51 protein-coding genes and 1 pseudogene (1 of these 52 running past the window's edge) are annotated in these 57,671 nt (G+C 68.1%); 35 read left to right on the top strand and 17 right to left on the bottom strand.

The annotated features are described in order from the left end of the window. Both dprA and L2C96_RS15700 read left to right on the top strand, forming a co-directional pair. A protein-coding gene (dprA, locus tag L2C96_RS15705; RefSeq protein ID WP_237336691.1) for a DNA-processing protein DprA crosses the window boundary here: on the top strand, positions 1-332 show its final stretch. 592 nt of this gene lie to the left of the window's left edge; 332 of the gene's 924 nt are visible here — the last part of the coding sequence; its start codon lies off the left edge, out of view; the stop codon is at positions 330-332. Next, a complete protein-coding gene (locus tag L2C96_RS15700; protein WP_237336690.1) occupies positions 329-604 on the top strand; it encodes a hypothetical protein in 276 nt (91 codons plus the stop codon). Before dprA ends, L2C96_RS15700 begins: the two co-directional genes overlap by 4 nt. Before the next feature lies 1 nt (position 605). Here the strand turns inward: L2C96_RS15700 and L2C96_RS15695 are convergent, their stop codons facing one another. Next, entirely contained in the window at positions 606-1,004 is a 399-nt protein-coding gene (locus tag L2C96_RS15695) for a hypothetical protein (protein ID WP_237336689.1), read from the bottom strand. 49 nt (positions 1,005-1,053) lie between these two features. On the opposite strand from L2C96_RS15695, the gene L2C96_RS15690 reads away from it, so the two are divergent. The 9 genes from L2C96_RS15690 (at position 1,054) to L2C96_RS15650 (ending at position 10,510) form a co-directional block, all read left to right on the top strand. Continuing rightward, positions 1,054-1,464 (top strand): hypothetical protein, encoded by a 411-nt coding sequence (locus L2C96_RS15690; RefSeq protein WP_237336688.1) that lies wholly within the window; start codon positions 1,054-1,056, stop codon positions 1,462-1,464. 1 nt (position 1,465) lies between these two features. Continuing rightward, positions 1,466-1,702 carry a hypothetical protein gene (locus L2C96_RS15685; RefSeq protein WP_237336687.1) on the top strand — a complete coding sequence of 79 codons (237 nt, stop codon included), beginning with the start codon at positions 1,466-1,468 and terminating at the stop codon, positions 1,700-1,702. Next, positions 1,699-2,058 carry a hypothetical protein gene (locus L2C96_RS15680; protein WP_237336686.1) on the top strand — a complete coding sequence of 120 codons (360 nt, stop codon included), beginning with the start codon at positions 1,699-1,701 and terminating at the stop codon, positions 2,056-2,058. Before L2C96_RS15685 ends, L2C96_RS15680 begins: the two co-directional genes overlap by 4 nt. An 18-nt stretch (positions 2,059-2,076) precedes the next feature. Further along, positions 2,077-2,448: a hypothetical protein gene (locus L2C96_RS15675; protein WP_237336685.1), complete on the top strand. Its 372-nt coding sequence runs from the start codon at positions 2,077-2,079 to the stop codon at positions 2,446-2,448. A 910-nt stretch (positions 2,449-3,358) separates the two neighbouring features. Beyond that, entirely contained in the window at positions 3,359-4,504 is a 1,146-nt protein-coding gene (locus L2C96_RS15670; protein WP_237336684.1) for a hypothetical protein, read from the top strand. Between the two features lie 225 nt (positions 4,505-4,729). After that, positions 4,730-8,551 (top strand): MobF family relaxase, encoded by a 3,822-nt coding sequence (mobF, locus tag L2C96_RS15665; protein WP_237336683.1) that lies wholly within the window; start codon positions 4,730-4,732, stop codon positions 8,549-8,551. A gap of 124 nt (positions 8,552-8,675) precedes the next feature. Continuing rightward, a complete protein-coding gene (locus tag L2C96_RS15660) occupies positions 8,676-9,176 on the top strand; it encodes a hypothetical protein (RefSeq protein WP_237336682.1) in 501 nt (166 codons plus the stop codon). A gap of 16 nt (positions 9,177-9,192) precedes the next feature. Next, complete coding sequence (locus L2C96_RS15655) at positions 9,193-9,495, top strand: hypothetical protein (RefSeq protein ID WP_237336681.1); 303 nt, start codon at positions 9,193-9,195, stop codon at positions 9,493-9,495. A 1-nt stretch (position 9,496) separates the two neighbouring features. After that, positions 9,497-10,510: a ketoacyl-ACP synthase III family protein gene (locus L2C96_RS15650; RefSeq protein WP_237336680.1), complete on the top strand. Its 1,014-nt coding sequence runs from the start codon at positions 9,497-9,499 to the stop codon at positions 10,508-10,510. 39 nt (positions 10,511-10,549) lie between these two features. Here L2C96_RS15650 and L2C96_RS15645 read toward each other — a convergent pair whose 3' ends face one another. The 5 genes from L2C96_RS15645 to L2C96_RS15625 form a co-directional block, all read right to left on the bottom strand. Then, complete coding sequence (locus tag L2C96_RS15645; protein ID WP_237336679.1) at positions 10,550-11,692, bottom strand: hypothetical protein; 1,143 nt, start codon at positions 11,690-11,692, stop codon at positions 10,550-10,552. A gap of 2 nt (positions 11,693-11,694) precedes the next feature. Beyond that, positions 11,695-12,609: a putative T7SS-secreted protein gene (locus L2C96_RS44480; RefSeq protein ID WP_308191154.1), complete on the bottom strand. Its 915-nt coding sequence runs from the start codon at positions 12,607-12,609 to the stop codon at positions 11,695-11,697. A 3-nt stretch (positions 12,610-12,612) separates the two neighbouring features. Beyond that, the gene (locus L2C96_RS15635; protein WP_237336678.1) at positions 12,613-12,927 is read right to left on the bottom strand and encodes a WXG100 family type VII secretion target; all 315 of its coding nucleotides are present in this window, start codon (positions 12,925-12,927) and stop codon (positions 12,613-12,615) included. Positions 12,928-13,072: 145 nt separating this feature from the next. After that, positions 13,073-14,248 (bottom strand): GGDEF domain-containing protein, encoded by a 1,176-nt coding sequence (locus L2C96_RS45070; RefSeq protein WP_237336677.1) that lies wholly within the window; start codon positions 14,246-14,248, stop codon positions 13,073-13,075. Positions 14,249-14,551: 303 nt separating this feature from the next. Then, positions 14,552-15,994 carry an FAD-binding protein gene (locus tag L2C96_RS15625; protein ID WP_237336676.1) on the bottom strand — a complete coding sequence of 481 codons (1,443 nt, stop codon included), beginning with the start codon at positions 15,992-15,994 and terminating at the stop codon, positions 14,552-14,554. A gap of 215 nt (positions 15,995-16,209) precedes the next feature. Between L2C96_RS15625 and L2C96_RS15620 the strand changes: the two genes are divergently transcribed. The 4 genes from L2C96_RS15620 to L2C96_RS15610 all read left to right on the top strand — a co-directional run bounded on the left by L2C96_RS15620 (position 16,210) and on the right by L2C96_RS15610 (position 18,769). Next, positions 16,210-16,551, top strand: a complete 342-nt coding sequence (locus tag L2C96_RS15620; protein WP_237336675.1) for a hypothetical protein — start codon at positions 16,210-16,212, stop codon at positions 16,549-16,551. After that, positions 16,487-16,660, top strand: coding sequence for a hypothetical protein (locus tag L2C96_RS45320; RefSeq protein ID WP_372491222.1), 174 nt, complete (start codon positions 16,487-16,489; stop codon positions 16,658-16,660). Before L2C96_RS15620 ends, L2C96_RS45320 begins: the two co-directional genes overlap by 65 nt. A 2-nt stretch (positions 16,661-16,662) precedes the next feature. Then, positions 16,663-17,127, top strand: a complete 465-nt coding sequence (locus L2C96_RS15615) for a DUF4304 domain-containing protein (RefSeq protein ID WP_237336674.1) — start codon at positions 16,663-16,665, stop codon at positions 17,125-17,127. 1,363 nt (positions 17,128-18,490) lie between these two features. Further along, positions 18,491-18,769: a hypothetical protein gene (locus L2C96_RS15610; protein ID WP_237336673.1), complete on the top strand. Its 279-nt coding sequence runs from the start codon at positions 18,491-18,493 to the stop codon at positions 18,767-18,769. A gap of 306 nt (positions 18,770-19,075) precedes the next feature. Here L2C96_RS15610 and L2C96_RS15605 read toward each other — a convergent pair whose 3' ends face one another. Then, entirely contained in the window at positions 19,076-19,357 is a 282-nt protein-coding gene (locus L2C96_RS15605; protein ID WP_237336672.1) for a hypothetical protein, read from the bottom strand. A gap of 1,045 nt (positions 19,358-20,402) precedes the next feature. Then, on the bottom strand, positions 20,403-20,855 hold the full coding sequence (locus L2C96_RS15600) for a hypothetical protein (protein ID WP_237336671.1): 453 nt from the start codon (positions 20,853-20,855) through the stop codon (positions 20,403-20,405). Positions 20,856-21,588: 733 nt separating this feature from the next. Between L2C96_RS15600 and L2C96_RS15595 the strand changes: the two genes are divergently transcribed. From L2C96_RS15595 to L2C96_RS15580, 4 genes are all read left to right on the top strand, one after another. After that, complete coding sequence (locus L2C96_RS15595; RefSeq protein WP_237336670.1) at positions 21,589-26,790, top strand: DNRLRE domain-containing protein; 5,202 nt, start codon at positions 21,589-21,591, stop codon at positions 26,788-26,790. Beyond that, complete coding sequence (locus L2C96_RS15590) at positions 26,790-29,501, top strand: golvesin C-terminal-like domain-containing protein (protein ID WP_237336778.1); 2,712 nt, start codon at positions 26,790-26,792, stop codon at positions 29,499-29,501. The genes L2C96_RS15595 and L2C96_RS15590 overlap by 1 nt, the downstream gene beginning before the upstream one ends. Before the next feature lie 5 nt (positions 29,502-29,506). Next, positions 29,507-30,037: a hypothetical protein gene (locus tag L2C96_RS15585; RefSeq protein WP_237336669.1), complete on the top strand. Its 531-nt coding sequence runs from the start codon at positions 29,507-29,509 to the stop codon at positions 30,035-30,037. Between the two features lie 1,150 nt (positions 30,038-31,187). Further along, on the top strand, positions 31,188-33,557 hold the full coding sequence (locus tag L2C96_RS15580) for an ATP-binding protein (RefSeq protein WP_237336668.1): 2,370 nt from the start codon (positions 31,188-31,190) through the stop codon (positions 33,555-33,557). Positions 33,558-33,653: 96 nt separating this feature from the next. Here L2C96_RS15580 and L2C96_RS15575 read toward each other — a convergent pair whose 3' ends face one another. Then, positions 33,654-33,965 (bottom strand): winged helix-turn-helix domain-containing protein, encoded by a 312-nt coding sequence (locus L2C96_RS15575; protein ID WP_237336667.1) that lies wholly within the window; start codon positions 33,963-33,965, stop codon positions 33,654-33,656. An 86-nt stretch (positions 33,966-34,051) separates the two neighbouring features. After that, on the bottom strand, positions 34,052-34,258 hold the full coding sequence (locus L2C96_RS15570) for a hypothetical protein (RefSeq protein ID WP_237336666.1): 207 nt from the start codon (positions 34,256-34,258) through the stop codon (positions 34,052-34,054). A 406-nt stretch (positions 34,259-34,664) separates the two neighbouring features. Between L2C96_RS15570 and L2C96_RS15565 the strand changes: the two genes are divergently transcribed. Further along, positions 34,665-36,056 (top strand): helix-turn-helix domain-containing protein, encoded by a 1,392-nt coding sequence (locus L2C96_RS15565; protein ID WP_237336665.1) that lies wholly within the window; start codon positions 34,665-34,667, stop codon positions 36,054-36,056. Here L2C96_RS15565 and L2C96_RS15560 read toward each other — a convergent pair whose 3' ends face one another. Then, positions 36,057-36,824 carry an alpha/beta hydrolase gene (locus L2C96_RS15560; RefSeq protein ID WP_237336664.1) on the bottom strand — a complete coding sequence of 256 codons (768 nt, stop codon included), beginning with the start codon at positions 36,822-36,824 and terminating at the stop codon, positions 36,057-36,059. 135 nt (positions 36,825-36,959) lie between these two features. Further along, on the bottom strand, positions 36,960-37,820 hold the full coding sequence (locus L2C96_RS15555; RefSeq protein WP_237336663.1) for a DUF6545 domain-containing protein: 861 nt from the start codon (positions 37,818-37,820) through the stop codon (positions 36,960-36,962). A gap of 310 nt (positions 37,821-38,130) precedes the next feature. Between L2C96_RS15555 and L2C96_RS15550 the strand changes: the two genes are divergently transcribed. After that, a complete protein-coding gene (locus L2C96_RS15550) occupies positions 38,131-39,141 on the top strand; it encodes a PAS domain-containing protein (protein ID WP_237336662.1) in 1,011 nt (336 codons plus the stop codon). Positions 39,142-39,143: 2 nt separating this feature from the next. Here the strand turns inward: L2C96_RS15550 and L2C96_RS15545 are convergent, their stop codons facing one another. Together L2C96_RS15545 and L2C96_RS15540 are read right to left on the bottom strand one after the other, a co-directional pair. After that, positions 39,144-39,806 carry a transcriptional regulator gene (locus L2C96_RS15545; protein ID WP_237336661.1) on the bottom strand — a complete coding sequence of 221 codons (663 nt, stop codon included), beginning with the start codon at positions 39,804-39,806 and terminating at the stop codon, positions 39,144-39,146. A 759-nt stretch (positions 39,807-40,565) separates the two neighbouring features. Then, the gene (locus tag L2C96_RS15540) at positions 40,566-41,027 is read right to left on the bottom strand and encodes a hypothetical protein (RefSeq protein WP_237336660.1); all 462 of its coding nucleotides are present in this window, start codon (positions 41,025-41,027) and stop codon (positions 40,566-40,568) included. Here L2C96_RS15540 and L2C96_RS15535 point away from each other — a divergent pair. The 12 genes from L2C96_RS15535 to L2C96_RS15480 all read left to right on the top strand — a co-directional run bounded on the left by L2C96_RS15535 (position 41,020) and on the right by L2C96_RS15480 (position 53,330). After that, positions 41,020-41,355, top strand: a complete 336-nt coding sequence (locus L2C96_RS15535; protein WP_237336659.1) for a hypothetical protein — start codon at positions 41,020-41,022, stop codon at positions 41,353-41,355. The genes L2C96_RS15540 and L2C96_RS15535 overlap by 8 nt on opposite strands. 16 nt (positions 41,356-41,371) lie before the next feature. After that, the gene (locus tag L2C96_RS15530) at positions 41,372-42,058 is read left to right on the top strand and encodes a hypothetical protein (protein WP_237336658.1); all 687 of its coding nucleotides are present in this window, start codon (positions 41,372-41,374) and stop codon (positions 42,056-42,058) included. Next, positions 42,051-43,982 (top strand): hypothetical protein, encoded by a 1,932-nt coding sequence (locus tag L2C96_RS15525; RefSeq protein ID WP_237336657.1) that lies wholly within the window; start codon positions 42,051-42,053, stop codon positions 43,980-43,982. The genes L2C96_RS15530 and L2C96_RS15525 overlap by 8 nt, the downstream gene beginning before the upstream one ends. Before the next feature lie 42 nt (positions 43,983-44,024). Further along, the gene (locus L2C96_RS15520; RefSeq protein ID WP_237336656.1) at positions 44,025-45,512 is read left to right on the top strand and encodes an SCO6880 family protein; all 1,488 of its coding nucleotides are present in this window, start codon (positions 44,025-44,027) and stop codon (positions 45,510-45,512) included. 14 nt (positions 45,513-45,526) lie between these two features. After that, on the top strand, positions 45,527-46,975 hold the full coding sequence (locus L2C96_RS15515) for a putative type IV secretion/conjugal transfer ATPase (RefSeq protein ID WP_237336655.1): 1,449 nt from the start codon (positions 45,527-45,529) through the stop codon (positions 46,973-46,975). 1 nt (position 46,976) lies between these two features. Beyond that, on the top strand, positions 46,977-48,782 hold the full coding sequence (locus L2C96_RS15510) for a type IV secretory system conjugative DNA transfer family protein (protein ID WP_237336654.1): 1,806 nt from the start codon (positions 46,977-46,979) through the stop codon (positions 48,780-48,782). Further along, positions 48,779-49,387, top strand: a complete 609-nt coding sequence (locus tag L2C96_RS15505) for a hypothetical protein (RefSeq protein WP_237336653.1) — start codon at positions 48,779-48,781, stop codon at positions 49,385-49,387. The genes L2C96_RS15510 and L2C96_RS15505 overlap by 4 nt, the downstream gene beginning before the upstream one ends. After that, positions 49,384-49,560 carry a hypothetical protein gene (locus tag L2C96_RS15500; protein WP_237336652.1) on the top strand — a complete coding sequence of 59 codons (177 nt, stop codon included), beginning with the start codon at positions 49,384-49,386 and terminating at the stop codon, positions 49,558-49,560. The genes L2C96_RS15505 and L2C96_RS15500 overlap by 4 nt, the downstream gene beginning before the upstream one ends. A 98-nt stretch (positions 49,561-49,658) precedes the next feature. Further along, complete coding sequence (locus tag L2C96_RS15495; RefSeq protein ID WP_237336651.1) at positions 49,659-50,600, top strand: C40 family peptidase; 942 nt, start codon at positions 49,659-49,661, stop codon at positions 50,598-50,600. Positions 50,601-50,670: 70 nt separating this feature from the next. Continuing rightward, the gene (locus L2C96_RS15490) at positions 50,671-51,504 is read left to right on the top strand and encodes a hypothetical protein (protein ID WP_237336650.1); all 834 of its coding nucleotides are present in this window, start codon (positions 50,671-50,673) and stop codon (positions 51,502-51,504) included. A 307-nt stretch (positions 51,505-51,811) separates the two neighbouring features. Further along, entirely contained in the window at positions 51,812-52,846 is a 1,035-nt protein-coding gene (locus tag L2C96_RS15485; RefSeq protein WP_237336649.1) for an alpha/beta hydrolase, read from the top strand. 136 nt (positions 52,847-52,982) lie between these two features. Then, positions 52,983-53,330 (top strand): SH3 domain-containing protein, encoded by a 348-nt coding sequence (locus L2C96_RS15480; protein ID WP_237336648.1) that lies wholly within the window; start codon positions 52,983-52,985, stop codon positions 53,328-53,330. Positions 53,331-54,332: 1,002 nt separating this feature from the next. Here the strand turns inward: L2C96_RS15480 and L2C96_RS15470 are convergent. Next, positions 54,333-55,520 carry a mycofactocin-coupled SDR family oxidoreductase gene (locus L2C96_RS15470; RefSeq protein WP_308191153.1) on the bottom strand — a complete coding sequence of 396 codons (1,188 nt, stop codon included), beginning with the start codon at positions 55,518-55,520 and terminating at the stop codon, positions 54,333-54,335. Positions 55,521-55,571: 51 nt separating this feature from the next. On the opposite strand from L2C96_RS15470, the gene L2C96_RS15465 reads away from it, so the two are divergent. Then, positions 55,572-56,774 (top strand): PucR family transcriptional regulator, encoded by a 1,203-nt coding sequence (locus L2C96_RS15465; RefSeq protein WP_237336646.1) that lies wholly within the window; start codon positions 55,572-55,574, stop codon positions 56,772-56,774. Here L2C96_RS15465 and L2C96_RS15460 read toward each other — a convergent pair. Beyond that, entirely contained in the window at positions 56,767-57,060 is a 294-nt protein-coding gene (locus L2C96_RS15460; RefSeq protein ID WP_237336645.1) for a hypothetical protein, read from the bottom strand. The two genes, L2C96_RS15465 and L2C96_RS15460, sit on opposite strands and share 8 nt — an antisense overlap. On the opposite strand from L2C96_RS15460, the gene L2C96_RS15455 reads away from it, so the two are divergent. Beyond that, the gene (locus L2C96_RS15455; protein ID WP_237336644.1) at positions 57,026-57,388 is read left to right on the top strand and encodes a hypothetical protein; all 363 of its coding nucleotides are present in this window, start codon (positions 57,026-57,028) and stop codon (positions 57,386-57,388) included. The two genes, L2C96_RS15460 and L2C96_RS15455, sit on opposite strands and share 35 nt — an antisense overlap. Before the next feature lie 65 nt (positions 57,389-57,453). Here the strand turns inward: L2C96_RS15455 and L2C96_RS15450 are convergent. After that, a pseudogene (locus L2C96_RS15450) lies at positions 57,454-57,671 on the bottom strand (cytochrome ubiquinol oxidase subunit I); the annotation flags it as partial.

Raw genomic sequence — 57,671 nt, 5'->3', positions numbered from 1 at the left:
GCGTCGCCCACCGCGGCGGACTCGTGATCAGCGAATACCCGCCGGGCACACCGCCGGCGCGGCACCGCTTCCTGACCCGCAACCGGCTCCTGGCCGCCCTCGCCGCCGCCGTCGTCGTGGTCGAGGCCGGACCCCGCAGCGGCGTCCGCACCACGGCACTGCTCGCCGGGGGACTGGGCAAGGCCGTCATGGCCGTGCCCGGCCCGGTCACCTCGGCGATGTCGACCGTCTGCCACGAACTCATCCGGCACGGCGGCGCCACCCTCGTCACCAGCAGCGGCGAGGTCCTCGACGTGCTGCGGCAGGCCCGGACACGGGAGCACCAACCGTGAAGCGCAAGAAGGCCCACGACACCCCGCACGGGCCGGTCGACCCGGACTACGTCCTGGACCGGTTCCGCTTCCACCTCGGCGTGTACCACCATTCCAGCGCCGACTGCGAGGTCACCGACTGCGACTACTGCACCTGGGACGACCAGCTCTCCTGGTGGCAGCTCGTGTACTTCGGCGGCCTGCTCGACTGGTGGATGACCGCCGGCCGCAAACCGCCGCGGGACTGGCGGCGCCGCCTCCGACGCAGGCGACGGCACGCCACCCGCCCGTAGCTCAGGCGCCCCGGCCCTCACCGGCCGGGGCGCCCTCCACCCTCGGTGAAACCGGGGAAGCAGGCGTCGCGGGCCGCCCGACGACCGGACGAGCCGTCTCCGCGGCCAATTGCCGAAGCCGTTGCAGCTCCTTCACCTCCGCCTGGCACAACTCCGCCACCCGGTCGTAGGACAAGCGAAGCTGCCCGATCAGCCGGTCCACCGCGCCGCCCATCGCGACCTCGGCCGCACGCTCCGCCTCCCGGGCCGCCGCCCGATCCACCAGCGCGACCTGGAAATCGGTCGCGAACTCCACCTCCAGCTCGTCCCTGCGGCGGCGCTCGGCGTCCAGCTCCACCTTCCGCTGCAACGTCTGCCGCCGGATCGCTTCCCGCTTCCGCGGTGATGAACGAGTGCCCATGAGCAGGCACCTCAACAAAGAAACCCCGACCGGGCAAGAAAGGAAACAAATGACCGCACAACCCACCGCCGAGCAGCTGCGCGCCGAACTCGCCCAGCTCCAGCAGGAACACGAGGCCTTCCGGCAGCTCGCCCGCGACCGCGCGATCAAGGGCTTCCACGACGGACAGTGGACCGCCGAAGCGCTCAACGACACCCTCACCGACCTCGGCCTGCAGCCCCACGAACCGCAGCTCGTCTCCCGCTTCGACGTCAACTTCGGGTTCCAAGTCGAAGCCCGCACCGGCGACGAGCACGACGACCACCAGCTCGTCCACCGGCTGCGCGACAAGGACGTGGCCGACGCGATGCGGGCCGCCCTGTCCACGGCGATCGCCGAGCACCTCCCCGGCACCCCGCTCACCGTCACCGAGCAGGAAACCCACCCCTACATCGGCTACGCCACCGTGAGGTGGGTCTGACATGGTGACCACCGCCGAGAGCCTGCGCGCCCGCGCCGCCGACTGCCTCCACCGCGCCCGCACCGCCAACCCTGCACGGGCGGAGCAACTCCGCGCCTGTGCGAGGAACTTCAGCCGCCGGGCTCTGGCCCTGCACCTGTTCGAACACGGCAAGCAGGTCGGCCCCGCCAACGTCACCCAGGCCACCTTCCGCGACTACCTCCGCACCCAGCTCCGGCAGACGAGGAGCCACGCATGAACTCCGAGGGCCCGACCGAGCTCCGCGCGCAGATCGAGGCCCTGCGCCGGGCCCACACGCAGTTTCGGGAGGACGTCCGCAAGGCGGTCATGCGCCAGTACCAGGACGGAGTCTGGTGCCTGCCTGGCAGCCAGGAGGCCCTCCGGGACCTCGGACTGCCGTTGATCGGCATGCGCTATGAGGGCCACGCCACCATCCGCGTGCGCATCGCCGAGGTGCGCGGCGCCGCGGACCGCGCCGAAGCCGTCGACCGGGTGATCGCCGCGCTCCACGCCGCGACGGACGACGACAGCGTCGCCTTCGAGACCGAAAACGTCACGGTCTCACTCGAGACCGACGTCGACACCGAATCCTGACCCCCGGAAGGAAACTTCGTGAACGGACAAGCCCCGGAGCCGATCCCGGTGTGGGTGGTGCCCAACCCGGACCTGCGAGCCGCGCTCCAGGAACTCCTCCACGTCTTCGACCACGACCTACCGGCGTCCCGCATCGCGCCGCAGCTCACGTGCTGGGAGGCGAGCGCGTTCGCCGAGTTGCTGCACACCGCCGGCGCACCCCAGGCCGCCGAGCGGTGGCTGCAGTACCACGCGATGGACGACGCCCCCGGCGATCTCCACTACGACTTCGGCGGCCCGCCGGACAGCCCGCGCAAGGAACCCCGATGGATGGTCGTCGCGCGGTTCCTGCGCGCCCGACGCCGGGCCGTTGAGCGCCACGTCGCACAGACCTTTCGCACTCTGGTCTGAGCGGGGGAGGTGTCCGAGGACCAGCTGGCCGAGCCGAGGCGCGGCGCTACCGAGCGGCGCCGCAGCCCGCTCACCCCTGGCCGGGGTCTCATCCTGACCAGAACCCGGCCAGGGCCCCAGCTCGCGACCCCACTCCACTGCCCGCCGGCGTGACGGCACCCCCTCCGTCACGTACAGCAGCGGACGGGGAAGGGGTCGCGAACCGAGCGGATGCCGGCTCCCGACCGGCCTCCGCTCACGCCTGGCCGGGCGCACCTTCCCCGGCGCCCGGCCAGGTCCCCAACGAAGAATGGGTGCGCCCGGACAAGCCGGACGCACCCACCGCGTGGGCACGGAAGCCCCGAAGGCTTACCCGAAGGCCCGCCAAGACCGCACCCACGCGCGCGCCCACGCCAGGCTCCGCAAGGCCCTGGGCGCCCGAGCAGTCTAGCCCCAAGCATGTCCCGGTTCAGAAGCCGCCAATGCGCGGATTTCGGTGAAGAGACCCTGACCAGTTGGATAGGGGGTCGCAGCCGCGGCTCACCAGACCCCCCTCGCCTTTCAGCGTCTTATGCCGCACAGGCCGCGTCAAGGGCACCCCGGAAACAATTTTTCTCGCAAGCTCCAAAAATTCTTTCCGGGCCTAACCCTTGACCCGACCAGTGCGGCACAAGGATGGGCGGGGACGAGGGTATGGGTGCGGAGCAGGGCCATTAAACCTCTTGATCACGCCTTCTCGCCTTGACCGGGTGCGCGCCTCTGCTTTTCGTTTATGCAGGTAAACCGGCATAAGATGCATGCGAAAATGGGTGAATGCCAGGTGAGAAGTGTGGCAAATTGTGATAAGATGTGAGGTGAAAAGAGAATCCCGAGAACGCCAAGCTCAGGATTCACCGAATCCGCAGAACGGGTGCGCCTAATGTCCGATTTCATGTCCCTGTTGCAGGAACTCGCCAATCTTGTCACGATTGGCACCCCGCGAACCCTCCGCGAGGCCAAGGCCCTCGCCGCAGAGTTGCTCGACACCGCCGAGGTCGCCGACCTTGCCGCGCTGCACGCCTGCACCGAAACCCTTGCCACACACCGCCACGCCGACGCCGTGGCCATGCTGGCCGTCCAGTGGCAGGCCCGCCCCCAGCATCGCGACCTGATCACCTTCTGCGTCGCCGAGTCGGGGGAGGAGCACTACGACCCCGCCCGCCTCCCCGCCCCCACCTACACCGACCGAGTCGAGCACCAGTTCGCGCGCATGGCCGCCCAGCAGGAGCGCGGGCAACTCGCCACCCTCGACAGCTGGCAAGCCGAGATGCGAAAGCTCGACCGCATCCGCCCCGAGATCCCCGAACCGGCCGATGTCCACGGCGACACCGCGCAGACCCGGTACGACTTCGACCACGCGCGCCCCTACCGCGACGACACACCCCGCGACCTCCGCGACGCCCCGACCCGCGACATGCAGCGCGCCACCGCCGCCGTCGCGATCATCACCGCCCCCCACCTCCGCCGCCCGGCCGACCCGCGCCGCGTCGAACCCCGCGTAGTGACCGACTACATCGCCAGCGGACACACGTGGTTCCCCCTCGACGAACGCATTCCCCGTGAACTCGACCAGGCCGACGGCTACACCATCGACTACGAGGCCCACGCCGCACCACCCCTCAACGGCACGCCGTGCGTTGCCTGCCTGCTCGAACGCACCGTGATGGAACTCGACGCCGTCCGCGACCAGCACGACGACGGGTTGTGCACCGAATGCAGAGACGAGGGCCGTCCCGGCATCACACCCTCCGACGTCGCACACGCCCGCAACACCATCCGCCGCCAGATGCCCGCACACGCCAACCGCCGCGCCGCCGACGTGATCGCCCCTTGCGCCGCACTCGCCGGGCGCCAACCCCGGGGAATCGTCGTCATCTGGACCCGCGCCTACTGGCGCGCACACCCCGAGCACCGACCGTTCATCGCCGCATGGGCCGCCGCCCAATTCGGTCCAGCCCGCAGGCCGCAGACACGACAGGCAACCCGCGCGGCATTCACCCGGACCCGCCCGGAGGTCGTCACCGCCGGAGCAGCCTGACACCACCGTCGCGGGTCCCCGAGCCACGGCTCGGGGACCCGCGACCTGCACCGTCCGGGCGTACCCGGGCCCCACCACCACCCTGCAGCAGCGCGTTTCCGCAGCTCGTAGGCACCTTTTGCATGGCAGCGGCAGTCCGAACTGCCGAAATGTCATGCGCGAACGACCCGATTCGTAGCATCGAGGACCTGGGGGGAGGAGGATTCGCGTGGCTTCCTGGTGACGATGACGCCTCGCGTGCTGCACGCAGGAGATGGCTACACGTACCTCACCCGCACCGTCGCAAGCGGCGACGTGCACCGTGAGCGCGGCAGTTCCCTGAGCGACGTCTACGCGGTCACCGGTGACCCTCCCGGCGTGTGGGTCGGCAGTGGCTGTGCCGATCTCGGCATCTCCGGTGAGGTCACCGAGGAGCAGATGCTGGCGTTGTTCGGCGAAGGGCTGCGCCCGGACGCTGACGCGTTCATCGCCGACCGGATCGCCGAAGGCGCGTCGATCGATGGCGCGATCAAGGCAGCACGGTTGGGACGCCGGATGCCGGAGTACAAGAACGACGTCCCGCTGACCGGAGCTCTCCGCGCCGCGGTGGGGAGGTTCACGCAGGAGCATCAGCGGCGTCCGACCTTGGCCGAGCGGCACCGGATCAAGTTCGAGGTCGGCCGGCGACTGCTCGAGGAGAAGCTGGGCCACCCGGTCACCACCGAGCGAAAGATCCGCCAGTTCCTGCAGGACGAGCTGGGCCGGGCGCGGCAACCGGTGTCGGGCTTCGACCTCGTGTTCGCGCCGGTGAAGTCGGTGTCATTGTTGTGGGCGCTGGGTGGGCGGCGGATCCGGGAAGAGGTCGAGCGGGCGCACCGGGACGCGTGGCAGGCGGCGCTGGCCTACGCCGAGCAGGAGGCCGCGTACGCGCGGGTGGGGGCGGGCGGAGCCGCGCAGATCGAGACGTCGGGCTTCGTGGCGACGGCGTTCGACCATCGCGAGTCGCGGGCAGGCGACCCGCACCTGCACACCCACGTGGCGGTCGCGAACCGGGTGCTGGCCGCCGACGGGAAGTGGCGCACGCTCGACGGCCAGCAGTTGTTCAGGGTGGCCGTGTCGGCGTCGGAGATGTACAACGCGACGCTGGAGCAGTTGCTCACCGAACGACTGGGCGTGCAGTGGGCGCCGCGCGCGATGGGGCGGGGCAGGCAGCCTGTGCGGGAGGTCGCCGGCATGCCCCGCGAATGGATCGCCGGCTTCTCCCGGCGCCGCGCGCAGGTGGAGGCGGGCTACGACCGGCTGGTGGCCGAGTACGTCGCCGCGCACGGCCGAACACCGCCGCGGTCGGTGCAGATCCGGCTCGCGCAGCAGGCCCAGCTGGGGAACGACCGACCGGCGAAGGCGAAGCCGGAGCCGCTGGGTGAGGCGGTCACGAGGTGGCGCGTGGCTGCCGAGGAGATGACCCCGCAGCTGTCGGTTGAGGAGCGGGTCAGCGCGTGCGCCCCGGGCCCCGCTGCCGTCCCCCAGGAATCGTTGGTGGACCTCGCCGAGCTGGGTGCGGCCGTGATCGCATCGGTGTCGGACAAGCGCGCGACCTGGACGATCTACCACGTGCGAGCGGAGGCCTTGCGCAAGCTCGCCAAGGTGCCGTTCGAGTCGATGCGGGAGCGGCGCCGCGCCCTCGACACCGTCGTGGGTTATGCGATGCAACGGCATTCGGTGCAGCTGGATCTGTTCCCGCACCTGACCCCGGCGCTGCTGCAGCGAAGCGACGGCGAGCCGGTGTTCCATCGCCGAGGCTCGACCCGCTACACGAGTGAGGAGATCCTCGCGTGCGAGGACCGGCTGCTGGCAGCGGCCGGGATCAGGCGTGGGCCGGTGGTGGGTGACCGAGTCCGGCGCCGGGTGGTGCGCGAGTTCGAACGGTCGCGCAGGATCAGTCTCAATCCCGGGCAGCAGGCGCTGGTGGAGCATTTCGTCTCCAGCGGGACGGCGCTCGCGGTGGGGATCGGGCCGCCCGGTGCGGGCAAGTCCACGGTGATGCGCGTCGTGCGAGCCGCGTGGGAGACCACGGGGGGCCGGGTGATCGGGCTGGCGCCGTCGGCGGCCGCCGCGTCGGTGTTGCATGACGAGCTCAACGCCGGCGATCCGCACATGCCTGGCCGGCGTCCGGCGGCGCGTGCGGACACCCTGCACTTGTTGACGACCCGCTACGCCGAGGGCCTGGACGTCGATGTCCGTCTGGGCGACATGCTGCTCGTGGACGAGGCCGGGATGGCCGGGACGCGCACTCTGGACACGGTCCGCCGGATCGCTGAGGAACGCGGTGCGGTGCTGCGCCTGGTGGGCGATCATCGGCAACTGACCGCGGTGGAAGCTGGTGGCGCGCTGCGGCTGTTGTTCCACGATGCCGGTGGCGTCGAGCTGGACGAGGTGCGGCGGTTCGCCGATCCCGAGGAAGCCCGCGCGGTGCTGCGGTTCCGGGTCGGTGATCCGGCCGCGATCGGGTTCTACGAGACGCACGAGCGTCTGGTCGGCGGTACTCGCGCGGCCGTGCTCGACCAGCTCTACCGCGATTGGCAAGCCGACGTGGCGTCCGGCGCGACGAGCATCATGATGTCGGATTCGAGGGACGTCGCTCGTGAGTTGTCCGCTCGCGCGCAGGCCGACGGGCGGACCCGGGGCGAGGTGGCGGAGACCGGGGTGCGTCTGGTCGACGAGACCGTGGCCGGTGTGGGCGATCGGGTCGTCACCCGCGCGAACCGGCGCCGGTTCACGGTCAGCGGCGGGCGGGACTTCGTCAAGAACGGTGATCTGTGGACCGTGCGTGCCGTGCACGACGACCGCAGTCTGACTGTGCGGCATGTGCGCCACGGGGGCGAGGTCACGCTGCCGGCCGACTACGTCGCCGAGTACGTGGAGCTCGGGTATGCCGCGACGGTGCATCGCTCCCAAGGCCTGACGGTCGACGTCGCCCGCTCGTTCCTGAGCCTGTCGGCGGTGCGGGAGGCCGCGCTGGTCGCGCTGTCACGCGGCATCCACGGCAACTACGCCTACCTCGATGTGGAGGAGATACAGGAGGTCGACGAACCGGAGGTGCTGCCGGGCGAGTTGTTCTACCGGCATCGCGAGACGGAGCTGGCGGCGAAGGGGCTGGCACGCATCCTGCGCCGGGAAGGAGCAGAGCGCGCGGCCACCGAGGAGTTGCGCGACGCGCAGGAGGCCCCGTTCCGGCTCGACAATGCCATTCCGCGGTACGAGCACGCCCTGGTCGTCTGGCGGGGCGAGAACGCGGCCGCGGAAGCCGAAGAGTGGGTACGCGAGGCGATGCCCGACCACGCCGAGGACATCCTCGCGGACGAGGCGTGGCCGGCGCTGCAGAACGTCCTGCATGCGGCGCGCGCTGGCGGTGCTGACCCCACAGCGTTGCTACGGGAGACCGCGGAACAGCGCGAACTGAAGTCGGCCCAGTCGGTGGCGAAGGTGATGCACTACCGCGTCTGCGAGGCCATGCCTCCGGTCGATCTCGGTCCGGATCATCTGCCGCTGCTGCCGGGGTGGGTTCCGGCGCCGCCACCGCTGGACGACCCCCGGCATGACGTGGAACCGGATGCGCTGGAGCTGGCGGAGTGGCTGCACGAGCGCGCCGGCGACATCGCCGACCGGGTGTCCGAGCTCGGCGAGCGCGTCGCCGAGGACCGGCCGCGCTGGGCAGCCCGGTTGGGAGAGCCGCCGGACGATCCGGCGGACCGAGCCACGTGGATCGAGGTGGCCGGCCAGGTGGCCGCGTACCGCGAGCGGTGGGGCTTCGGCGACGAGGTCGACACCTTGGTGCCGCGTGACGACGGCGGGGCCCAGCGGCACGCTCATGAGTGGGTCACGATGTACGTTGACAGCCACGCCGATATTGCGGCGACCCGGATTGAGGACTCCGAGCGGGCTGGACGGGTTCGAGCCAAGCTGGAAGCGCTGACCACTCGTCTCGCGACCATTCGCCGCGGCGCGTCCTCCGTGGAACAAGACTTGGCACCCGAGCGCGACCCGCGAGGCGCCGAACCCGAGCCGTAGCGGTCGTTTCCGGCTGATTTGTCAGCTGGTTTTGCCGGGGCGAGGCTCGTTCCTATGCTCCGTCGCGGGAGGGGAGGATCCCGTGAGGACTACATCCGCTGTGTTCATCTGGCGCGGTGGTGGCGTGATCGCGATGCTGCTGCTCCTCGTTTCGGGCTGTTCGTCGCCCACTGCCCAGCCGGGCGTGAGCGTGACCCCGACTACGGCGTCCAGGGAAGCTGCGGATGTACCGGCAGCATCGCCGGCGGAGGCGGCCCGGCAGTGGATGATCCACTACCGGACCCGTCACTGGCGGGATACATCTGAGACCGAGTGGGTGGACCGCGTGCGTCCGTACGTCACGGACGCTCAGCACGCACGCGACGCTCAGCTGCGCGATGGAGCGACCGGGACGGACTGGTCGGCGTTCGTCGAGGAACGCTGCCACAGCGCGGTCACAGACGTTGCTGCGGTAGTGCCGCCGGAGGCTCCGGGAACGGCCGAAGTTGTCAACGTACTGGTTTCAGCGACTGTCCTAACAGGATGCGCCCGCAGCGGGGGTGCGAGGACCGAGCGCGCGGTCGCGACGCTCGTGGTGATCCACACCCCGGACGGAAGCTTCCGTGTGGACGAGCGGGTGTTCTGACGATGAGGGGGAGAGGATGACGCGAGGTGGTGTCGCACCCACGGCGGAAGTGCGCCAAGTCGACCTGATTCTGGTGTGGGACAGGTGGAGCGGCTGGGCGCACCTCGCGACGCATCAGCGGGGGAGTTCCGACCAACCGCGTTTCGCGGGGATCGTGCACCTGCCCACCGCCGACGCGGCCGCGGTCCGTGTGCGGCTCGCTCGGGCCGGCTTCGAGGTGCACAGCGAGTACAGCGTCGACGACCAGCTGCTCGAATTCCGGCTCGCAACGTCGGCGAGCAGCCCGGCCGCGGTGCCTGCTGCGGGGGCATGGAGCTGACATGCGCTACGACGACATCTACATCAGCGGAATAGGCACTTTCCTCGGTGAGCCGGAGCCGGTGCAGAGCGCGATCGCTCGCGGCGAGTACTCGGCAGCCGAAGCGAAACGATCGCAGCAGCGTGCGGCAGCGGTGGTCGACGAACCACCGGATGCCATGCCGGCCCCCTTCATGGCGGTCCACGCCGGCCGAGAGGCGCTCCGTCACACGGCGATGAGGCCGGACAGCGTCCTCTACGGTCACGTGCACCACCAGGGCTTCGAATTCTGGAACCCAGCCTGTTACCTGCGAGACCAGCTCGGACTCCCAGCCGGTCCCGGCATCGCGCTCACCGTCGGCGCCATGAGCAACAGCGCCGTCGCTGGCCTTGAGCTCGCCGCTGACCGGATCACCTCCGGCAAGGACGAGGCGGTGCTCGTGGCAGCGGCCGACCGCTTCGGCGGTGCACGTTTCCCCCGCTGGTCCGCTGATCGGGGCATCGTCTACGGCGACGGCGCGGCCGCGGTGGTGCTGAGCCGCCGCCCCAGGTTCGCCAAGCTCGAAGCGACGGCCTCCTGGACCGACGCGAGCTTGGAAGGACTGCACCGTGGGCACGAGCCCTTCGCCGCGAACCCAGCGGAACACGTCGATGTCGGGCTGCGCAAGCAGCAGTGGCTGTCCTCGACGTCCAGGTCCGCCGTGCACGCACGTAACTCAGCTGGTGTCAGCGACGTTGTGAAGCGGGCGCTGGCGGACGCGCAGCTCGATCTCGGGGACATCTCGTTCGTCTGCGGACCGCACTACGGCCGTCAACTGGCCCACGCCCAGATCCTGCAGCCGCTGGGCGTCACCGAGGACCGGTCGACCGTGCAACTCGGTCTCGACCTCGGACATCTCGGCGCTGCCGACCAGCTGGTGGCGTTCCACTACCTGACGGTCTCCGGCGCCGTCCTTCCCGGCGACCACGTGCTGCTCCTCGGCGCGGGTGTCGGCATGACCTGGACCGCGGCGATCGTCACCGTGACCCGCTGGTGATCCGCGCCGCCGACCTCGTGGACACTGGGAACGTCGCGCCTACCCTCCTGGCAGCTCACCGTCGAACCGCTTGACCACACGTGCTGCTCGAGGGGCCGCAGGCCACAGCACGACCCTATAGAGGTCGTCACCGTGCAGGCCGTCCGAGGAGATGGTGCGGAAGCCGCGGTAGTAGATCCGGGCGGCGTAGTCCCCGGCCGGCACTGTGGTGCGGGGGAGGTGGTCGCTGTAGTCCATGGAGGATGCAAGCAGCCGTCCGGTCGGCGCGGTCAGTCCGCCTTCGGTGATGTGGTCCCATTCGTCGAGCTCGTCGACGGGCTCATGCGCGAGGACTTCGAGGACGACGGGCACGGTGACCCGGCGTGCGGTGCCTACGCCGAGCACACCGTCCTCTGTGGCCACCAAGTCGTCGATCAGTGCGTCGGTGAATTCGTCGGAGAGGCCGGGCCGCAGGCTGTCGTCTTGAACCAGGAAGTAGTTGTAGTCGGCGAACACGTCGAGTTCGGCGTAGGCGAGGCGGTCGCCGGCCTGCGCGTTCGTGGGTTCGGGCATGAGGGTGATCTGCGCTCCGTCCGGTAGCTCGTGGATCCTGTGGGCGAAGGGGCCGCGGACGCGCATGCATTCGGCGTCCTTCACAGTGACGTTGTCGAAGTCGTAGCTGCCACCGAGGCTGAACAGCTGCCACGGGATGAGCCGCTGGTTGTGCTCCAGGGCGCCGTGCTCGTCCTGCCAGGCTGTCGCATAGCGGTGGGTGCCGTTCACGTCCGGGTCGTGCAGCAGCCAGGCAGCCCACTCATCGAGGGTTGTGCCGATGCTCGTGCGCTCGGCGGTTTCAGCGTCGAACACGACCACGCGCCGCCGGTCCTCGATGGCGAACTGGCGTCCGAAGAGGTCTTGGCCGAAGCAGAACAGGTCATCGGCGAGCCCGGCGTAGGTGTCCTTCCAGGTGTTCGGGGCGTTCCACCTGCCCAGCTCTGGCCCGAGTCCGCGACTTCCCGCGTGGAAGACCTGGACACCGGCGTTGAAGACGGTGAATCCGTTGACCTGCGACAGCAGGTCCGCCAGCTCAGCCAGCGGGCCGGTGCTCCAGCCCAGATCGAGCCGGATGGCGGGACCGAGTGGCGACCGCGCCGTGGCGAGGAGCGTGCTCACCGGCGAGGCGTCGCTGCTGTCGGCGGCCACGATCAGTTCACCACCATGATCACTTCTTCACCGTCGGCGAGGCCGGCGGTCTGCTGCTGAACGGAACGGCCGGCTCGGCGATTGTCGGAGTTGTGCAGGTACTTCACGCTTGATCCCGCTCCACCTTCCTCGAACATGGCCGGCGGGTACTCGTCGCGGTCGAGGCCCTGCTGGGTCTCGGGCACCTGCTTCATGGACTGTGCACGGCGATCGTCAGCCCCGGGACGGTCGATCGTCAACTCGACCGGTTGTGGGTCGCCGCCGACCACCTGATCTCCCCGCCAGGACATGCCGTGTGTGGCCTCGTACACGTGCTGCGCGGTCTCCGGGTTGCGCTTGGAGTCGATGATCACGTAGTTGAAGCCGTCGAACTCCGTGCGGTACTGCTCGGGCACCGTGACCGACATCGGCCCGAACGGCGACTTCTGCGGTGCCAGCGCCTGTGCCCGGTCCAGGATCCCGACAACCCGCCACGCCGTTTCGTCGACGCCCTGCCGGGCCCGGTTGAGCAGATCCTGCGCCTGGCGGCGTAGCGCTTCGCCGGGATCATCGGTGGGCGGGGTCTCCTGCTGCTGCGCGGCTTGGGTTGCCTGCTGCCCCTGGTTCCACAGGTTGATCGCCTCGGCAGCTTGGTCCTGCGCCCGGCTCAATTGCTGGCAGTACGCTTGGATGGCGGCCTCGGCGTCGAGAAACGCGTCGCCGCAGTTCTGCCACCGGGTCGGTTCGGCCTCGAACTTCTCACGAAACGCATCGGCTGCGGCACCTTTCCAGTGGCTGCTGTCCAGGCCCTTGAGGCCGTCGGCGACTTCGTTGAGCGCGTGGCCGTAACGGAGCAGGTGCACAGCGGACTTGCGGATCTCCAGCGGATCACCGGGGACGAGCGACTTCGGGTCGCTGCTCTGGCCCAGTTCAGCCACGGCTCACTGCGGCCCGTCGTTCTGCAGATCATCGAGGATGCCGCGCAGGTTCTCGCCCACGCCCTGGTCGTACTGCTCGTAGGCGTCAGCCGCCTGAACGAGCAGCTCCGACATGGTTCCGGCGTCTTCCATCAAGGCGGCCACACCGACCGCCCAGCGCTCGGTGAACGAGTCGTAGGAGTCGGCGAGGCCCGAGTGCCCGACGAACCGGCGATCGCAGTCGATCATGTGGATCTGAAGCTGGCTCAGCATCCCGAGCAGGTCCGCGATGTCCTGCCCAAGATCGCGTAGCGCATCCGGATCGACCTCGATGCCCACCGAGCGTTCCCCTCCCCAAGGTCCAGCCGGTGACACTTTAGGTCAGAGAATGGGCACGGACTGTGCACGTCGCTCACTTCACCCAATTGGTGCAACAGGTGCGTCTTCAGGAGCGGCAGGTCTTCGCTGACGGACGTGAAACAGGTCAAGCGCCGTCCCTAGCGCGCACGACGCGGTTCCGGCCGCCGGCCTTCGCTGACTTCTTCGCGCGGATGGCCGTGTCGACGAGCTCGTCGAGGCGGACGCCGTGTGCCGGGCTGGTGGCGACTCCGATGGAGATGGTGCAGGGGCGAGTGTCGCGGCCAATGCGGAGGTGTTCGGTGCTTCCTGGAAGCCGAACGAGGGTGTCGAGGCGCTCCACTGCGAGCCGGATGCGTTCAGCGACTTCAGTGCCCTGCTCGAGGTCCGTGCGGGGCAGAACCGCCACGAACTCCTCGCCGCCCCAGCGGCACAAGAGGTCTTCGACCCGGCTCTCGCGTTCCAGCGTTGCCGCAACGGCCTTGAGTATCTCGTCGCCACCGAGCTCGCCGAGGTCGTCGTTCCAGCTCTTGAAGTTGTCGAGGTCGGCGAACAGGACCGTCATGGGGCGATTGGCCGCGATGTCACGCTGGAGGACCTTCTGGGCGAGTGGCAGGAATCCCCGCCGGTTGAGTAGTCCCATCAGCGGATCGTGGATTGCGTCGTTCCCCAGGACCCGGTTCGTCTGGACCAGGCGCGTCATGTGGATGGCGATGGGGATGAAGGTCGGCATGATCAGCGGAGACACGGCCGTCGCGGTCGTGGTAGCCAGTCCGATGAGCACGGTGACCACGGTCATGCCCTGCGCGGCGATCAGACTGTCGGTGGTCCGCGGGGTGGCTGAGCACCTTGACAGCGCCTGCACGGCGAAGTAGGCGGCGCCAAGAGCGATCAGCAGAGCCACGAGGTGAAAGCGACCCAGCGTCGTCTCCGGCCACGCTGAGCCGTGGGTGAGCCAGTCGTGAAGCGGTGTCGTGGTCGCGACCACGTGTGCGGCGAGCACGGATGCGACTGTCGTCGAGGTCGCGAAGAGAAATCCGCGGGGGTGTGCGCCGTGCTCGCGCCAGCGAACCAATCGCAGGATGAGCAGCAAGCCGAGAGCCCAGACGAGGGGGAGCGCCGCGGCCGCGGTGATGAGCCAGATCGCGCTCTGGTCGACGGGCTGCTCGTTTCGGTCACCGGTGCGACGTTGGGCGCGTGACCGTGTGCAGCACGCGTGAGTAACGGCGCAGGCCGAGAGGATTGCGCCGGTGGCGACCGTCGACGAGCTGATGATGGGAACGTCGAGGAGCGCTTCTCGCACTGCCTCTGTTATGACGACGGCATGAGCGACGACAGCCAGTGCGGCGGTGACTCGAGCTCGAAACCAGGTCATGCAACGTCGTGCTGCCCCCGCGGCACGTCGAAGGGCGTGCACAACTTGCCCTCTGCTCGGCAGGTCCAGGTCGGTGGGCGTCGCTGCGACGCCTGCTGGAACGGTGCGCCGAACCAGGCAGGGCGGTCCGCTTTCCGCGATGAACTTGTGACTCCACTCCATTTGTCCCCCTCGGTGATGTGCGTGCGCCGGCTCGGCCTCCCAACCGAGCCGGCGCACGCGAGACGACGGTTACGTCGTCGCGTGGATGCCGATTCCTACCCCTGGTGTGAGGATCCCGGCGGGATCCAGGCGTGCCTTCGTGTTGAGGACGTCTTGCCAGTCCGGCCCGTAGTGCCGCTGCCACAGCTCGTTTGTCCGCTGCTGGCTACCGATCGGATAGAGCGTGCCGCCGGCCTCGCGCGCGGTATCGAGCCATTGCGCGTTACGGGTGAGCATTTGCTCGACCTCTTCCTGGCTCGGCATGGTCGATCCGCTGTTGAGGACGTCGAAAAGCCACACGAACTCGTCGGACCGCTGTCTGGGCACGCGGAGTCTTTCGCGCCGGAAGCGGTCGGCTCGGTGGGGGAACAGGAGGACGAATCCCTGTCCGTGGGGCTGCGACCAGTCGGCGGCAGTCATCGCTTTGATGGTGTTCTCGACGAAGGCCTCGGCCGACGAGTCGGGCAGGAAGACGTCGAACCACGGTTTGATCCGGTTTTCCCAGACCGGCCAGCCGTCGATCACGGCGGTGTCGAGGGTGACGTGGTCGAGGTAGGTCTTGGTCTCGTAGTGCTCGGGCTCGATCGGGGCGAGGAGGGTGTCGACGATGTTCCGGGGTGGGGTGGCGTCCACCTCGTAGTACGCGAGTTGCACCAAGAAGGTCGGCTGCGCGTCGTGTTCAGGTGGACGGACGGTGCAGTAGACCTCGTCGAGGACGTTCTGAGTCATGACGGTCCGCATCGCCCGGAACGCGTCCGCCGCGGTGGAGTAGGGCACCGACCAGGTGTGAACTCGTTGGGGGAGTGGGGCGAGGGCGAGTTCGGCCTGGGTGATGATGCCGACCTGTCCGAGGCCGGCGAGCGCGCCGGCGAACACGTCCCGGTTCTCGGCAGCTGAGGCCCAAAGGGTGTGGCCCTGCCCGGTGACGACCTGGATGCGCTCGACGGCGTCGACCTGCGCCCCGCACTGGTAGTTGGGGGAGATGCCGCCGACACTCAAGGTGCCTCCGACGGTGAGGTTCAGGTATCCGGTCAGGCCACCCCGGAAGCGGAAACCCTGCTCGGCAAGGGTGATCACCACGTCCGACCACAGGGCGCCGGCCTCGCAGACCACCCGGTTGCGGCGGACCGGCTCGATGCCGTCGAGCGTGCGCATGTCGATCGCCAGACCGTTCTCGCCGACCAAGCGCTGGCCGTAGGTGGTGTGACCGGCGCCTTGAGCTGCCACCGGGATGCGGTGCTCGCGGCAGAGCGCGACCATGCGCCCGACGTCCTGAACGCTCCCGGGCTTGAGCACGGCACCCGGCGTGCGGTGCACCATTCGTCCCATGTCGCGAGAGGCATCGGTGAACGCCGGGGGCACGTCGACGATGAGCTGGCCGTCGAGGGGTGGCACCTTCGTCACGCCCGCGTTGCTGGCGGTCGTCCAGGTCCGGGTGACGGGGTCCCAACCGAGTCCGGCTACCGATGTCACGGTCCCTCCAGAGATGAGTCTCGTTTCCGCTGGTCCCAGGCGGTTCTCACCCTGGCGGGGACGCGGCGGTCAGCACATCGGGGACGACCACAATGCTGCGCCGGGAACCCCGTACGGGGTCCCCGCAGGCTGGTGTACGGGGTCCGTACCTCCGTAGTCGTGCGTGATTGATCGCGGCATGTGTCGAGCTCGGGAGAGACTCCTGCAGCGCAGAGATGGAACTGGCACTGATGGCCGATCGCGCGGCGATCGAGGAAGCCTTCAAACAGCACCGCCAAGGCATGTCCCTCACCGACGCACTCAACGCCGGAATCATGGCCGTCGCACAGATGGGGATCGTCGTCGGCAGCAACCGCACGGGAGTGGTCCGCGGTGGTGTCCTCAAGGGGCCAGGTCCGCGTGGAGGAGAATCTTCGGCTGCGGCATACGGCCGGATGATGCACCAAAAATGGAACCCGGGCCCAGGGTGGGAAAAGGAATACAGACTCCCCAGTGGGCGACGCATCGACGCTATCAACTGGCAAACGCGGAGAGATTCTCGAGCTAAAGCCGAATAACCGTCGAGCTATCAGGCTTGGAGAGAGGCAAATGCAATCCTACGTCGACGAACTAAACCAGCTACAGCCCAACTTGCCACCGTTCACGGGTCGGGTGGTAACCTGCTAGCCATGGTGACAAAGAACCCATTACGATTGGCGATCGATCAGTTGATTCCTGAGACTGGATTAGTAAAAAAATCTGGGTCCTGGTATCTTCGTCAAGAGGAGACGATCGGCGTAATAAACTTGCAGAAGTCTCAATATGGCGACCAGTACTATGTGAATATTGCCGTTTGGCTGTTGCCTCTCGGTGATGTAGATTTTCCTGCTGAACACAAATGTCATATCCGTACTCGACTGACCCGTTTGCTGGCCGAGCGAGAGCAAGAGCAAGAGCTAGTTCAGGTCCTCGACCTGACGGTCGAACGGCCAGGCCGGGAGGAAGTCCTGAAGCAAGCAATCGAGGAAAACATTGTTCCTATATTCAAATCGTGCGCTACGCTTACTGGCTTCCGGCAGCCCCAGGGAAGATATTTTCTAGAATGTTCGCTTGTCGTAGGAGAGGCGCAGCAGTTGTTAGATGCGGTAGTTTGACGACTGCCAGTTCTGGTGAGCGTTTCAAGGAGCAGCCTGCAGGTCATCGTGAACGCCGCTGGAACCAGAACTGCGCGCCACGACACCTTGGCAACTCTGCGCGGGGATGCGATCGAGTCTCATCGCCTACACCTCGTTTGCGGCGTTTTCGCAATAGCCAAGGTCGCGGCAGTCTCGAGCTCAAGCACGACAATCCCAGGACTGGGGCTGTGAATTATGGCATCGACTATAAGATCGTTTTCAACCTGTCCAGGTGAGAGATGAAGGTTGTCTGCGCGCGAATTGTCAACCCCGTAACCCGATCGTCAAATGACACGAGCCCGTGGATACGCGTGGGCGAGGAATACCATGTGATCGGTTTGCGTTGCCCACCGGGGCGACCAATATCGGTCCAGATCATCGACGATGAAGGGGCGCCCAGTTTATGGGATTCGACGATGTTCACGACCGTTGACTCTCGAGTTCCGGCGAACTGGGTTGCCAGGATTGACGAACTTGGCGTTGTCGAAATTTGTCCCGCACGATGGCAGGTGCCTATGTTTTGGGACTCCTTCTACGACCGTAACCCTGAGGCTGTCCGGGTGTTCGAAGAGGAGTTGGCGGAAATAGTGAGGTGAGTGAGGACTTGTGGAAGTTTGCCAATCGAGGCCTTGCTATTCAGGGGCTAGGAGTAAGCGGCCACGAGGGCTCGGACATGGTGGCCTGTCGCAACTACGGCTACACCGGCGAAATCATCGGCGCCAACCCCAGACCTCGAGCCCGAGGAAGCACACAAGGCCGGATGGGATTCGGCCAAGATCGCCCAGCTCGGACCTGCAGCGCTTAAGTCAGCCAGAACGGTCCGCAGCCGAGTGTCGCTCAGCAGGCCCACGACCTCCTCGACATGATCGGGCTCATCCCAGGAAGGACAAGGCGGAGACGCGGCACTCTCGTGTGCAGCCGCGTTCCCGGTTCTCGGGTGGCTCGCCAACATCTTCAAAGGGATCCGCCACGCCGACGACGCGGCCAAGGCTGGACAGGACGTCGCCGAGGCGGCTGACGCGGGCAAGATCCCCTGGATGTCGTGAAGCGAGCACCCCAGGCTACCGTCAACGGCCGTGAATACGCAGTTGTGGGTCAGCGCCTCTATTCTCGTCACGCGTTGGCCGGATGCAACCCAGCAGTCTCGGAGCCCCGGCAGGGACGACGGGCGCAGGAAGGCGTATCTCGCCGCAGTTGATCGAGGATCCCATCAACACCGGGACAGTCACTTACCAGAATGTCGACGGAGTTCGAAGCGCGCTCTATACTTCTGGTTCAGTACAGGTAGTGACGGAAGACGATGGGAGAATAGTTGTGAAAATTAACCCGTTCAGTGGCTGATATGGCTCTCTATCCAGGAGTGGCTCGGGAGCTCCTCGAGCGATGCGACGAATATAGGAAGCGAATCCTCGCGCTGTGGGAATTCAAAACGAGCGTTTGGGGGGCAGCTCAGACGATCGTGGCGGCCGAGGAGAGAGCGCTCCATGAATTCCTAAAAAAGCCGAGGGGCGGGCTCGAAATCGTTGAATATACGACTGGAAATGCACAGGTATTCGATAAGACTATTCCAATAGTGGCGGAGCGCGAGAATCAACTCGAGGCCTATTTGAACGAACCATGACACGCGACCACTGTTCCAGCGTGTTCAGTTTTCACTGGCACTTGATTCGAGGGATTCCAAAATGAAGCTGGTGGCGTCGCTTGGGTGCGACAGACTTTCGCTTACGTCGGGCTGGCTGATCGGGGGGCCAGCGACGGCCGAGGCCGCCACCCGTCCTGACGCGGCCTGCGCCTTGATCGGGTATGCCAGCAAGGTCAGTTGCTCGCTCGCCACTGCCAGCTAGGCGTGGTCAGGCGCACCAGCGCGGGGCATCGCCCACGACGCCGAGGATTCCCCGCATCCGACGCCACGGCAGCACCCCGGGAGTCAAGCAGGACCGAGATAGACCGCCTTGTCGCCCCCGAAGTAGGGCTGAAAGGCGAGTTGCATCTCGCCAGGTGCCGCCCCGACGGCGTAGGCCGCTTCGTAGCTGAATGTCCTACCAGGCAGGATGGTCGCAGTTGACATACCGCCGCCGCCGCACGGGCCGTTGGAATCGTAGACCGGTTCTGCCCGCGTGCTGTCGAACTGGGCCTCAACGCCGATGCTTACCGAGCTGGCGTCCACCGGCTGGCTCGTACCGTTGATCACGGTAATCTTGAACTTCACCGCACGCTGGACCCCCTGCGGGTAGGCGTATTGCGTCGGTTTGCAGGAGACTGGTTTCGCGACCTCGACGGCGAGTCCACTTGGCCAGGTGTATCGCTCGCCCCAAGTTGGGGCCTTTGGAGGGGCCACAGTCGTGGTCGCCGTGGGTGTAGCACTCGTCGCTTCAGCCGAGCCGGGGCTGACCGTGCCCTGATTGACCGTCGGAGGCGATGCTTCACATCCGGCAGTAAGAAGGACCAGCACCGGGAGCAGCGCGACGGCGTTAATGCACCTCATCACGTCCGTCCTCTCGTCTCTCTCTGCACGGTCGGGAACAGAAGAGGCCTGTTACTCACCAGGCGAGTCCTCCACCGTTCTGCAGCCTTCTTGTGTTCTGGCCGACATGCCAGCGGGAAGCGGCGCGGTGGGGACTGCCTAGCCCACGCCCGTCGCCGACTTATTGAGCAAACGCCCAGCAACCGTGCTGCTCGCGTCGTCGATCTCCTCTGCACTATCTCCGGGAAGGAGGTCCGCGCGTCTGTCCACGACGACCAAGATCCGGCCGTCCAACTGCCCTATCGCGCACTGGCGAGCCCGAACTGGACAGCGTGCCTCCCACAGCTGGTGGACCCGGACGTCGCGATAGCGATCGTCAACGCCAGGAAAAGGTCGACGGCGCGGCTGGCTCTGGTGGTGGTATCGGCGACTCTCGCCCAGGTCGTGGTGACAAGTGGAGGGTACGAAGAGCTACTTCCCCGATCGTCGGGCGTTCGTCCGTGGTGCTGCGACTGGTTCAAGAGCGCCCTCCGCGCTGGCCGCCAGGCCGACCGTGGGAATGCCGGTGAACGGCGGGACGGGGCGGCAACGAGTGCCTCGATGGGAGAGTCCCAGCGGGTGCGGCGTCGAGGGCAGCGTCGTGGCCCCATACGGAGGAGGGGCCGAGCGCATGGCTGGGGCTGGCGCAGCCTCCGGGTTCCAACCAGCCCAGGAGCAGCCGCGGCAAATTCTGGCGCATCGACCTCCTCTCGCCGAACGTCCCCAACTTCCTTGGTGCGCTGGCCAGGTGTCAGGCCTCAAGCCCGAGCGCAAGCCGCAGCGAGCGATGGTCGGCCGGTCGGAGGAAGAACCCGGCGGCGCTCATCCCGCTGGCGTAGTCCACCTCCAGCGGTAAGTTCTTGGGGGTGGTCGGAAACCCGGTGTCGCTGCTTGCCAGCTCGGCCATGGCCCGGACGATGGATTTGGGGGGGCCGGACAGCCGGCGGCCCTCGTCGCGCCCGAGGAACTGCAGAACCATCTTCCGCGACACGTCCTCAATGCCGCGGGCGCGCGCAGCACCCTTGGCTTGCGGCCGCTCTCCAAGATGGTCAAGCATCCGGCGGAAGTGCTGCGGCCGCAATGAGCTCGACACGTGCTGATTGCGTTCCTGCAGCTCCCGCTGCGCCACCTCCAGCAGGCGCTCCAGCTCCTCAGTCGCCATCTCAACCGGGGGGGGGATCGCGACAGTCAGATTTTCGGACATCCGACACTCCCTCTCGGGTTCAGCGCGTCCTAGGTGAGGATCGTGGTTCGGATGGCTCCAGTCAGCCCGGCTCGCACGAGCCGTCGCCTGCCGCCTACATTTTGGGCGAGCTCGTGCGGGGCGAGTAACAACTCCTGCGCGCTCGACGAGTCGCACGCCTCGACCTGGGTGCGGTCGCGCACCCGACCGGCCGAGGATGGCGCAGTTCGCGCCGATGCGCCGAGCGTGAAACTCCAGCTTGTCAGGCACCGGGTCATGTGTCCTCGGGGGTGTACCAGTATGGCGGGTGCACGCGTGGCCAGCGTTCAGCAACCGGATACCGGCAGTAGTGGGTTAATTCTTCCGCGCGGGCGTTCAAGCCAGGCCGACCGTTTCTTTCCAACCGTACTGACGGTGTCTTTGCGAGATTTAGTCCGTTCGGCGGGTTCTCGAGATCGTTGTTGCGCTTAGTGTGATGGTCGTTTCGCTTGGTAGTTGCCGGTGTCGGCCTACTGTGTTGAGGGGACTCTCCATGCATCCGTCGCGTTCGCGGGGTTTGTTGTCGCGCGCTCTTGTCGTGCTGCTGGTTCTGGCGGTCGCGGTGGTGGGTCTGCCGGCGGGTAGCGGCGGCGGTGGAGGCGGTTTCGGTCGGGTGTGGCAGTGGCTGGGGGAGTTGTTGGCTCCGAGCTCGGCATCTGCTGCTGTGCACGTGGATCAGACGGGGCCGGCGAAGACCGTTGAACCTCCGCGTCGGGTGCGGGAGCTGGGGGAACAGCGCTCGGCCACGACGCGGGTTTTCGCGTTGTCGGACGGGACTTTCGAGGCTGAGGTGTCGCCGGAGCCGGAGTCCTTCAAGGACAGCAGTGGTGTGTGGCGAGACATCGACACCACGGTGCGGGAGCAGGGCCGGGACGGCTACCGGTTCCTCAATGACAGCAACGGTTTCCGGTCCGATTTCGGGGACAAGAGTGACCGGTTGGTTCGGGTCGAGGCCGGTGGCAAGCACGTCGCGCTCGGGCTCGACGCTGCCGCGCGGTCGTTGTCGCCGCGGGTGGAGGGGGACACGGTCACCTACGCGGGCGCGTTCGAGGGTGCGGATGTGGCCTATGAGGTGACTGGTGATTCGCTCAAGGAGCGGATCGTGCTGGCCGGTCCGCCGGCGGATCCGGTGTGGCGGTTCACCGTGCAGGCTGGCGGGGTGCAGGCCCGGGCGTTGCCGGACGGGTCGATCGGGTTCTTCGCCGAGGGCCCGGCGGGGGATGGGCCGCCGTTGTTCGTGATGCCGAAGCCGTTCATGAACGACAGCCGGGTGGACCAGAAGTCGCCGCACGGGACCGCGTTCAGCGATCAGGTGACCCAGACGGTGGAGCACCGCGGCGCGACGACCACGATCACCGTGAAGGCGGACGCAGGCTGGCTGTCGGCGCCGGAGCGGCAGTACCCGGTGGTGATCGACCCGACGATCAAGGTGGAACCGACCCCGACCACCGGGCAGGACACCCAGATCTGGTCGGACACGCCGACCCGGAACGACGGATCGGATTACCGGCTCTCGGTCGGCACGGACGCCTGGGGTGTCGCGCGGAGCCTGGTGCGGTTCGACACCTCGGTGGTTCCCGCCGGCACCAGTCTGACGAGCGCGAAGCTGCGGTTGTATTTCGACAGCGAGATCCCGTCGACGCAGGTGGACAACACCATCGAGGTGCGGCGAGTGACGCAGTCGTGGAGCGAGGACACCGCGACCTGGAACTCGATCAACGCCGCGTTCGCCGAGGCGGGGTTGTCGACCCAGGTCAAGCAGGTGAACAAGGCCAACATCTGGCACGAGTTCGATGTGCGCAACATTGCGCAGTCGTGGGTGTCGGGATCGGCGCAGAACTACGGGTTCATGCTGAAAGCCACCAACGAGGCGTTGAACCGCAGCGGCCCGGTGTACCAGGCCGCCGAGTTCGCCTACAACGGCGAGGTCGAGAACCGGCCGAAGCTGATCCTGAGCTACGGCCGGCCGAGCGTGAACCTGCAGTACCCGACGAAGATCTACTCCACGGGCGCGGAGCTGCGCTGGTCGCCGTACACCGATCCGGACCCGAACAACCCGAACGACGACGTGGTCGAGTACCAGGTGCACCGCACCGTGTACCAAACGTTCACCCCGTCGCGCTGGACCTTGATCGCGCCGCTGTCGCCTGCGACGACCACGTTCACCGACACCACCGCGGAGCCGACGCCGGCGGATTCGCCGGACCCGTTCGGGGCGGCGTACTACTACATGATCGTCGCCAAAACCCGGGACGGGCAGCTGATTCCGGGTCCGACACAGCTCGCGCGGCTGCCGAAGGCAGGGTTGGTGACGCAGGTCTTCCACGGCGGCGCCCTGGATTCCACGATTTCCTCGGCGCAGCCGACGACCAACCTCAACGTCTACACCGGACAGCCGTGGCTGGCAGTGGGCAACAACTCCTCCACCTACGGCAACACCCGCGCCGTGGTCAAGTTCCCCGACCTGTCGGCCATTCCGGCCAACGCCCACGTCATCGACGCGGATTTCATGCTGTGGGGCTTCTACACCAACGGCAGCGGCGCCACGTTCGACGCACACCCGCTGACCAAGTCGTTCGCCGAAACGGAAACCACGTGGAACCGGGCCTCGGCCGCCACCGCCTGGACCGCGCCGGGCGGCGACTACGGCGCGCTGGCCGACCAGGTGGTTGGCATCTCCAATGACCCCAAGTGGCACATCTGGGAGAACCCGGGTGTGGTGCAGGGCTGGGTGAGCAACCCGGCCTCCAACAACGGCTTCCTGGTCAAGGTGCGCGACGAGGCCGGCGCCGCCAAGCAGCGTGCCTTGTTCCTGTCCGACGAGGCTGCCGAGCCGCAGCTGCGCCCGAACCTGGTGGTCACCTACACCGAGCCGACCGCCGAGGCCACCTACTACGCGCCCGACACCCCGTCCCTGCGGATGATCCCGGGCGACGAGTACACCGTCCCGGTCACGCTCACCAACACCACCACGGCCACCTGGTCGGCGGCGAACCAGAAGCTGTCCTACCGGTGGACGCTGCCGGACGGCACCGACGTCACCACCGACGGCAACCGGCTGGAGACAGCCCTGCCCGCCGATGTCCCGCCGAACGGGACCGTCACGGTGCAGGCCAGGGTGAAGACCCCGATCCAGAGCGAGGCGGGCAACAAGCGCGAGCAGTTCGTGCTGAGCTGGGACCTGCGCAACACCACGACCGGCACCTGGCTGTCGGCCACCGGCGGTATTCCGGCGCTGCCGCAGAACGTCACCGTCGAGGACCCCACCAGCGACCAGCTCGGCCTGGAGAAGTTCTACGCCTACGCCGGCAAGTCCACCGGCGCGGGTTCCAACGTGCTGGTCAACCAGTTCGCCGGCAACACGGTGTTCTCCTACGACGCCTTCTCCAACCCGGGCCGCGGGCTGTCCACGTTCGTTCGGATGACCTACAACAGCCAGGACACCTCGGCCACCGCGATGGGGTATGGCTGGTCGCTCAGCGCGTCGGGCCTGGTCCGGCTTGGAGCGTCACTGGAGCTGCACCCGAAGGGCCAGGATTACCCGTCCAGGATCACGTTGCCGGACGGCGACGGCACCTCGCACGTGTTCAACTTGAACAAGAACAACTCGACCGACCCGGCCGCGTGGACCTACGACCAGCCCGCCGGTGTGCACCTGTTCCTGCAGCGGCAGGCGGGGGAGGACACCACCCGCCGCTGGGTCGCCACGCGCCCGGACCGGACCCGGTTCTTCTTCGACGAGGAAGGCTGGATGACCGCCGTCGCCGACCGCAACGGCAACGAGCAGCAGCTGACCTACACCGAACGCAAGTCCAACAACCAGCCCCGCAAGTTCCTCGCCTACGTCACCGACCCGGCGGGCCGGCAGACCCTCACGCTGGACTACTGGGAGCGGGGCGAGACCAGCAACCCGAAGATCATCGACATGGTGCAGTCCATCCGGGACGTCTCCGGGCGGACGCTCACCTTCGGCTACGACGACAAGGGCTTGCTGACCGAGCTCGTCGACGGGGCCGGCACGGCCGAGGCGAAAACCTTCCGCTTCGGCTACGACGCGACACAGGGCAACAAGAACGTCAAGCTCGTCGCGATCACCGACCCGCGTGGCGGCACCACCAACCTCAGCTACTACACCGCGCCGGTCGACCCCAAGGACAAATGGAAACTGCAAACCCTCACCGACCGCCTCGGCCATCCCACCGGCTTCGCCTACGCCGACCCGGACGGCAGCACCGGCTCGGAGATGGAATCGACCATCACCGACGCCGAGAACCACGTGAGCACCTACCGGATGGACGGCTACGGCCGGCCGGTGCGCACCACCAACGCCAAGAACGAAACCACCCTCATGGGCTGGGACGCCGGCAACAACGTGGTCTCACTGACCGAGGCCAACAACGCCGTCTCCACCTGGACCTACGACCCCAAGACCGGATACCCCACCTCGATCAGGGACGCGGAAGCGGTCGCACACAACACCCCGGCGACGGTGCTGGACTACCAGACCGGGCTCGGCGGCTACACCGCCGACCTGATCAGCAAGACCAGCCCCGAAGGACGGCGCTGGAGCTTCGGCTATGACGCCCGGGGCAACCTGACGACGGTCACCGACCCCAAGGGCACCGCCACCGCCGGTGTGCCTGACGACTACCAGTCCGTCTACAGCTACGACCCCCTCGGGCAGCTGCTGACCTCGACCGACGCCAACGGCAACACCACCGCCTACGCCGACTACGACCCCACCGGCTATCCCCGCCGCATCACCGACCCGCTGAACAACAGCACCACCACGGTGTACGACGCGCGCGGCAACGTCACCTCGGTCACCGACGCCCGCGGCAAGACCACCACCGCCGGCTACGACGTGTTCGGCCGGCCGCTCGAGACCCGGGAACCCAAGGACCAGGCCGCGGGCGAGTTCATCACCAACCCCGCTCCGGTCTACGACCGCAACGACAACATCACCCAGGCCACCGCGCCCAACGGTGCGGTGACCACCGCGGTCTACGACCCGGCCGACCAGATCACCTCGGTCACCGATCCCAAGGACACCCCGACCGGTCCCTCGCGCACCTCGAGCTTCGCCTACGACAAGATCGGCAACCTGCTCACCGAGACCCAGCCGCTGGGCACCCTGACCACCGCCGACCCCAACGACTACGTCACCCGCTACGGCTACGACGCCATCTCCCAGCTGACCAGCGTCACCAACGCCGCCGGGGATGTCATCGGCTACAGCTACGACAACGTCGGCAACCTCACCACCGTCGTGGATCCGCGCAAGAGCGCCACCCCGGACACCGCCGACTACACCACGAAGCTGGGCTACGACCTCAACCACCGCCAGACCACCGCGACCGACGCACTCGGCTACGTCACCAGGACCGGCTACGACCGCGACGGCAACGTCACCTCCACCACCGACGCCGAAAACACCGTCACCACCTACGTCTACGACGAACGGTCCAAACCGGTCGAGGTGCGAGTCCCGCACAAGGCCGGCATCGATCGGATCACCAGGATCGAGTACGACGAGGTCGGCAACCAGACCGCGTCATCAGCCCCCGCGGCAGCGAAACGACCACCGACCCGGACGACTTCGCCACCGCGGTCGTCTACGACAAACTCAACCGGCCCATCGAACGCCGCAGCCCGTTCGACCGCGAAGACCCCCGCTACAACACCCCCGACGTCACCACCTACGCCTACGACCAGGTCGGCAACCTCACCGAAACCTCGGCACCCCCGTCCGCCGGGCAGACGGTGCGCAACACCACCCGCTACACCTACTACGACAACGGTTGGGTGCGCACCGCCACCGACCCGTGGGACATCGCCACCAGCTACGACTACAACCCGCTCGGCCAGCAGACCAACCGCACCCTCACCAGCGCGGGCGGATCCGCGAACCGGGTGATGACCTGGGACTACTATCCCGACGGCAAACTCAAGTCCCGCACCGACGACGGCGTGCCCGTCGGCCGCGACGTCGTCCTCGTCGACAACTCCGACACCCAGAACACCGCCACCAGCGGCGCCTGGGCCACGAGCGCGACCGGCACCGGCTATCAGGGCTACGACTACCGCACCGCCCCGGCCGGCACCGGCGCCGGCACGTTCACCTGGAAGCTCACCATCCCTCAGGACGGCACCTACGAGGTGTTCGCCCGCTACCCCAGCTCCGCCGCCACCAACGCGCCCTACACCGTCCGGCACGCCGACGGCGAGACCCCCAAACTGGTCGACCAGACCCAGCACGCGGGGGAGTGGGTCAGCCTCGGCAGCTACCGCTTCACCGCCGGCAACGCCCACAGCGTCGTGCTGGCCGACGCCGCCACCGGCACCGTCACCGCCGACGCCATCAAGCTGGTCCGCAACAACAGCGGCGAGGCCGACACCGAAGCCAAGACCTTCGGCTACACCTACGACGCCAACGGCAACCTCGCCGGGCTCACCGACACCAGCTCCGCCGCCAAGGTCGACACCTACGCCCTGACCTACAACGGCCTCAACCAGCTCGCGAAGGTCGAGGAGAAACTCGGCGGCGCGATCAAGAACACCACCGCCTTCACCTACGACCCCAACGGCAACCCCGCCACCCGCGACCACGACACCCAGGACAGCGTCTTCGGCTACGACCCGCGCGACCTGCTCGCCACGGTCACCAACACCGAAACCGGACAGACCGCCAAGACCACCAGCTACACCTACACCCCCCGCGCGCAGGTGCTGCGGGAAACCAAGGCCAACGGCAACACCGTCGACTACGGCTACCACCTCGACGGCCAGCTCGCCTCCCAGATCGAGAAGAAGCCCAACGGCACCCTGGTCGCCCAGCACCTCCTCGAGTACAGCCCCAACGGCGACCGCACCCGCGACGCCTCCAAGATCCAGAACGCCGACAACGCCGCGGCCTACCTCGACGAGATCCGCGAATACCTCTACGACCCGCAGGACCGCATCGCCACCGTCACCAAGAAGAACGCCGGCACCGGCGCCGTCCTGGAAACCGAAAACTACCTCCACGACGCCAACTCCAACGTCACCTCCCAAACCGTGGAGGGCGCCACCACCACCTTCACCTACGACCGCAACCGCCTCACCTCCGCCGTCTCCAACGGCGTCACCGCGGCCTACAACTACGACCCCTTCGGTCGCCTCAACACCGTCACCGCCGCCGGGCAGATCATCGAGTCCTACACCTACGACGGATTCGACCGCACCGCCCAGCACAAAAAACTCGCCCCCGGCACCACCAACCTGACCACCACCAGCTACGCCTACGATCCGCTCGACCGCACCGTCACCAAAACCGACAACGCCGGCACCCCGCAGGCCAAGACCACCAACTTCGCCTACCTCGGACTGACCGACCAGGTCGTCACCGAGGAAATTGGCGGCCAGATCCAACGGTCCTACGCCTACGACGCCTTCGGCCAGCGGTTGTCGCAGCTCAAACACGACACCGACGGCACCGGCCCCCAGATCGCCGAGGACTCCGTCTACGGCTACAACCCGCACAGCGACGTCGAAACCCTGACCTCCCCCGGCGGGGACACCCGCGCCACCTACGGCTACACCGCCTACGGCAGCAACGACGAGCAGGCCTTCACCGGCATCGACAAACCAGAAACCCAGAACCCGGGCAAGGAGCCCTACAACTTCTACCGCTACAACGGCAAACGCTGGGACAACGCCTCGGGGTCCTACGACATGGGCTTCCGCGACTACAGCCCGGGCTTGAACCGGTTCCTCACCCGCGACTCCTACAACGGCGCCCTGGCCGACCTCAACCTCGGCACCGACCCCTGGACCGCCAACCGCTACAGCTTCACCGGCGGCAACCCCATCACCCGCATCGAACTCGACGGCCACGAGCCCATGGCGCCCTACTGTGCGGGCTCGGACATGGTCGCCTGCCGCAACTACGGCTACACCGGCGAAATCATCGGCGCCAACCCCGACCTCGACCCCGAAGAAGCACACAAGTCCGGGTGGCAATCCGCCGACATCGCCAGGAAGGGGCTTACCGCCCTCAAGAGCAGCAAGACCGGCCCACAACCCACTCTGCGCCAGAATCTCCACGACTTTCTCGACATCCTCGGCCTCATACCCGGCCTCGGCGAACCCGCCGACGGCGTCAACTGCGGCATCTACGCCGCCGAAGGTGACACCACCAACGCCGGCCTCTCCTGCGCCGCGGTCATCCCCGTCGCCGGCTGGTTTACTACGATCTACAAGCACATCCGACACGCCGATGAAGCCATCGACAGTGCCACTGAAACACTCGTCCAGGCCAACAAAGCCGCGGGGGACGCCGCAGCCGACGCAATCGCAAGCCGATACCCGGGAGCGCGGCGAGAGGCACCATTCGAAACGACGAGCGGGTGGCGTAGGGTCGACGTGTTGACACCGACTGGTGTCGCAATCGAGTCGAAGGTCGGCCGAACGTCGCTCACCTCGGATATCCGGCTGCAGATCCAGAAGGACGTGGAACTTCTCCAAAGCAGGCAGGTTAGCTCCCTGGAGTGGCATTTCACCGCCAGTCCGTCAACCGGTCTCAGCGGGCCTACTGATAGCCTCCGAGCGGCACTCCAAGCTGCCGGGATTAAGATCGTCGAATGGTAAACTCTGTGGACTGGGACGCGTATGAGGTGTACATCCCGTTGCACCGTGGCTTACCGGCGGAGCTTACGCGCAAGCAGGCGAAGGAAGCCTTTGATCATCTGATGGAGGCCCTGCCTCACCGCATCGAGATGCTACGTTCGCTGCTCGCGGCCAATGCGGTCGTGTTGGGTTGCGACGATGAGTCGATCCAGCGCCTTGAAGACTGGCTCTATGAGCACGTTGAGGCCGACCCTGGCAACCCTGATCGTCTCCGAGATGTCTGGTACTCCGTCGTCAACGACATTGGCCTGTTCCTCGGTGAAGTGTTCATTCAGCGTCACCCGAACCTCGGGTGGAAACTGTTTACTGGAGGGGGGAAAAGGCATGTTGCGTATCATCGACACGTGATCATGGGGTTCACCAAGGTGTCGAACCCTCGATACAACGTGGATACTGATCGGGTCGTCGCGGGATGTGCCCACCGGGCAATTAGCGGCATGCCAGACGACCGGCGAACCTTTGTGCAGTTGCTGACGGAAAACGGAAAGTTCGCGTAATCACTAGAGAGCACAAAAAGTTCACCCTGGACACGACCGCGCCGTCACCAAGACCGACAGCGCCGGCACCCCGCAGGCCAAGACCACCAACTTCGCCTACCTCGGGCTCGCCGACCAGGTCGTCACTGGCTTCCCGCGGTCATGGCCGGCGTCCCACTTGTCGCGAGACCATGAAGGCCGTGCTCGCACAGACATGACGCACAAACGGACCCAAGGCTCCCAACGCGACCTTCCAGTTCCTCAGGCCGAGCGTGCCGATGAACGCGGGGGTGCCGCTGGGCCCGAACCCGCGCTGCCCCCCGCCTGCACTCCCACAAACCCAACCGTGGGGATTTGGCAGCCTCCATGGTTGAGGCCAAGCGGATGCGGGTGTCGACCCTGGATCGGACTACAGGTAAGTGTTGCCCCAGGAGCTCCGTTTCACCCTGGGGCAAAACTGGGGCAGGGCGTCGCTCGCGACGGCCTCCAACGGCACCAAAGGGCGCGCAACCGCGTCAGGCTGCCCCAGTTGACCAGCGGATTCTCGAAAGCTGCAGGTCAGCGACGGTAGCGCACCACACTGGCAGTGTGGGGAGCGGGAGATCGGGTGTCAGACAGAGCTCGTTGAACGCGCGGAGGGTAGCGGAGCAGGAGCGAGACTGGAGCGCGCTGTATTCCCGCACCGACTCAGAACAGCGTCAACGTGCCGCAACTGCCCCATGTTGTGCAGGGGATTCTCTATTTCCGCAGGTCAGCGGCTTGCTGGTGCCACTCTGGGGGTCAAGGGGTCGCACTCGTGTCAGCCCGGCGGGTGATGGAGCCGGTTATCGCGGCAACCGAACTCGCTTACATTACGCGGCGCCCCGTCGCCATAGCTAGTGGCGTGCCCTGCGACACCATGTCGTCGGTGATGCCGTGCTCTTGTAAAGAGGCGGATTCGTCGTGGAACGAACAGGGCAAGCCATCCCACCTGGAACGCGTCCAACGATGCGCCGTCACGCGCTTTGCGAAGGGCTTGGCGCAAGCCAATTCGATGCCGAGGCCCCACGACGGCGTTGTTCACTACGACCGCAAGGAGCACGTCCTCGACGAACGATAGTATTCCAGTACTTCTGGTATCTCAATTGGTGAGCGAAGGACGTGACAGCGCCGGATCTTGTCAATAGAGTTCATGATCGCGGCAAGGTGCGCTGGACTGCGGTTTTGCGCGTCGGTCAAGCTGGGGGAGGTAGGGGTGCCGGGTGGTCACGCGTTCGGCGACCTGACGAGTTTCGTGGGCAGGGACGAGTTGGTGTCCTCGCTGGTGCAGCGGCTTCGCGACGGGCAGCGGTTGCTCACGCTCACCGGGCCGGGAGGGGTGGGGAAGACACGGCTCGGCACGGTCCTGGCCCGCCGGCTCGATGACGGCGACTTCGACGCGGTGGCGATCGTGCGGCTGGCCGACCTCGAACTGGGCGGCCGGAACGCCGACGACCTCAAGGACGCCATCGTGGGAATGGTCATCGAGGCCCTCGGTGTCATCGACCACCAGGCACGTCGCCAGCCGACCGAGGTCCTGGTCGAACACCTTCGCCATCGCCGCACCCTGGCCGTCCTCGACAACGTCGACCACCTTCTCGATCCGGTGGCCGACGTGGTCACCGAGCTGCTGGACGAAGCGCCCCGGCTGCAGGTGACCGCGACGAGCCGCCAGCACTTGGGCGTCTTCGGAGAGCACGTTCAGCAGGTCCCGCCAGTCGGGGTACCCGACGCGCACGACAATCTCGAGTCCGCGTTGGGTACCGAGGCTGTCATCTTGCTTCAGGACCGCACCCGTGCCGCTGGGCGCACCCTCACACCCGGGGATGACTGGACGAGCATCATCGACCTTGTCCGGTGGTCAGGCGGGCTGCCGCTGGTCCTCGAGTTGATCTCGGCTCAGCTGGGCGGCGGGATGCGCCCGCAGGTCATCCTGGAGCGCCTGGACGGCGGCCGGTTGTTGCGGAACTTCGCACGGCGCATCCCGCCCCACCACCGGTCGCTCACCCAGGCGCTCGACGTCTCGTGGGACCTGTGCGAGCCGGGCCAGCGCCGCCTGTGGGCTCGGCTGTCGGTCTTCTCCGGTGGTTTCGACCTCGATGCCGCCGAGGAAGTTTGTAGCGGCGACGAGCTGATTGCGACCGAGGAGGTCATGGACCTGCTGTCGGCGTTGGTCCGCCACTCGCTGCTCGCGAGCAGCCCGGAAGGACGGTTCCGGCAGCTTCAACCGCTTCGCGAGTACGGACTGCGCCGGCTACGTGAGTACGGCGAGGAGAAGGACGTCCGCTCCCGCCACGCCGCATGGCTGCTCAAACTGACCGAATCCGCGGCGGAGAAATGGCTCGGTCCGGACGAGCCGCGATGGCTCCACCGTGCCCACCACGAGCTCGCGAACGTCCGGTCCGCGGTCAGTTGGTGCCGGACGCCGGAACGCGCTGAGGTCGGTCTGCGGATCGTGACGAACCTGCTGCGAGCCCGCGTGCCGTTCATCTTCGCGTTCCAGTCGACCGCTGCGGGGCTGATGGACGATCTGCTCGCGGTGGCGCCGCCGGGACCGAGCCGCGTGCGGCTGGACGCTCTGGTCATGCTGGGGTGGACGCGCATCGTCCTCGGTGATCTCGAGCGCAACGAGCGGCACCGGGCTGAATGCCACGAGCTGGCGCGGGAGCTTGGCATGGCGGATTCGCCGCAGGTCCTTTTCCTGGAAGGGACCTACTGGCTGTTCAGCCGCGGGGACCGCCGTGGTCTTGACCTGCTGGCCCGGGCGCGTGACGGTTTCCGGCAGGCCGGGGCTGCCGGCGATGCGCACATGGCTCTCTTGATGCTCGCGCTGGGCGCTGGGCTGCTCGGCCCGTCTGACGTCGCGGACGCCGCCACGGAAGAGTGTCTGGCGGAGGCTCGGGCACATGAGGCGGAATGGGCAATTACCTGGGGGATGTGGACGCTCGGGCTGCCCGCGCGCACGGAGCCGCTTGACGTGTTGGCGGAGTGCTTGCCCCGCCAGCTTGAGCTGGGGGACAAGTGGGGATCGACGTGGTGCGTCGAGTTCGCGGCCTGGCAGCGCGCGGCCGCCGGTCAGCCCGGCGAGGCGGAAGCCGCTGCACGGCTCATGGGCGCCTGCCGTGGTCTGCAGGAACGGAACGGTGTTGCGCTCGTCGGCCTCATCCCCTTCGACCGGCAGCGGAAGCAGGCCGCTGATCGCATCATCGCGACGATCGGCCCCCGTGCTTTCCAAGCCGCGTACGACGACGGAGCGAAGCTCAGCACCGATGAGGTCTACGAGCTCGTGCTGGCCCCGCAGGACAGGGTGACTACCGACGGCGAAAAGCTCGCTCTGGCTGATCTCACGCCGGCGCGTCAGAAGGTCGCGCTGCTCGTTGCGCAGGGACTGTCCAACAAGGAGATCGCCGACCGGACGCACACCTCGCACCGGACGGTCGAGACGCACCTCACGTATCTCTACCGAGTGCTGGGTATGAACCGGACCGAACTCGCGGTGTGGGCAGCCGAGCAGATCCGCTGACCCGCAGCGGCATGTTGGATGGGTTCTCGGCCAGGGCGTTCTGAACCTCGGCCGAGAACCCGGTGCAGACCCGCGAGCCTGATCGGCTCTGACCTGTCAAAGGGCAGTGTCGAGCCGTGACCGGTCGTCACGAGCATCGTCCCGGCGCGCTGGGGTGCGGTCAGGTGCGGCTGGCTCGGCGACGAAGGTGCCGAGGCTGCGAATGGTGACGACGAGTCCGCGTTTGCGCAGCAAGTGGGTGGCGTGTCGTGCGGTGCCCAGCGACACGTCATACTCCTGGGCCAGACGGCGCTCGGCGGGCAATGGCTTGCCGACTGCCAGGTCGCCGGTGGCGATGCGCTCGGCAAGGTGGTTCGCCATTTTTTCGTAGATGTAGCCGGGGGCGTCGTCGAGCTGGTAGTTCGTCATCGTCTTTCGTCAGGTAGGCAGGATGGTGTGCGGTACCGGTTGCTGGGGGCCGTGATCTGGGCCGCGATCGGGTCAGGGCCCCGGCGTCAAGCCCCTGGCCGCGGTGTCGGCGGCTCGAGGTCGGCATGCTGCTGCACGAGTGTCCCCAGGTCGATGAGGAGCGAGCCGAGCGCGCGCTGACGGTTGGGTGGCATCTCGCCCTCGCGTAACTGCAGGATGGCGATCGGGAGGTTGCCCGCCATTGTGCTCAGGGTCTTGACCAGGGCTTCGGTTTCGATGGCGGCTTCGGGCATGATCAGAAGCCCTCCCGCAGCCGGTAGGCCTGTCGAACCGGTTCGCACGGCCACGCCTCGGCGCAGATCTGGCAACGATCGCCGACCGCGACGGGTCCGTGCAGCCCCAAGGTCAAGGCCAAGAGCGCGTAAAGCTGGGCCGGTTCCGGAACGCGCGGTGTTGTCGGGGCCTCGAGGGCGTTGGGGCGCCGCTGCCAGGAGGTCGGAAGGGGTGTGCTGGTGCGGTGATCCAGTCGTGTTGTCATTACGGGTACCTCTTCCCGGTCGGGTGCTTGCCGTGATTCCACCGGGTCGCAACCAGACGCTCCAGAGCGCGAAACACGCGTAAACCCGGCACGAATACCGCATCCAGAGCACTGACCTGCGGTAACGTGTCGGTCTCAGAAGGTGACAGGGGAGGAAGATCATGGCGGCCAAGCGAACCGGGCTGGCCCGTGCCCGCAGGGCGGCCGGGCACACCCAGGAGCGTTTGGCCCAGCTCCTGGGCATCGACACCAGCACCGTCGCCCGCTGGGAGTCCGGCTTGTCCGAACCTTCCCCACACCGGCGGCCGCGGCTGGCAAAGCTGCTGCACATCACGGAGCGGGAGCTGGAAGGCCTGTTGGGCGACCACCAGTCCTCCACGGATCCCACGCGGGCTGGGACAGGCTCACCAGACACCTTCCTCGTGCCAGTGGTCATCGAAGGGCGCACGGTGCTTCTGTCCTTGGACGAGCCGACCGTGGCTGCCCACGCTGTTGATCCGGGCGTTGTTCCGGTCGGAAGCGGCGGCGTCGCGGCGACAGCGGCACAATGGGGCGACATGAGCCCTTTGGACCGCCGTTCCTTGCTCAGAAGCGGCTTGGCGGTTGGCGCCTTGCCAGCGCTTTGTCTGGATGAGTTGCAGCAGGTCGCCGCCGCCCGTGCCGATGCGCGACGATACTTCGACCGTTCGGTGCTGGGCTACTTCAAACGTCAGCTCGAAGCCTGCAAGTCGGACGACGGTGACCGGGGACCGAAGCGGACATTGCCCCTCGTGCTCGGGCTCCTCGCAGCAATCGAAGAGCACGCCAGCGAGGTCAAGCCACAGCTACGCCGTGAACTCCTGGCTGCCGGAGCTGAAGGCGCGGAGTTCGCGGCGTGGCTGTATCGGGACGTGCGGGACTTCGGCCGCAGCCTGTACTGGTACGACCGAGCGACCGAGTGGGCTCAAGAAGCAGGCGATGTGCCGATGCAGGGATACGTACTGCTGAAAAAGGCGCAACTCGCCTTCGACGAGCGTGAGCCGGTTCGCATGCTCACGCTGGCGCAGGCCGCCCAGCAGAAAGCGTGGTGCTTGCCCAAGCGTGTCCAGGCTGAGGCGGTCCAGCAGGAGGCCCGCGCCGAAGTGATGCTGGGAGCAACGGCCGACGCTGTCCGTCCGCAGCTCGAACGCGCTCGCGAACTGCTCGACGACGCCGCGGCCGAAGCTTCAGCCCTTGGCGCTCATTACAGCCAGAGGCTCCTCACCATGCAGACAGCCATCTGTCTCACCGAAGCGGGTGCGCCTCGTCAGGCCGTCGAACTTTACGAGCAGGCGCTGCGCGAGGACACGTTCTCCAAACGTGACTACGGCTTTTTCCTGTCGTTCATGGCCGGTTCCTTGGCTTTGGCCGGCGAACCTGATCAAGCCGCGCGCACAGGAATGGCATCCGCCAGCCGAGCGCGGGAGACCAACTCCGACCGCACCAAACAGCAGCTCGTCACCGTCCTGGCTTATCTCCGGCCGTGGCAGCATCGCCCAGCCGTTCGGGAGTTGCGTCAGGCTGTCGCGGCGTGATCAGCCTGCGGTCAGCCAATCCGCAGTCGCGTCAATCACCTGCGCTTGCCATGCTTGGCTTTGCGGATCGGCGTAGGTCGGGTCGTCGTGGACGGCGAAGCCGTGCTGGGCGCCCTCGAGTTCGAGTAGTCGGTGCTCACAAACCAACCTTTGAGACGCGTCTCGCGACGAGTCCACGGAGATGAAGGTGTCTGCGGTGCCGTGTACCACGAGCGTGGGTGCGGCGACCTTGCTGAGCAACGCGCGTGGCCGCACCCAGAAGACCTCGTTGAGTAGGGCCCGGCTGAGTTTGAAGGTCAGTGAGTGCGGAAGGAATCCCCGCGCGGTGAGTTCCTTGGCTGCTTCGGCCGTGAGGTAGTCGCCCTGCCAGAAGTCCTTCTGATCGACGAAGCGCGCCTTGTAGTCGAGCAACGGGTTGAACAGCACCAGTCGGTGAACCTCGTTTGGTCGCAGCGCCGTGTAGTAGGCGGCAAGGCCGCCGGAGAAGCTTGCTGCGAGCAGCGAGAGCACTTCGATGGTGGTCTCGGCGCGAAGGTGGTCGAGTCCGGCACGCATGGAGTTGAGCACCGCTGACAGCGACAGGTCTTCTTGGCGTCCCTCGCTGTCACCATGGCCGGGGAGATCGAAGCGGAGTGATGCCACGCCAGCCTGGGCGAGGCCGGCGGCCAGGCGAGCGAAGAAGCCGCCTTCGTCCCTGGTGACGCCGCCGCCATGCACGAGCACGACTCCCGTGGCTCCATGCTCTTCTGGCGCGACGATCGTGCCCACGAGCCGGAGGCCGTCGGGACTGCGGAACGAGGTTTCCCTGCTCGTGACAGGCACGTGTGATCCCCAATCATCGCACTAAGGTCCTTGAGACTCATCGTAATCGGTTCTCCACGGAGCGCACGCGCCGTCGGCTCATCACACCTGGATGCAGTTCTTCACGACAGCTGCCACGACGTGATCGGTCGTGAGTGCCTGGTAGACCATCGCCAGGTGCTCTATCTCACTGGGCAGGTTGCGCGGGGCGGCGGCGGGCACGGCGACTCGTCGGTCGGTCGGTGTGCGCGTTCGATCTTGGAATCTGACGAGCGCAGTCGCAAGTACCGCAGCTTCGACGATGGCGGAGCGTTGCGCAACCGGTAGGTCACGTCCGCGCATTTCGCTTCGCGCATTCTCAGGTGCGTCGGGGTGGGTGTAGGGCGCCAGCAGCATCTGGGTGTCGCGGATGCGGATGACCTTGCGGTAGGTCCCGGAGAGGCCGTGATGGTGGTCGAGTTCGGGTAGGCGAAGCTGTTGCGCCGCGGGGCCGAGCGCCCGCTCGAGGAAGGCCAGGAGTTGGTTGATGCGTGGGATCGCGGCTCGAAGATCCTGGGAAGGTCGCGTGACGACAGGGGTGGATCTCATCAGCAGCATGGTCGTGAGGACTTCGGCTTGACGGTTGTGCGCACAGTTGCCGTCCCCGGGGAAGGATCCTGTCGTGAACTGACCCAGGTCGCGCTGGTGTCCGAGCAGGGCGTGGGATATCTGCCTGCTGATCACGTGGTTGCGGTGTAGTTCAGTGGTGTAGCTGGGGAAGCGGATGACATCGCACCCGGCGGTGGCGATGAGCATGCCGGCCGGTAGACCGTCGGTCGGCGGTGCCGGCAGCAGGGTGAGTGACCGGCCGCGTTTATCCGCGACGGCTTGGAGGAGGTCCGAAAGCTGGAATCCCACGGGCATGCCCAACTGGCGGAGGTGCTGGTGGCAGGCTGCGCGCAGGGCCGGATCGATGGTGTCCACGGTCGAGGTGCTCCACGGTTCCCACCAGTAGCGCGCGGACCCAGTGGCGCGCGCAGCTACTGTTCGTGATCGGTAACCGGCGGGGCCGCTTCAGTGACAGGGCACCGACGAGATCGTGACTCTTAGTGACAGTTCTGCTGGGTTGTTGGGCTGAAAGTAGCAGGACCAGGGGGAACTGTCCACGAATTCGACACGCAGAGTGTTGATAGTTGGCCCGCGGCTCGCCATACTCACTGATCATCACCGGGCCTGAGCCTGGTGACCGATAGTGAGGGGGTCGGGGATGAGTGGGGGAGCTGTCGACCGGCACATGAAGCGCCTGGCGCATCCGCACCGTGATCGCTGGGTCCTGTTCGACTCACGCATGGCGCTGCTGGCGGTCGGAGATGAGCTGCATCAGGGAACATCGGCGCGTTCACGTCTCGATCCGACGGCGCGTGACCTGCTGTTGCCGCGTTTCCGGGAAGTCCTGCGCACGGCGCGAGCCTCAGTCGGCGCGGCCTACCACTCGGGCAGGCGGTGGCTGGTCGAGGTGCATCCGGTAATCGGGGCGGGAAAGGGCGGCGTGCTCGGTGCCCAGGCGATCTACGGCAACCAGTTGCCTGCGCGGCCACGGGTGAGCGGCTGGGAGTGGCGCGTCCCTGCTCTGGGCTCCGGTGAAACGGTGCGCACCTACTGGTCGCCGGAGGTGTTCCAGTTCGGCGACGAGGCGTCGCGCCGGTGCTGGGAAGGTGCGCACTTCTTGGATGAAGTCTTGTTGGGCTCGTGTCGCGTGCGGATGCGCGAGCTGCTGGCCAAGGCGATGCGTGTGGGGTCCGACTACCAGGTGATCGAGGAGTTCGCCGCCCGCGATGTCACGACGGGGTCCGTCATGGCATTGCGGATGTCAGGGCGTGCTGAACCGGCGGATGGTAGCGGAGTGCGGTGGATCCGCGGGTTGGCACAACGGGTTGCGGGACCGCATCGCGGCCGCGACGAGCGGGCTGACCTGCTTGCCGCGGTGTTTGCCGACCCGGGGGCTGCGCTCGGGGTCATCGACCCCGCTCATCGGCAGATCTGGATGACGTCGGCGAACTTCGGTCGTCTCCTCGGCGTGCGGATGCCGAGTACCCGGTCTCTTGTGGACTTCTGTCATGACGATGATGTGCCTGCCGTGCAGGATTTGCTCGACCGAGTCGCACAGCAAAGTCCGGCGACCTTGCACCGGGCGCGGTTCACGACACCGGATGGTTCCTGGCGGGCACTGGAAGTCTCGGCCACTCCGACGCGAGTTGACGACGAGACTCACGTGCTGGCGCGCTTCACCGCGTTGCCGGGGTGAGGTCAACGCGGCCGGAACGTGGCTGCGCCGGCGCTCGACAGATCGGCGCGGGCGTTGCGCACGGTGCGCGCGAGGTCGAGGAGGTCACCGGCGACGTCCGGGGTGACACAGCGGTGGATGTGCACGCCTCGAACGCCGGCGCGCTTGAGGTCACGTAGCGCGGACAGGAGTTCTCGCTCGGCGTCGTTGATCGCGTCGTCCGAGCCGGTCAGGAAGCCGAGGGGCTTGCGGAGGACTTGTGCCAGCGCACGCAGGTTCGCCTTGCTGACCGGCGCTTGCAGATCGTCCTTCTCCAATTTGGAGATGTACTGCCGGCTACGAACGGCTCCGGTGTATTCCGTGATCGCGGCGGCGAGTTCCGCCTGTGTCATCCCGCGGTGCCGCCGCAGGAGCCACACGCGCTGGCCAAGCGTCAGGCCGGCGAAGAGGGTCTCGGGCGCGGTCCGGTACAGCTCGGCCAGGGCATCTACGAACTCCATGGTGAGCCGGCGGAGGCTTCCTTCCTCGACGCTGGTCAACTCACCGCGTGTCAGCGTCTGGCCGGTGTGCTTCCGGACGTGCGCGGCCGCCTCCCGGACGGACAATCCCCTGTCTTCGCGCAGTGCTCGAAGACGTCGACCTAGCTCTTGCGCCGCGATATCCGACGACCCCTGACTGTTCGACATGGACGTTACCCCACTTGTGACTTGGCGCTCCCGCAACGGAAAACCAGCCGAATGTTACGTCGATTGAGCATGGCGCCTCCGCTTCCTATGGTCAAGACCATCAGATCACAAGGCGCCGCGCGGCGGATCCCGGTCAGGTGAGGGACCGGCGGGGACGACGCCCGCGGTGGTGCCGGGGCGATCCCCGGTACCGCAGGAGGGGGAGCTTCGATGCGAGCGCACCAGGGGAGCACATGCACCGGAGATCGTCCGGTGCATGGTGGTTGCGCTCGCATCGAAGCGAGTGCGATGACCCCCGCGCGAGGCGCCGGGCGACTGGCAAGGGAGGTGCCGTCGGCCCGGTCGGTGGCCACGGCCCCTGCGATCAAGGGCGCAGCGGGCCGGGCCGGGAAGGGCTGGCGCGCGCCCCGTTCACGCGCCCGGGCGCTGCGCCAGCCCGAACCCGTGCCGGGGCGGAACTTTGCAACGGGGTTCCCGAAAGGTTGGCCGGCGGCGGAGAGTATGTCCGCATTCGCCGCGCTGGCCTGTGCCGGCCGGCCGATCCTGGTTGCCGGAGCGGAAGGAGGCTGTGGTGCGACCACGGTCGCCGCGCTCCTCGTCGAGATTTGCGCTGCGGCGCGCGTCGGCGGCGTCCTGGCCGTCGATCAGTCCCGCCTGCCGTGCAGCGGCGGATTGGGGCTCCGGCTTCTCGGTGAACCGATCGACTTCCCCGCACCGTCGCTGGCGACAGAGGTCCACAATGGCCAACCACTCCCGATGTCACCGGCAGGAGCGGTCGTGGTCACCGACGTCCAGGGCTACACGCCGCTCGCGCGATTGCTGTCGGAAGTTCCGGGACAGTTCGCCGTCACGGTGACCGATTTCGGTCACGTCGACCTTGCCGTGCCCGCGCAGCTGGCGGAAACGCCGTACCGGCCTGTCCTGGTCGGCCGAGCAGATGTCGCGGGCGCGCAGGCAGTGTGCGCCGCACTGAATTTCGTGCGAGCGCGGCCCGTGGTGGTGCTGTCGTCGACGGCACCTTCGAACCGTCGTCGCGTCCGAGCCGCGCTCACGTTGGTGCGGTCCGCCGGCGTTCAAGCTTTGGTCCACCTCCCATTCGACGCCGCTCTGGCTTCCGGCAAGGCGGTGCGCCTGGACCAGATCGGCAGGACGACCGTTCGTGTCTGCCTGCAGTTGGCCGCGCGCGTGGGAACCCCAGGGGAGGTGGGGCACCATGTCCATCTACTACGAAATGGCCCACCAGGTGGGCCTGGTCCTGGCACAGCAGCCGCCGCCTGGTGGCCCGGATTTCAGCAACATCGCCCCGGACAGTAAGGGCGTCCCGAAGTCGGGCGTGATGTACACGATCGCCCAGGTGCTGTTGTTCTTCGGGTTGGGCATCTGCTTCGTCGTGCTGATCGGCGGGATCGTCGTCTGGGTCGGCGGGCACATGGCCGGTGGCATGCACCTGAGCCAGAACGCGAAAACGAACATGGTGCGCGCGGCGCTCGGCGGGATCCTGCTGACCTCCGCGGGCGCGGTGTGGACCTGGATCGTCGCCGTGAACTGACAGCGAGGGGGATGGTGTGAAGCGGGTCAAGACCGTGGGCTACTCGGCAGCCCGCGCGGGGCGAGGCTGGGTCCTCCTGGTCGCCGTGATCGTCGGATTCGTCGTCGTGGGCGTCGTCGAGTATGTGGTGATCAACCATGTGATGTCGCCGGAGCCTCGGACGGCAGCAGGGGGCGGAGATGTTCCTGGCGGCACAGGAGTTCCGGTGTCGCAACGGCGGACGCCGGCGGGAGCGGCCAGCGCGGCGCAGAACTTCCAGATCGCTGGTTTCCGTGTCGCGGCAGGCACTCTCGACTCGCGTCACGCCGTCGCCGCTCTGCTCGATCCCGGCGCGACGCCGACCGCGGCCGCCGTCCTGGCAGCACCGACACAGCCGCAGGACCAACTCGCCCGGCAGCGGTTGACCTACGCGCCGTTATCTACCGTCGTCGAGGCCTTCGATCCGGACAGGGCGCAGGTGTCGGTGTGGGGCGTGGCCGCGCAGAGTTCACGGATGGCCCCGCAGCCTGGCGGCACGGAGGATTGGGGCCGGTCGACGATCACCTTGCGCTGGGACGGCGCGCAGTGGCGGGTGACCGATCAGCGATTCGAGAGCGGCCCCTGGCCGGTCCGCAGCGAGGACCGCCTGACCGACGCTGATGGCGACTTCGCTTTCCGGTTCCGGGAATCAGTGCAGGGGTGGGCGTATGTGCCGGATGCGTGACACGCGTGCACTCCGGCGCGCGGCGGTGGTGCTCGGATTGCTGCTGGCATTGCTGAGCTCGGCGACGGCCACGGCGGGTGCGCAACCGGTCGACCCCGGCACCATCCCGGACAACCTGCGCAAGTACGTCGTGGACAGCCCGCAATGGGTCACGGCTCCCTGGATGACCGATCCGGCCTGCAAGGACCACGGCGGCGACTTCTCCCGCTACGCCCGCAGCGTCATCGACGACGCCGCGGACCTGTACGCGTTCTTCCAGCCCGACGTGATCAAGGACGACCACGTCAACGGGCTGGAGCGCAGCCAGGCCATCCTGCAGGCGTACCGCGATGCCGCCGCGGTCACGGTGCCGGCCGGCTACTGCGTCGAAATGGTGCGCACGTGGGCGCCGGCGGCCCCGGACTTCAAGCCGTTCGGGTTCCGCTGGGGCGACGGGACCAACACCGGGGGAGAACGGCACGCCACGGACGTGACCTGCAGCAACACCATCGGCGCCGACAACGCCCCGTGCGGTGGCTTCTACGTCAGCTGCGCTGGCGCAGTCACCCAGCAGCAGCACCAGCAGTGCCAGGCGTGGAACGCCTTCTCCGACGACTACGTGCAGCGGGTCCAGCGCGGCCGAGCGGCCGCGCTGGCCAAGTTCCCCGACCTCGGCGAGGACGACCCGATCTGGGGCACGCCGAGCGAGATCGCGCAGGACATCATGGACTGGACCGTCGAGACCGGCATCGCGGGGTTCGTGCAGTTCGTCGTCCAGGGCGTCACGCAGCTGTGGGCGATGTTCCTGACGATCGTGGTGACCGGCCTGGCACCGAACCTCGCGGGCGGCTCGTTCGCCGCCGTCTACAACCTGGTCTCCGGTGTCGCGCTCGCGGTCGCGTTCCTGGGGTGGCTGGTCACCGTCGCCACGGTCTGGAAGCAGGGGCGCCTGCAGTACGCGCTGGTGGGCGGGGTGAAAGCGGCGACCGCGGCGACACTGGCGGGGGTCGGCGCGATCCTGATGCAGCAGCTGGCCACCGAGTGCACTGAGTCGCTGCTGCTGGCGGGCGGGGACCTGGGCAAGCAGGCCGACTTCACCCAGAGCCTGGCGAAGACCAATCCCCTCGTCGGGTTGCTGGTCGGCCTGGTGATGGCCCTGTGCCTGATCTTCGCCCTGGTGTTCATGGTCATCAACGGTGCCCTGACTTTGATGTGGGCCCTGCTGGGCGGTATCGCCGCCGCAGGGCAGGTCCATCCGGCGTCCTCGGGCTGGTTGCTGAAGTGGGCCGGCCGCGGCACCGCCCTGGCGTGGTCGCCGTTCGTGATGGTCGCGGTCATGTTGCTCGCGCAGTCGCTGATGCTGCCGCTGGAGGCGTCGGAGTCGCTGCTGAAGCAGATCGTCGACGTGGTGCAGGGCCTGGCGCTGGTCCTCGCCCTGGTCGCCTCGCCGATGATCCTGTGGGAGCTGGTGGAGTTCGTGTCCGACCGGGCCGGGGGTGCGGCCGCCGTGGGTGGCCGGGCGACCGGACGGGCCGCAGCGATGACCGACAGGGCCGCCGCTGCCAGCCGCAGCGCCGTCGGGAGAGCGGTGCAGGGATTGCAGGCGGGAGCGGAGCACCTCGCTCAGCGGTTCTCCGGAGCCCGCGGTGGCGGCAGCGGCGCGCCCGCGTCCCCGGCGAGCCTGCCACGTAGCGAAGGGGGACCGGTGAAGCCACCGTCCCGGCGCGCCAGCAAACCGGCTGGTGAGACGGCAAGCGACGACGCCAGGAGCGGAACCGGCACGAAGGAACCGGACACCCCACCGCCGTCAGGTTCCGCCTCGTCCTTTCGGGACCGGCCGTCGGCCAACCGGGGGCGGGTCGTGGCGCGCAATTTCGTGCCGCCGGAACCGGCGGAACCACCACCCGCAGGCGACGGGGGAGAAACGCCACCACCGCCGGCATGACCCGGGCGGATCACACCACAGCACACCGAGGAGGAGCAGTTCGTGGAAGAGCAGGAGTTCGTCTTTCCGCCGCGCCGGCTCAACGGCGTGTTCGGACGCGTGGGACTGGGCCAGGCGGTCGCGGTCGTCGTCGGCATCGCGCTGCCGTGGGCGGGAATCCGCACCGGATCGCCGGTGGCGTTCGCCGCGCTGGCCGCGGCGGGGATCGCAGTGGTCGCGCTGGCGTTCACCCGGATCGGCGGCCGTTCCCTGACGCAGTGGATGCGCCCGGTGCTCGGCGCGGCGTGGTCGCACCTTCGCGGGGCGCACGTGTACCGGGGCGCGGTGTTCGGGCCGGACTCGCTGGCGCACCGCATGGACCTGCCCGGCGACCTCGCGAGCCTGCGGATGCTGTCAGCCCCCGGTCCGGACGGGCGGCAGCGCATCGGCCTCGTCGTCGACGAGGCGAACCGGACGGTGACCGCGGCGCTGCTGACCGAGGGGACTCCGATCATCCTCGAAGAGTCGGCCGAGCAGTCGTCCCGCCTGAGCGAGTGGGAAGCGGTGATGGAATCCACCACCGACGAGGACGGCGCGATCGCCCGCTGGCAGTTGCTGTTCCGGTCGATGCCGGACGCGACCAACCTCGCCCAGCGCTACTACCTCGACCGCGTCGGCGATCGCGGCACGCCGGCTGCGGAAGCGTTGCGTGAGCTGGTGTCGCAGGCCGCCCCAGCGGGTCAGCGGCACGAGGTGTTCTTCGTCGTCGCGTTCGACCTGTCCCGGCTCGCCGGCGAGATCAAGGCGGCCGGCGGTGACGACGAGGCGCTCGGGATCGTGGTGGTCGAACGGCTGGCCGAGCTGAGGCGCCAGCTGGGCGAGGCCCGGATCCCGGTGAAGGGCTGGCTGTCGCCGGGCCACTACGCGGCCGTCATCCACTCCCAGTTCGATCCCGAGTCGCTGCCCCTGTACGACCTGCAGGCCGGGGAGGAGGGCGAACTGGACCCGCGGGCGGCGGGGCCGTCGGCGGCGGAGCGGCAGTGGCGGGCGTTCCTGCACGACTCGGCGGTGTCCAGCACGATCTGGGTGCACGAGATGCCGCGCCGCCCGGTCCAGCGGAACTGGTTGACGCCGCTGCTGCAGCAGAGCGATGTCCGCCGCGCCGTGACCCTGGTGGCCGAGCCGCTCGGGGTGTCGCGGGCGGAGCGGTCGATCAACAACCAGCGCCTCGCCGCGGGCGGCAGTATCTACGCCAAAGCCCGGCACGGTCTCGTTGTCGACGCGCGGACGCGCCGCGAGCTGGCCGCCGCCGAGCGGCTGGACGAAGAGATCGCCGAGGGTGCCGGCTACTTCCGGTACTCGATGTTCGTCACCTGCACCGCGCCCGACATGGCGTCGTTGCGCACCGCCGTGACGTCGGTCCGTCGTCGCCTGACCCGGATCCGCTGCGCCTCGATGGTGCTCTACGGCGAGCAGGACCAGGGCTTCTACGCGGCCGCACTGCCGCTGGCGAGGGGGCTGTCGCCGATGTGGTCACTCACCGGCTCCTGAAGGGAGGCACGCACATGCGCACCATCGTTACTCGCCCCGGGCCTCGCCGGGACCGGCTGGGCGCGCACCGGCCCGCCTCGGGCCGGCTGGCCCACCGGATGCGGCTGCCCGCGCACACCGCGACCAGCAGCGTGCTGAAGTCCTGGTACCCGTGGGTAATGGACCCCGGTCTCGGGGTCCCCGGCATCTACCTCGGCATGGACCTCTACAGCCGGGCGAGCTTCCTGTGGGATCCGTGGGAGCTGTACCGGGCCGGGGTGATCACCAGCCCGAACGGGCTCCTCGTCGGCGAGATCGGCAGTGGCAAGTCCGCACTGCTCAAGTGCATGATCATGCGGTTCGCCGCGGTCGGGATCCCGTTCAGCTGGGTGGACGTGAAGGACGAGTACACGGCCCTCGCCCACTGTCTCGGCGTCGAGCCGCTGCGCCTCGGCCCTGGGCTGGGGGTGCGGCTCAACCCGCTCGCCGCGCACGGCCGCTACCCGGGGCAGAGCGAGCAGGCGTGGCGCGCCGACCTCGCTGCCCGCCGCATGGCGCTGCTCGAGGGGCTGGTGCACGTGCGGCTCGACCGGCCGCTGACGATGACCGAACGCACCGCTCTGGAACTCGCCCTCGCGTCCTGCACCGGAGAACTACCCGGCGCCGCGCGCGACCAACTGGCGCCGGCGTCGCTGCCGGCCGTGGTCGCCAAACTCACCGCCACCGACGAGTGGCAGGACGCGTTGCGCGTGCGCGGCATCACCGCGCAGCAGCTGCTCGACGATTCCCGCGACGCGCGCCTAGCCCTGCATGGCCTGGTGGACGGGCCGCTCAAGGGCATGTTCGACGCGGCCGACGACACCCAGCGCTACCTCGACTTCGACGCCCCCGGCACCGTGCTCAACCTGCACGCCGTCCGCGCCGACCAGGCTGTGACGGTGATGTCGATGGTGTGCGCCCAGTCGGCGATGGAGGCGGCGCTGATGCGCCCCAACGCGCGGCCGCGTCTGGTCGGCTACGACGAAAGTTGGCTGGCCATGCGGTACGTGCCGTTGCTGCGGCGTCTTCAGGAGGCGGCGAAGCTGGCGCGGATGTTCGGCATCACGAACCTGCTGGCGGCGCACCGGCTCACCGACTACGCGCCAGGTGCGGAAGGTTCGGAAGCCGCGCGGCTGGCTCGCGGCCTGATCGAGGACACCGGCTTCCGCATCGTCTACCGCCAGGTCGACGCGAGTCTGCCGCTGACCAGGGACATGCTCGGCCTGACCGACGTGCAGACCGCGCTGCTGAAGTACCTGCGCAAAGGCACCGGCATGTGGCTGCTGGGCAACCGGGCCTTCGTCGTCCAGCACCTGCTGTCGTCGGTGGAGCACCCGCTGGTGCAGACCGACTCTCGCATGCAGGCCGCCGCGACCGCCGCGGGCGAGATCAGCGACGAGGACTGGGAATCACTTCTGGACTCCTCGGCCGCGGAGGCGAGCTGACATGCGGCGCCATCACACAGACAGGCCGGTCGTGCGCCGCCGCCGCGGCCACGACGTCGTCTCCGCCATCGTCCTGGGTAGCCTGGCCGGGCTCGGGCTGCTCACGTGGTCGGCGGGCCAGCTCACCGCCTTCGTCACCGACCGCGGCTGGCCCAGCTGGACAGGACACCGCCGAAACCTCCTCGGCCCGATCCTCGGCGTCTACACCCACCCCACGGACCCGATGCGCGACTGGCCGGGCCTCGGCGCGGCCGGAGCGCCGCCGGGCGCGATCTTCTGGTTCGTCTACACCGGAGTCCTCGCGATCGCGATCTACCTGACCGTCGCGGTCATGCGGGAGGTGCGGGGCGGTTCGCGGCCCGGGTTCGCAACCCGCCGGGAAGTGGCCCGCGAGTTCGGCGAAACCGCGTTGATCAAGCAAGCACCGCGGCTGCGGCCCACCCTCGCGCGGACCCGGGACCGGATCCGCCCGGAGCAGATGGGCAGCTACCTCGGTCGCGACGTCAACACCGGGGTGCGGTGCTGGGCCTCGGTCCGCAAGTCCAAGTTCGTCGTCGGACCGGCCGAGTCGGGTAAGACCGCGTGCGTGGTGATCCCGGAGGCACTCGACCACGACGGGCCGTTGATCGTCTCCTCCAGCCGCGCTGATGTCCTCGCCGCCACGTGGAAGCCGCGCTCCGAGCGCGGCCGGGTGCTGCTGTTCGACCCGCTGCTGACCACACCGGCGCTCCCGCAGGTCGAGTGGGACCCGGTGGCAGGCTGCGCCGACCCCGCCGTGGCGATCCGCCGCGCACAAAAACTGACGAGCACCGTGGACATGAGCACGGTGTCGGGCGCCGACACATGGCGGAACCGCGGCGAAGCGGTGCTGCGCAACCTGCTGCACGCGGCCGCCCTGTCGCACGGCGACATCCGGTCGGTGCTGCGGTGGGCCTACGACCAAACCAGCGTCGAGCCGGGCGCGATCCTGTCCCGCAGCTCGGTGACGCCGGACAGCTGGGCCGAGATGCAGTACAACACCGCCCGCCTGCCCGACCGGCAGCGAGCCGGCTACTACATGAGCGTCGAGGCCGCGGTCAAATGCTTCGAGCACCCCCGCGTGCTCGCGACCTGCTTGCCCCAGCCCGGCCACGGGTTCGACCCCGGCTCGTTGCTCGACGTCGACGGCGACACCACCCTGTACGTGCTCTCCCACGAAGACGAGCCGACCGGTGTCGCCGACCTGCTCGGCGCGCTGATCGACGAAATCCTGACTGTGGCGCGGGAACGCGGGCAACGCTCGCCCAACAACCGCCTCGACCCGAGCCTGCGCCTCATCGCCGACGAGGGTCGCAACACCGCCACCCTCGACCGGCTGCCGAACCTCCTCTCGGCCGGAGGCGGAGACGGAATCCCGACCACCTTGACCGTGCAGGACCGGGCCCAGGCCGACCACCGCTGGGGCGAACACGAAGCACGGGCGATGTGGGGATCGGCGACGATCCGGATGGTGCTGCCGGGCCTGTCCGACGAAGCCGAGCTGCGCACGATCGCCGGCTACGCCGGAGAGTTCGACGAGGAGCTCCCCAGCCTCACCACCGGGGAGCAGGGCCGCTCCACCTCCTACAGCATCCGCACCCGGCCGTCCCTGCAGCCAGACGAGGTCCGCGCGCTGAAGAAGTTCCACTCCCTCGTACTCGCCGCGGGCGGCCTCCGGCCGGTGCTGACCGAGCTGCAGCCCTACTTCCGCCGCGACGATCACGCCCTGACCGCGCGCAGCGAGGCCGAGTTCAGCGCCGCGCTCAACGACGGCCGGAGCCTGCTGTGACCGGGCAGATCCCGCAGCCCGCGTCGATCGAGGAACGCCTCGACGTGGCCCTGGACACCCTGGAACAACTCCTCGACGAGGCGCTCCCGGCACTGGTAGAGCGTGTCGAAGCGGTCGAGACCGCGGCCGGCACCCGGGCGACGACCGAACGGCGCGCCGAGTTCCGCTTCGGCTACCCGCCCACACCAGGCAAACCGGTGGACCCCGAGCGCAGCCTGCAGGCGTGGAACCGGCTCCACGAGTGGGTCCGGTGGCTGGCCGGCCAGTTCCGGCTGACAGCGCTCCTGCCGCCCTGCTGGCCGCAGCACCCCGTCCTGGTTGAGGAGCTGACCGCGCTCTACCTCGCGTGGGACGGCGCGTGGAAGTCGAGCGCACCGCCGGAGGCGCCCTCGGCGTTCCTCGAACGGCTCGACCGCGCCCGCGTCCGGTGGGCGGACACGAACTGGGGGATCCCGCGCTGCGACGGCTTGCACGAGCCCGGCGGGCTGGACGCCGCTGAGCTGTACCGGGCCTGGAACGACGACGACCGGCAGCGGTCGGCACTCCTCGCCGCGCGGGACGCGACACTGGCCCGGCTGCGGCAGCAGGACGGTGAGGCCGCGTGAGCCGCGACCATACGGATCTCCTGCGCCTGCAACGCCAGCTCGAGATGTTCCTCCGATCGCTCGCCGCTTCGGCGAGCGCCGAGCAGGAGGCGCACCGGCAGGCGGCGGAACGAGCGCGGGAGCTTCGGTATCGCGAGCAGACCGCCGGAAACGGGCCCGAGGTGGGGGTGTAGCCGTGCCTCCACTCGTCGCTCAGCTCGCCGCCAGCCCAGCAGGACGACGTGTCCTGCGACGAGCCCTGCTGGTCGTCGTCGGGTTACCGCTGGCGGCTGTGTGCCTGCTGGCGCTGAGCCTGCTGAGCGAGCCCGGCGCCGACGCCCACTCACTCGCGGGCGTCACCTGCGCCCCGGCCGGTGCGAGCCCCGGCCGGGTGGGGCAGTGGGACGAGGAGCAGATGGGAAACGCTGCGACGATCGTCTCGGTCGGACGGCAGCAGCAGGTGCCGGAGCAGGCGCTGGTGGTGGCGCTAATGGCTGCCATGACCGAATCCCGGCTGCGCAACCTCTCCTACGGCGATCGGGACAGCGTCGGGCTGTTCCAGATGCGCCCGTCGCAGGGCTGGGGCAGTCGCGAGCAGCTCACCGATCCGGTCTACGCCGCGAGCAAGTTCTATTCGGTGCTGCTCGCGGTGCCGAACTGGCTGGGCATGCCGCCGGGCAACGCCGCCCAGGCGGTGGAGCGCAGCGCCTTTCCCGACCGCTACGCCACTTTTGAGGACGATGCCCGTCACGTGCTCGGCGCGCTCGCGGGAGTGAACTGCGACGACTGGGTGCGGGGAAACGACCGCGCCGAGCGGGTCGTCTCGGCTGCGCTGAGCCAGCTCGGCGTGCCCTATGCGTGGGGCGGCGGCACCGCCCAAGGCCCGTCGCCGGGGATCGGGGTGGATTCCGGCGTGACCGGGTTCGACTGCTCGGGATTGGCGCTCTACGCCTACGCGCAAGCCGGCGTCGCGGTGCCGCACCAAACCCAAGCCATCTGGACGGCCTTCCAGCCTGCGATCACCGATCCGTCGCGCGTGGAGCGCGGAGACCTGGTTCTGCTGTCGGCCAACAGCGAACCCGGCGGGATCCACCACGTCGGCATCTACCTGGGTGACGGACGCGTGGTGCACGCGCCGGAAAGCGGCGGGGTGGTGAGCGTCGTCGACGACATCTGGAAACCAGGTTCCTACTGGGCTCGGCAGTTCATCGGCGTCGTCCGGCCAGGAACCTGACCACGACAGAGGGGGAGTGATGAAGGCGTATCGACCGGAATTGAGCTGGCAGCATGCCGAATCCGGGCTGGTGCTGCGCAGCGGCGACCGGCGGATCGACGTCCCAGCCGCGCTGGCCACCCATCTGGCCGCCGCGATCGACGATCCACGTGATCCTGCCGAGGATCTGCTCATCGCGGACGATCTGCTGCGGCGGCGCGCCAACTCGTTACGCGCTTGCGCCCGCCGGCTGACCAGCGAGATCAGCACGTGTGGAGATCGCGTCTCCGACCTCGCCCGGCAGTGGATCGAACACCGGTGGCGCGGGCGCCGCAAGGTCCGGCACCAGCTCGCTGATGCGAAGGCAGAGTTCCGGCGCCTGCTTGCCGAGGCCGAGCACACCAGCGACGAGCTGCACCGCACCTCGGGGTTGATCGACGCGGTGCGGCGCCTGGTCCTCGACCTCGACCACGACGAGGGATTGCTGGGCGACGCAGCCCGTGGCTGGCGACGACCGACCACACAACCGGCCTGGGTCACCACCTTCAACAGTGAGGAGGAGTTCCTGGCCGCCGACCCGCGCCGGGCCACCAGAGCGGTATGGGGCGGCACCATCGCCGACGCCGAGTACTTCGGAGACGGATGGCGCCGCGACGACGACGAACCGCTACCGGAGCTGGAGCCTCCCGCGCTCACCGGCCCTTGGCAGCTCAACTATCTCCCGCGCACCGGCGAGATCTATGCCCTCCGCCGCTGTGACCACCTCCCGGAGCAGGTGTGGTTGCTTGCCGACCACGCCGACGATCCCAGCCGGACCAGGAGCCTTTTGAGCAGCCTCGGCAACCGGCGACGGGAACCCAACTCGCTGCTGTTGGTCGCCACCACCGTGCACACCGCGTTCTGCCCAGCCGGCCGGCGCGACTGACCCCGGCCCGATGCCCTGTGGAGAGGAGGTGATGCCGCCATGTCCCGTGACCAGCGCGACCGCTCAGGCTAGGAGATCTCCGCCGGTGGGCGGCTTTGGTGTCGCCGCGGCCCGGTGACCCCAGCGGGCGCGTGGCACGCGCAGGACGTGCCACTCCACGGTGACCGCCGTTCCACCGCGTGATCTCGAGGTCGCGCTGGTCACAACTGAACCATCGAGCAAATCGCTCCGCTCAACCGCTTTTGGCGCTCTCTCGCGTGCGTGTGCCTCCCCACGCGCCGTCCACACCCGCTTCCTGGGAGGCTGCATGCCCACGTTCACCCGCCTATGCCGAGCTGCCGCGGCCTGCGCGCTGGCGCTCGCCACACTCGCCGCGCCCGCCCACGCCTCACCTGCCCCGGCCTCCCCCTGCCGAGAGGTCGCCCTGCCGGTCTCACTCACCGACGGCTCTCCCGCACGGCTCGCCGGAACCCTGTGCGTCCCGGAGGGCGCCGACCGTGTCGCGGTTCTCGTCCCGGGCATCACCTACGACCGCCAGTACTGGGATTTCCCTTACCGGCCCGACATCTACTCCTTCACCCGCCGCGCCAACGAGGCTGGACTCGCGACCCTGGCGCTGGACAAGCTCGGAACCGGACGATCCACCCATCCACCATCCACACAGGTCACCCTGCCGAACCAGATCGCCACGGTGCACCAGACGGTGCAGGCCCTGCGCACCGGTGCGCTCGGCCCGATCTTCACCAAGGTCGCCCTGGTCGGGCACTCCTACGGCAGCATCATCGCCTACGCCCTCGCCGGCACCCATCCCCGTGACGTCGACGCCCTGGTCACCACCGGCGTCACGCACACCCCGAACCTGTTCACCATCGCCACGCAGGTCTTCCTGCACCCGCAACCCGCCATGCTCGACCCCAAGTTCGCCCCGCTCGGCCTCGACGCCGGCTACATCACCACCCAACGGGGGCGAAAAGCCATCTTCTACGCCGCCCGAACCTCCGATCCCGCCGTGATCGACCGCGACAACGAGCTACGCGACCTCTACACCCTCGGCGACCTGGCCACCTACCTCAAGGAACTGGCCCTGACCTCGTCGCGCGGCTACAACGGCCCCGTCTACGTCGTCAACGGTGGCGACGACCAGCTCATGTGCGGCGCAGTGCCGCCGATGGGTGCGCCCTGCAGCAGCGGAAACGAGCTCGCCGACCACGAGAAGCCGTTCTACGGCCCGGAAGCCACCGTCGACGGCGCGATCATCCCGGACACCGGGCACGACCTGACGTTGTCCACCACCGCACCCGACACGGCGCAGAACATCCTCGACTGGCTCAACCGCCACTGAGAAGACCCCGGCCTGACCGGGCCGTGATCGGACGACGAAAGGAGCAACCGCAAGGAAAAGTCAGCAAGCACCTTTGCACACCTTGATTCTCTACATTGGAGGAAACGTGACTTTGACACGAACCAGAAAAGCCGCTGTGGCAACGCTTCTGGCCACCTCGGCAGTACTGGGCGGCGCCGCCACCGCCACAGCCGCTGCGCCGGATCACACCAGCAGTGACACCACCCGCATCGCTGCCTGCGCAGCCCGGCCCGGACCGGCCTACGTCGCCGGGGACCGGGTGAACCTGCGCAGCGGACCGGGCACCGGGTACCGGATCCTCGGCACCTACAACTGCGGTCAGCAGGTCAGCCTGCTCTGCTGGGCCACCCCGGGACAGCACCCCGGCTGGTGGTACCTGCAAATCTGGGGCGGCCCGACGGGCTACATGCGCGCCGACTACGTCGGCAACACCGGTCTCGGCCCCGGCCCCTGCCCGGCCTGACCACCACCCGGACCGCTTCCCTCATCGCGGTCCCGCAGATCCCGGTGCGCCAGCTCCCCGCGCACCGGCCCCAGCCCGAGATACGACAGGGGGAGCGCCCGTGTCACCATCCACCACCGCGACGCAAGCCGTTTCCCGGCGAATCCACCTGGTCGGCAGCCTGCCGCTCGAGGTCGCACCCGATCCGTATGCGGCGATGCGCTGGCAACTCGACCACGCCGACCTGGCTCTCCTCACCGCTCTGCCGGCCGACCGCGATCCGAACTGGATCGTCAGCTATCTGCGCAGACTCAATACGGTGCCGGGATTGCAGCAGGTCCTGCGCGGAGAATTCGCGCGGTACGACGAGCCCATCGCGTATCGCGCAGTCCCGGGACAGGGGCTGGATGCTCGTGACCTCGCGCTCGGTCGCCTCGCTGAGGTCGAGGAGGCGATGGCTGCTCGGCGCAGGCTCGCCCAGGAGTGCGGACGCGCGCTGCCACCGCACCAGGTCAGCATTCCGGCTCCGTTGGACCTGGCGATGTTCGTCTTCGGCGTCCCGGCCGCTGCGATGGGCCTGTTACCTGCTCGAGCATCCTTGGCAGCCTTTCGCGCGGCGCTCACCCACCTGCCGCTCTTCGCGGCGGCGGTCGCCGAGGAGATCCAGCAGATCCACCGCTGCTGGGGGCATGAAGTCGCGTTCCAGATCGAGTCACCGGCCGTCTGCGTCGCCTATGACCGATCGCCAAGGGGGTTCCGGCCACTCGTCACGCGCTACCTCGTGCGCGCCACCACCCGGTTGCTGGCGGCGATCCCAGCCGACGCGGCCTTGACCTTCCACATCTGGTGCCACGGCGACCTGAACAACGAGCCCATCGCCGATCCGGGCAGCCTCGTCCCGATGGTCACCTTCGTCAACCGGCTGTCGAGCACTCTTCGGGCGGCCGGACGCGCCATCGCCATTCCACCGTTCCACGCGGCGCTGGCAGACGGCGCCAGCCCGCCGCCGTTAGATCCAGGTTTCTACGAACCGCTTCGCGAACTGGACAAGGACGTGCCACTCATCGTGGGCCTGATCGACGAACAGCACCCGTCGCGAGCTTCGGTCGCGCTACGTCTCGTTGAGCGGGCACTCGCCCGGCCGGTCGTCGCCGTTTCCGCACCCTGTGGCTTGGGTCGGCGAAGCCCAGCGCGCGCCGAGGCCAACATGCGCCTTGCACAGAGGCTGGCGGAAAGCGAGTTCCGCTCGCCCAGAATCACCCCGCTCGACGGGGTCGCTGAGGACGTGTAGGCACGGCGAGCGTTCACAGCCGTCGCCCCGTGGCTTACAGCGCCTCGTCCTACCATGGTGGTGCCGGTGACGTGGCGGGACTCGTCGGAGGCCAGGTAGAGGACGGCGTTGCTGATGTCCGCCATATCGAGCCATGGGATCGGCAGCGCGTTGAGCGTCTTCATGCCGACGGCGGCCTGCTCCCGGGTCGCGCCGTCGATGCCGCCGAGGAACAGCTTCCAGGACGCCTCGTTCGCCACCATCGGGGTGTCCACAGTGGCCGGGTGGATGGAGTTGAAGCGGATGCGGTGCGGCGCCAGCTCGATCGCGAGCACCCGCATCAGCCCGGTGACGCCGTGTTTGGCGGCGGTGTAGTGGGCCAGGTTGAGGAAGCCGATCAGGCCGGCGATCGAGCTGGTCAGGATGATCGAGCCGCCGCGGCCGCGTTCCACCATGGACGGTGCCGTTGCCCGGACCGTCTTCCACACGCCGGTGAGGTTGATGTCGAGGATGTCCTGCCACTGCTGTTCGCTGAGCTCCAGCGCGGACCCGAAGCTCGCGATGCCGGCGTTGGCGCAGACGACGTCGATGCCGCCGAAGCGGGACAGCCCTTCCTCGACGACCCGTTCCAGGGCGGCGAGATCCCGGACGTCGGCCTGCCGCGCCAGCACCCGCCCGCCGAGTTCCTCGACGCGCTTGGCGGTTTCGGCCAGGTCCGCGTCGGTCGCCCCGTCGTAGGGCGTGGTGCCGACGCTCTCACACAGGTGGACGGCGATGATGTCCGCGCCCTCCCCGGCCAGGCGCAGCGCGTGCGCGCGTCCCTGGCCGCGGGCGGCTCCGGTGATGAAGGCGACTTTGCCTTCGGCTCGCTTCATGGGTGTCCTCCACGGATCGGGGTGACCGTCAGCGTGACCGCGACGCCGCGCGGTGTCTTCGGTCAACCGGTCAACCGCGGGGCGCCCGGTTGACCATCTGGCGGATACGCTGAGGCCATGTCCGCGGCGACCGACGACGCGATCCGCGCGGCCACCAGGCATGTGGCGGCGGCGATGCTGCCCGACCTGACCGCGATCGCCGACGGCACGGTCGCTCACATCGCGGCGGGCATGCCCGAGCTGGCCGAGCGCGACGCGCTGGACCTGGCCCGAGCGACCGCCTTCGCCAACAGCGAGGCGCTGCTGCACGCCCTCGTCCGCGGTGACCAGCCGAAGGACGTGACCACCTCGCCCGAGGTGATGCGCTCGACGCGCTCGATGGTGCAGCACGGGCTCAGCCACGACGCGGTGATGCGCGGCTACCGGCTCGGCATCACCCACTGGTGCACGCGGTGGGGACGGGCGGTCGAGGAGCACTGTCCCGACGCGGCGCTGGCGGTGCCCGTCGTCAACCAGGGCACGACGTTCCTGTTGTCCTGGCTGGAACTGGTCAGCGACCGGCTCAGCGCCGAGTACCGCGACGAGGCCGAGCGGCTGGCCAGGGAGGGTTCGCTGGAACGCGCCGAGTTCGTGCGCCGCGTCCTCGCGGGGGAGACCGACGTCGCGGAGGTCCGGCTGCGGCTGGGGTACGACCTCACCGGCAACCACGTCGCGCTGGTCCTGAAGAACCCGCGGGAGGGCAAGCGCCCGCCGCTGGAATCGACCGCACGGACGCTGGCCGCCTCACTGACCGCCGCGGCGCCGCTGGTGGTGCGGGTGGATGTGGACACCACGTGGTGCTGGGTGCCGACGCGCGACGCCGCCCGGCTGCCGTCCGCGGGCGCGCCGGTGCTGGCCGGGCAGGGGTGGCCCGCGGCGGGGCCGGAGGGGTTCCGGCGCAGCCACCGGCAGGCCCGCGAAGCGCTGCGGGTCGCGCAGCTCGCGGGCCGTCCGGCGGGCACCGTCACCCACTTCGCGGACCTCGACGTGGCGGCGCTGTGCAGCACCGATCCCGGCGTCTGCCGCACGTTCGTGACCGAGACGCTGGGGCCGCTGGCCGCCGGCACCGAGGACGCCCGCCGCCTGCGCACCACGCTCGCGGTGTTCTTCGACGCCGGCGGCAACTTCCGGGCGGCGGCCGCGCGGCTCGGCGTGCACCACAACACCGCGCGGTACCGGGTGGACCAGGCGGCCGCCCTGCTCGGTCAGGCGCCCGGGGAGCACCGCCTGCGACTCGAACTCGCGCTCCACCTGGCCGACCGGCTCGGGCTGGTCAGCTGACCGGGTCGGATGCCGCGGTCAGCCGCTTGTGCTGCTCGGGGGACAGGCCGAGGGTGGCCGAGGCGAGCAGCGCGCCGAGCTGGGCGACCGCGCTGACGCTCTCGCCCGGTGTGTGCTGATGCGCCGCGGCCTGGGCGACGCCTTGCGCCTGCCGACTGGCCCGGACCGCGCCCAGCTGGCCGGCACCTACCAGGCGACGAGCGGCCTTCCGCAAGCCGAAGGGCCTCAACGCCGCGCGCACGATGACGGCGATGGGCGCGTTGTCGATCGCGATGTTCAGCGGCATCACCCTGGCCCTGATCGCGCAGGTCAGGATCGCCGAGAACCAGTGCGACCTGGCCGGCTGCGGCGATCGGGCCTGTGACTTCGGCAAGCAACGCGACCTTGTGTGCGCGAGGGATATCGAGTTGCAGTTCGCTCGACGCGGCAGCACGGCTCCCGGATTGGTGCCCAGCGCTGAGTGGTTGAGCAGATCGCCCTGCTTCGCGGTTTCCGCCGCGTCCGCAACGGCTGTGAAGTCCGCGACGAAAACCGGGAAGCCTTCCTCGGCATTGGCTGCAACACTATCGGGCGGCGTCGACCTGGGCCGAGTTAGTGCTCGACTCGCTTGGTGATGGTTCGGGAAGGCGGCGGTTGCTGCTCGTGGACAGGGAACTGGCTCAGACTCTGGGCGTGCCCGTTAGTGTTCGGAGGCGTTGTCCTTGTCGTGGTCGCCCGGGATGACCGCGTCGGTGAGGGCTTGTGATGGCGCCTTCGCCCGGCCGGTGAAAGTGATCTCACCCTCGGTGTGCAGCCGTTCGACCATGTGCGGATAGTGCAGCTCGAACGCCGGGCGCTCGGACCGGATCCGGGGCAGCTCGGTGAAGTTGTGCCGCGGCGGCGGGCACGAGGTGGCCC

Origin of the sequence: Amycolatopsis tucumanensis, assembly GCF_021654135.1 — a bacterium.
GTDB classification, from domain to species: domain Bacteria; phylum Actinomycetota; class Actinomycetes; order Mycobacteriales; family Pseudonocardiaceae; genus Amycolatopsis_E; species Amycolatopsis_E tucumanensis.
The sequence above is the reverse complement of the archived record's forward strand: the minus strand, read 5'-3'. Positions and strand labels throughout refer to the sequence as shown.

Excerpts from the sequence above, each read along its gene's own strand:
- L2C96_RS15695 (WP_237336689.1), bottom strand. The coding sequence starts at position 1,004 with ATGGGCACTCGTTCATCACCGCGGAAGCGGGAAGCGATCCGGCGGCAG.
- L2C96_RS15690 (WP_237336688.1), top strand. The coding sequence starts at position 1,054 with ATGACCGCACAACCCACCGCCGAGCAGCTGCGCGCCGAACTCGCCCAG.
- L2C96_RS15685 (WP_237336687.1), top strand. The coding sequence starts at position 1,466 with ATGGTGACCACCGCCGAGAGCCTGCGCGCCCGCGCCGCCGACTGCCTC.
- L2C96_RS15680 (WP_237336686.1), top strand. The coding sequence starts at position 1,699 with ATGAACTCCGAGGGCCCGACCGAGCTCCGCGCGCAGATCGAGGCCCTG.
- L2C96_RS15670 (WP_237336684.1), top strand. The coding sequence starts at position 3,359 with ATGTCCCTGTTGCAGGAACTCGCCAATCTTGTCACGATTGGCACCCCG.
- mobF (WP_237336683.1), top strand. The coding sequence starts at position 4,730 with ATGACGCCTCGCGTGCTGCACGCAGGAGATGGCTACACGTACCTCACC.
- L2C96_RS15655 (WP_237336681.1), top strand. The coding sequence starts at position 9,193 with ATGACGCGAGGTGGTGTCGCACCCACGGCGGAAGTGCGCCAAGTCGAC.
- L2C96_RS15650 (WP_237336680.1), top strand. The coding sequence starts at position 9,497 with ATGCGCTACGACGACATCTACATCAGCGGAATAGGCACTTTCCTCGGT.
- L2C96_RS15620 (WP_237336675.1), top strand. The coding sequence starts at position 16,210 with ATGGAACTGGCACTGATGGCCGATCGCGCGGCGATCGAGGAAGCCTTC.
- L2C96_RS15615 (WP_237336674.1), top strand. The coding sequence starts at position 16,663 with ATGGTGACAAAGAACCCATTACGATTGGCGATCGATCAGTTGATTCCT.
- L2C96_RS15610 (WP_237336673.1), top strand. The coding sequence starts at position 18,491 with ATGGCTCTCTATCCAGGAGTGGCTCGGGAGCTCCTCGAGCGATGCGAC.
- L2C96_RS15600 (WP_237336671.1), bottom strand. The coding sequence starts at position 20,855 with ATGTCCGAAAATCTGACTGTCGCGATCCCCCCCCCGGTTGAGATGGCG.
- L2C96_RS15590 (WP_237336778.1), top strand. The coding sequence starts at position 26,790 with ATGACCTGGGACTACTATCCCGACGGCAAACTCAAGTCCCGCACCGAC.
- L2C96_RS15580 (WP_237336668.1), top strand. The coding sequence starts at position 31,188 with ATGATCGCGGCAAGGTGCGCTGGACTGCGGTTTTGCGCGTCGGTCAAG.
- L2C96_RS15575 (WP_237336667.1), bottom strand. The coding sequence starts at position 33,965 with ATGACGAACTACCAGCTCGACGACGCCCCCGGCTACATCTACGAAAAA.
- L2C96_RS15570 (WP_237336666.1), bottom strand. The coding sequence starts at position 34,258 with ATGCCCGAAGCCGCCATCGAAACCGAAGCCCTGGTCAAGACCCTGAGC.
- L2C96_RS15565 (WP_237336665.1), top strand. The coding sequence starts at position 34,665 with ATGGCGGCCAAGCGAACCGGGCTGGCCCGTGCCCGCAGGGCGGCCGGG.
- L2C96_RS15550 (WP_237336662.1), top strand. The coding sequence starts at position 38,131 with ATGAAGCGCCTGGCGCATCCGCACCGTGATCGCTGGGTCCTGTTCGAC.
- L2C96_RS15545 (WP_237336661.1), bottom strand. The coding sequence starts at position 39,806 with ATGTCGAACAGTCAGGGGTCGTCGGATATCGCGGCGCAAGAGCTAGGT.
- L2C96_RS15535 (WP_237336659.1), top strand. The coding sequence starts at position 41,020 with ATGTCCATCTACTACGAAATGGCCCACCAGGTGGGCCTGGTCCTGGCA.
- L2C96_RS15540 (WP_237336660.1), bottom strand. The coding sequence starts at position 41,027 with ATGGACATGGTGCCCCACCTCCCCTGGGGTTCCCACGCGCGCGGCCAA.
- L2C96_RS15525 (WP_237336657.1), top strand. The coding sequence starts at position 42,051 with ATGCGTGACACGCGTGCACTCCGGCGCGCGGCGGTGGTGCTCGGATTG.
- L2C96_RS15515 (WP_237336655.1), top strand. The coding sequence starts at position 45,527 with ATGCGCACCATCGTTACTCGCCCCGGGCCTCGCCGGGACCGGCTGGGC.
- L2C96_RS15510 (WP_237336654.1), top strand. The coding sequence starts at position 46,977 with ATGCGGCGCCATCACACAGACAGGCCGGTCGTGCGCCGCCGCCGCGGC.
- L2C96_RS15485 (WP_237336649.1), top strand. The coding sequence starts at position 51,812 with ATGCCCACGTTCACCCGCCTATGCCGAGCTGCCGCGGCCTGCGCGCTG.
- L2C96_RS15465 (WP_237336646.1), top strand. The coding sequence starts at position 55,572 with ATGTCCGCGGCGACCGACGACGCGATCCGCGCGGCCACCAGGCATGTG.
- L2C96_RS15455 (WP_237336644.1), top strand. The coding sequence starts at position 57,026 with ATGGGCGCGTTGTCGATCGCGATGTTCAGCGGCATCACCCTGGCCCTG.
- L2C96_RS15460 (WP_237336645.1), bottom strand. The coding sequence starts at position 57,060 with ATGCCGCTGAACATCGCGATCGACAACGCGCCCATCGCCGTCATCGTG.